Here is a 57,671-nt window from a genome sequence, read left to right as displayed (position 1 = left end):
TTGAGGCTATTTTAGATAGTACGATTCAAAGTTATTTATAGTTAGAGTTTGCTGAATAAGTTTTGGGGTGAGGGGAGGGAACAGGGAATAGGGAACTCCCCGACTGTTGATTTAGAGACTTATCTTCTTTTGGCATCAATAATCAAAAGTTTCACCGGATAAGGAAGGTGTATTTGTTGGAGGGCGTCGAAACTGGGTCGCTTGTTCATAAGCGTAAGCAAATCCCAGCAATTCTTGCTCAGTATAAGGAGCGCCAAAAAAGGTCAATCCTAGCGGTAATCCCTGCTCAGTAAAGCCCATCGGTACAGAAATTCCTGGAAAGCCAGAGACGTTAGCTAAATACCCTGGTGTATAGGGATCGTCTACATTGCACTGGTAAGTGGGATCATTTTGTATCGTGTACACAGGACTAGCAGGACAAAGCATCGTAGGAAAAACGATCGCATTAAGCCGTTGAGCTTGCATAATGCTCAGAATCTCTTGACGGACTTTGGGAAATTCAAAATGGATGATACTGAGGTATTCAATATCAGCCAATTCTCGGTGTTCTAGTGATTCCTTAAAGCCGTGAATGCGACCGGGGTTTAATGCCTGCATTGAATTAGCAATCCGATTAGACAAGCTCAAAGAAATCATGCTCTCTAAGTTGTCGGGAAACGAAGGGTTAAGAGTCTTAAGGTAGTTTTCAATCTGCGGTTCAAATTCCGCCGCCGTCACCTGCTTCATTAAAGACCAAAGATTTTCTAGCTGGGGTGAAAAGTCTACAACTTCCACCGTTGCACCGAGTTCCCTCAGCTTGGCAACCGCCGCCTCGGTTAAGGCGTCTACTTCTGGGTTTCCCCCTTGGAAATCAATAGCCACCCCAATTCGAGCACCGTTCAAAGCATTTGCCTTGAGAAATGGGGTGTAATCCTGGTGTGATTTTTCCTCACTCTCTAAAGTACGGTAATCATTGGCATCAACGCCTGCCATAATGCCAAGAGCGATCGCGGCATCTTTCACCGTTCGCGCCATTGATCCGGCTGTATCGAAGGAAAGGGTAAGAGGTACAATGCCATCCCGACTGACTAACCCTTGAGTCGGTTTGATACCTACAATACCAGTGACTGATGCGGGGGCGCGAATCGAACCGGATGTATCCGTTCCCGTTGCTAACATCGCGAAGTTAGCCGCGATCGCCGCAGCACTACCAGCACTTGAGCCGGAAGAATTGCGACTCAAGTTATAGGGATTTAAGGTTAACCCGCCCAAAGAACTATACCCAAGCCAGCCATCCGATGAAGCGAACTCGCTCATGTTGGCTTTGGCGAGAATGATCGCCCCCGCCTGACGTAGCTTCTGGACGGTAAAAGCATCGTCTGGTGGCACAGATCCTTTGAGCAAAACCGAGCCTGCCGTAGTCGGCATATCGGCTGTATCATAGTTATCTTTGAGGATAATCGGGATTCCGTGTAACGGGCTACGCTTGCCTTTCTCTTGCCGTTCTCGATCGAGTTCTTTTGCCTCAGCTAGTGCATTGGAATTGATCGAAATTAGCGCATTAATCCCAGCATTTTTATCCTCATAAGCTTGGATGCGGTTTAGATAGAGTTGCACCAATTGCTCAGACGTCAAGTCCCCACGATCAAACGCTTGGTTAACATCCGATACCGTTGCTTCTCTCAGTCGAAAGGTTTCAGCTATTGCCGACAGGGGAAACCCGCTGAAGCCAACGACTGACAAAACAGCTATGGCTTTAGTCGTGAGTTTTGATAAGTTAGACTGGCGTTTTTTCATTCATTGTCTGTTTTTCTCTCGCTAAATCGTACCATAGAAAAACACAAAACTTTATTGGTCAACGTAAAATCCATTCAAAAACTGCTTGATCAGATGGCTGTGTTAAGCTGTTCGGCATTTAAACCTTAATATCAATAATGGCGAAAGGATGGTAGTGCGTTAAGCGAAGCCATGCCGCAGGCTTTGCATCTTGCTCGCTACTAATACCCAATTTAAATGCATTACAGCTTATCTTACCCTTTTCTCCCCTTGTAGAGACGTTGCATGCAACGTCTCTACTCATTCCCCAGCTAAACTTACGCGCACCGTTGTTTCTTTGCCAGGACTACTGTCAATGGTTAATTCTCCCCCATGTAATTGAGCTAAACGCTGGGCGATCGCTAACCCTAATCCTGACCCTTGTTGTTCATAGAGTTTGCGCTCAAACTGCATGTAGGCTCCCAGATTTGCGATTTGTTCCGATGTCATCCCCCGTCCCTGATCAGTAATGGTGAGAATGACCCGATTTTGCTCGACGCGATCGCAGATGCTAACGGCGGTTCCGGGTGGGGAAAATTTAAACGCATTATCAACCAGTTCTTCTATCAATTTCCGCAGATTCGCTTCTGACATATAAATCTTTGTTCCTTGCAGGTTTAACTCTAAATCTGCTTCTCGATCAACTTGCTTGGCTTTCTGATGAACGACCTCAAAAATTAGGGGTTGACTGTCCGTTTTGACCTCACGACTTTGTAGTGCTTGCAGCCGTGCTGGATCATTTGCCATTAATTCCAGTTCAGCATAGAGTAAGAAGTTCTTTGTCAGCCGATATAACCGTTGACTGGATGTGTGAATATCTTGTAAGATTTCTAGGGCTTCATCTCGGTCAATATCATCGTATTCATTAATAAAGAAACTGGATGAGGCGATGATTCCATTTAGGGGTGTATATAACTCATGGGGGAGGGAATGGCAGATTTGACCGCGCAACTCATCTAACTTCTTTTGGGATTGTCGTTCTAGAACGCCTTGTTTCTCAAATCGCGCCGCGATCGCTCTCAGTAACGCTTCTCTAGTAAACGGTTTACTTAAATAATCATCTGCGCCAGATTCCATCCCCTGACGCAGATCCGCTTTGGCAGATTTAGCGGTAAGAAAAATAAACGGAATGGCTTCGGTGGAAAGATTTTGGCGTAGCTGTGTTAACACCCCATATCCATCCACTTCTGGCATCATAATGTCACAGATAATTAAATCTGGTCGTTGCTGTTGCGCCAACTGGATGCCTGTTTTACCATTTTCTGCCAAAAGTACCTCAAACTCTTCGGCTGATAACAGTTCATAAATGTTCTCTCTAATCCCTTCTTCGTCTTCAATAATTAAAATTGTATTCATACATTTTACCTCAGTTAAGTTGCTTTTTTATGGAATCATCCGACTTCAATAACCAATAATTAAAGACCAATCACTACTGTAAACGTTGTCCCGACACCAAGTTTGCTCTCCAAGCTAATTGTACCTCCATGTCTATCTACAGCTTTTTTGACAATCGATAGTCCCAAGCCTGTCCCGGAAATATTTCCTACATTGGTGCCGCGATGGAATGATTCAAAGAGCTGTTGTTGGTCGGTTTGAGAAATGCCGATGCCTTGGTCTTTGATGCGAAAAATTAATTCGTTGTGGCGACAAGTGAGTTCCAGACAAACTGGGCGCTCAATCGGGGAATACTTCAGCGCGTTTGATAATAAATTACCCAGGATATGGCGCAGTAATTTCTCATCAAGGGAAACGGGTGTCAATTGCCCCTGATGAGTAAAGCACAGAGAATGTCGGTGACCGATTCCCTGTTGAAATTCCTCGACCAACTGTTGACAAAATTGTCGTACATCCATCTGAGCTGGGTTAAAGTCTAATTTTCCAGCTTCGGCTTTACCTAATAAGAGGATATCATTCAGCATCTGAGTGATATGATGGACATTCGATTGAATTCGCTCAAAATGAATCTGTTTTTTCTCTTCCGTGAACTTAGAAGAATAATATTTAAGTAATTCGGTAGAACTGAGGATTGTGGTTAAAGGTGTGCGAAACTCATGGGAGGTCATGGAAATAAACCGGGATTTGAGTTCATTGAGTTCCTGTTCCCGTGCTAAAGCTTGACGAATTTCCTGTTCGGCTTGCTTATACTCGGTGATATCTTCCGCAATCCCCACAATCCGGTAAACTTGTCCAGAGGCATCATAAACCGGAAACGCGCGATCGCGAATCCAACGCTGTTCACCTCCAGGCTGAATAATCCGATAGTCTTCGTGATACTCTCCCCTACCCTGTTTGGCAAACGCCGCCATCACCCGTTCTCGATCCTCTGGATGAATCGTTTCGACAAAGGATAAAGGATTGTCATAAATACTTTGGCAACTGCGACCCCAGATTTGTTGATAGGCTGGACTAACATATATCATCTGGGACTTTGCCACATCGGTAATCCAGAACACCTCATGAATATTCTCCGCAAGCTGGCGAAACCGTTGTTCACTCTCTTGTAGCGCCGCCTCGGTGCGCTTGCGATCGCGAATATCTTCGATCACACCGACAAAATAGTCCAATTCCCCGGTAGACTTCCGCACCAATGAACCCGTGAGATTCACCCAAACAATTGAGCCGTCTTTGCGAATGTAGCGCTTCTCCATAGAGAATGTCTTAATCTCACCCGCTAACAACTGGTTAACATAGTGTTTATCGGTATCAACGTCATCGGGGTGGGTAATATCCACAAAGGTTTTTGTCAACAATTCATCCAGCGTATATCCGACAATATCGCAAAAGGTTTGATTCACCCGCAAAAAGCGATCGTCCCATCCGGTGTGAGTAATTCCCACCGTCACCTGTTCAAAGGTTGAGCGGAATCGTTCTTCGCTAGTTCGCAGCGCCGCTTCCGTTTGCTGACGTTGGGTAATATCGCGACAGATACAAATAAAATCCCCATCTGGGGTTAACGTTAGAGACACTTCCTCAGCCAAAGTACTCCCATTTTGACGTAGCGCCACAGCTTCACCGCGCCAATAGCCCTGTTGCTGCAAAATGGGAAAAATTTCGCGCTCAAATCGCATGATTTCCTCTGGAGGATACAGGTGTCGCCAAGACTTCCCCAGCAACGCCTCCGAGGTATTATATCCAAACAGTTGAACATGGGCGGGGTTGAGATAAGTGTACTCCCCTTTAGCGTTAAAAATCGCAATTCCTTCTGTCGTGGCTTCAATCGCTGCTAACTTTTGTCGCAATTGGGTTTCTACCTGTTGACGTTCGGCAATTTCATGCTGTAATTTTTGATTACTTTGCTGCAATTGAGCCGTGCGTTCTTCAACCCGGCGTTCTAGTTCTTGTTTCGCCTGTTGCAGTTCTAATTCCACTCGTTTACGTTGGATGAGTTCCGTTTGCACCTGCTCAAATAGGCTAGCTTGTTGAATCGCAATTCCTACCTGTACCGCTAACTGTTGCAGTAACTCAATTTCTGACGTTTGCCACTGTCTAGGTGCATGACACTGTTGAGCCGTCAGCAGTCCCCATAATTCATCGTCTTTAATGATAGGAACCACTAAGTTGGCGCGAACTTGTAAGCTGGCTAAAAGTTCAACATGACAAGGGGTGAGTCCAGCGGTATAAATATCGGCTGTGGCTTGGAAACGACCGTTTTTGTAAGACTCAACACTTGTTTTTTCAAAGCAGGGATCATGGACAACCACGCCAGACAGGGACTCCCATTCAGCACCCACCGATTCTACCATTACTGTACCACTCCAGTCGGAGTGAAATCGATAAATTAGTACCCGGTCAACTTGAAGCCATTCTCGTACTTCTTGCAGGGTGGTTTTGAGAATGTCTTCAAGGTGCAGAGATTGACGAATTCGCGACGATATGCTGTAAAGCAGGTGTTCCTTGGCTGAGTGTTGAGTGTTGAGTGTTGACCCTTCGCGACTCTCGTATGGAACCTGGTTTGTAGGGGCGGGTTTAGGAATTTTCTTTTCGCTATTGATGGTATCGTTTGTACAAAACCCGCCCTGACTGAGTGTTAACTGGGTATCAGTTTGAGGAGTTAGTTCAGCGTTAGCCGGAGAAATAGAGGGCAAAATTGGATTGAGAAACGAGAAGGTTTTGCCATTCAGGTTTATCGCCCGCAACAAGCTGTTCTGGTCAATCATCCCCTGCCATTCTCCCTGATTTCCTAAGACAACCAATTGCTGGGTGTGCCACTGTTGCATCCGTTGATAAGCTGTACCTAAAAAATCATCAGGACGAATGCTAAACCACGGCGAACTCATCACCGTTTGGGCATCAAGCTGTTGAAAATCTAAGGGTAATGTTTGAAACTGAACAATATCGTCGGCTGTAACAATTCCCATGGGAATAGGGGATTGACGAAACGATAACGAATAGGAAACGTCTAAATATGTAACCGTCTCTCCTGTTTCCTGTTCCCTCTGTCGAACAATCACCACGTAACCAACACCATGAGTTGCCATCAACTGAGCTAACTTTTGCACTGGTGCTGTAGGAGGCGCACAAATCACCTGAGTTGTCATCACTTCAGCCACAGAATGTAACCCCATCACATCCGTCATTTGTAGGAGGTGGCGCATTCTCTGGGGAGTGACAATTCCCAACAGATAACCACTTTTATTGAGTATGGGTAGATGATGAATACCATGTTGCTGGAACAAGTTGAGGATGATTGTTACATCTTGACAGTCTGATGCGTTTAGAGTGACTAATTTCCGAGTCATCACATCAGCCGCCGTCAGTGCGTCTAAATTCATATCCAACGCGGCTAACCGGACAAAATCTTGCTCTGTCAACAAACCCAGCAGTTGCATTCCCTGCATGACTAAAACACAACTGGTTCTCGCCTGCTTCATCAAACGCCAATCGGGTAAGGGATGATAACTCTCGGTAGATGTGTTTGATAAACAGATGGTGCAATCACATCCAGCTTCTTGAGCCATCAGGCGGATAACCTCACTCAAGGTTGTCTCTGGTGCAACACTCAAGGGATAGGGATCAATTACCGCCTCTAACGGTAATGACGAGAGGGAGAGGTCTAGGAGTGACATGGCAAACTTCAGAAGTGTAACGATAGAGGAGTCTGGGGTCTTATCTTTTATCAAACGTCAAGTCAACTGGATTTGACATCCGTATGTTTACGGACTCTGAGAACCCGATTGTCCTCATTCACCGTATTTTTTCTGAGGGTTTGTCATTGGTTATTGGTCATTGGTCATTGGTCATTTGTCATTGGTCATTTGTCATTTGTCATTTGTCGTTTTCACCTCTGCACCTCTGCACCTCTGCACTCCTGCTCTCTTGCTTTCTTGTATAGCACTACGCACTAAGGTTAGGACATAAAAGAAAAATTTAAATCGCTTGACCCTGAGCGACTTGTACCGAGCGTGTTACCGAGGTAAGTCGAGGTAAGTCGAGGTAAGTCGAGGTGTTGCCTATTGCCTATTCCCTGGCGCGTAAGCGCTATATGTCCGAGTAATTGCGGAATCAGCGAATTATAAGTCCTATTTTTTTGTGTAATTTACCGGAGGAAAAATAAGGAAAATATCTCTAGGATTGATTTAGAGTCAAGGTGGTGTTTTATGCGGGTTCATCAACATTCTATTTTATTGGCAGAAGTGAAGCAACTGGTTGAGCAACTTCCGCTGGAAGACAAGGCTCAATTAGTTGAAAATTTGTTAACTGGAACTGACTCACCAGCGATTTTGGGGTGCTTAGATTTATCGAATTTGTTTTTCGCGATCGCGAGTTGGATTGCTACACGAGAACTATAAGCCAAAACCGATGAGTAAGACCCCTTTTTCAGACCCCTTTTTTGCCCAAATTCCTGCGGAAACACTCCAGACATTCACACCCGAACAGTTAGAGGCGATTAAATATGCCTTTAGTCCCCGCCCTTGGAAAACGCATCCGGTTGATATCCGCTTAACCTTACCGATTCCTGGATGCCGCTGTTATCTCGTTTTGTTAGGCGGACGAGAATCTCGCTCTCCTCAACGGCGGCGTGCTGAACGTTCCCAATTTCCGCTATGGACGCCTGCCAATATTGTATTAATTATGGCTTTTTTTTCGTTATTGCTAACCTCCACCTATGCCTCAGTTTCAGTCGTCTTCGCTTCCTTCAAATCCTTCCGTCTTCCCACCACGGCTTATCCTGCCAGTCTGCCCTGGATTACTAACTCAGAACAATGCCAAAAAACCAATAGAACCTGGTCAGAGGGGCAATGTTGGGACAGTGACCACAATCCTCTATTTTAAACCCATTCTTTGTATTTTATTTTAAATAAATTTGTTTTCGCAACTCGATTAAGCCAAACTTGCATTGTATGAAGCTGTCAAAACCAGATCCATTCATTGAACAATTTTTCGCTCGAATTCCCGCGAAAATGGCGGCAACGTTTAATCCGACTCAACTGGAAATACTAAAACAAACCTTCGGGAGTCGTGCATCGAAAAAACATACTGTTGATTTGCGGTTATCGATGCCATTTCCGAAAGGAGGCTTTTACTGGGTGCTATTGATGGGGAGGGAAAAACGTGGTCGCGATCGCCTTCAGCAAGAGCGTCGTAAACATCCCCTCTGGACTGTTGCCAATGGTTTAGTAATTTCCGGATTTTTATTGATGATTGCCACAGCTTTACTCGGTACAGTTTTTATTCTGGAAGAGCAGGCAGACATTCAGATCAACTCGGAGGTTAACAACGTTGTCAAAGAATAAATCCACTTAGGGGCGCACTGACGTGCGCCCGATTTAACCGTGCCATCTATTCCGTAATTTTAGGAGTTGTAGGTTTGGTTTCGACTTCGTTCAAGCCAACAAAATTCAGAATTATTGTCTGAACTATTGATTAAATAATATCTTGCCCAGTTAACATCGGTGGGTTACGGCGGAGCGTTGATTAAATGGTTATAGCTTCGGTTTAAAACCCGCCTAACTCACCCTACGTTTTTTCGCTCTAATGATGTCCCTCTCGTCTCTTTTTTCGAGACAAAGGGGTTGTTGTTTTGTTTATTATGTTGTAACATTATTTTAAGCAAACAAATTATTGAACACTACATAGGGCTTGCTGCATAAGTGTGTAAGGTAGACCAGATAGGGGTTTCAAGCCATTTTCCGACCCAACAAGTGCAAGGTTTTTACATGACCACCGTCTTGCATCCTGGAATTTTTGCCGACCTCAGCGCCGAATTTTCCCTCGACAGAGGGTCAACATCGAGCGCAGTCGAGATGTTGAAACCATTGCAAGAAAGCCTATTCCCTATTCCTGCTGATGGTTGCGCTTTTCCTGCTGCGGACAAACGACTCGCTGTGCATAGAAGGGACAGAACGCTTAAGATCAATCCTATAAGCTGTTCGGCATTTAAACCTTTATGTCAACAATTGCGAAATCGTTGTATGTAGTGCGAGCATCTTGCTCGCGACTAAGCATCTTGCTCACTACCTCTATTAAATGTATGACAGCTTAACGGCTCTGTTCAACCACCTCTGGGGATGACGGTTTGATGATTGGACAAACACTGGCTGGACGATATCACATTATTGACCATTTGGGCGGCGGAATGTTTGGTCAGACGTATCTGGCTGAAGATTTACAGCGTCCTAATCATGACCATTGTGTGGTCAAACATCTGCATCCTCAGTCAACTGATCCGTTTACGTTACAAGAGGCAAAGCGTTTATTTGAAGCTGAAGCCCAAGTCTTGAACCGTTTGGGAAATCATGAGCAAATCCCGCGCCTGTTGGCTCATTTTGAGGAAAATCAGGAGTTTTATTTAGTTCAAGATTTTATCGCGGGGCAGCCGTTAAGTCAAGAATTATCGCCGGGAAAACGATTGAGTCAGGAACAGGTGATTAAGCTGTTAGCGGGGATTCTGGAAATCCTGGTATTTGTCCATGAACAGAATGTGATTCACCGGGATATTAAACCCTCGAATATCATTCGGCGTCAATCTGATGACACGTTGGTTTTGATTGATTTTGGCGCAGTGAAACAAATTACGACTCAGGTAGTGACGCCCCAAGGACAAGCAAATTTTACCATTGCCGTGGGTACAGAAGGGTATATGCCCAGCGAACAAACCCAAGGTAAACCGAGGTTAGCGAGTGATATTTATGCCGTGGGAATGATTGCCATTCAAGCGTTGACGGGAATCGCGCCGCAAGATTTACCTGAAGATGGGAAGACGGGGGAAATTATCTGGCGGGAACGGTTAAAAATTAACTCGAAATTGGCAAGGGTGATTGATACAATGGTGCGCTGTCATTTTAGCCGCCGTTATCAGTCAGCGACGGAGGCGTTAAAGGCGGTGAAGCGGTTGCAATCGCCGGGGAAGTTTGGTTGGGTTTTAAAGTTACTCAGAATTGATGTGGGATTGGTGGTGGCGATTGGTTCGTTTTTAGCGGCTGTGGTGGTGATTCCAGAATTTAGGCAATTTTTCCGCATGGATGAACGGTTAGCACAGGTGGCGGATACGCTAGTTTATGAGCATGAAGGGTTAGGAATTCAGATGAAGTATCCGAAAACCTGGGAACAAAAAGGAACGGGTGATCCGTTGAGTGGAACGGTGGCTCGATTTGTGCCAAAAGGGAATAATTCGACTGGGTTTAAACCGGAATTGACGATTAGTGTAGAACCGTTGACGGAATCGATGTCATTAGCGGATTATACCACGGCATCGGTAGCGGAAATTATTGAGTTTCTGCCAGAGGCGAAGATTTTTACATCGGAGCCAGCAAGGTTGGCGGGGGATAAGGCTCATCGGGTGATTTATACGGGGAAGGATGAGGAGAATAATGTCAGGTTAAAGTCGATGCAAGTTTGGGTGTTGAAGAAGAATCAGGCTTATATTGTGACGTACACGGCAGAAGAAGGTGAGTATCGGGATGAGTTGAAACCTGTGGAAGAGGTGATGATTAAGTCGTTTAAAGTGCGATGATTTTTATCCTAGGGATAGGGTAATGTCCATCCGTGTAAACTTACGGTGAAAGCTTACCCCTCTTGCTTTTCACCCTCATCCCCTAACCCCTTCTCCCATCAAGGGAGAAGGGGAGTCATATCATGTCCGGTCAAATACCCCTGAATAAAAATACCTGAAACTCTTACTAAGTAGGTGGGGACAATTAAAGTTAATCGTGGAGAGCGTCATTCTTCCTTTGTAAGGGTTTGAGGTGCTTGTACAACACTTAATCTATTAAGCACAAATACACGGGTGGAGACGTTCCACCGGAACGTCTCTACGAATCCGATGTGTCCTAACTGTCTTGGCGACTGCTATATTAAACCAATGTAATTATGGGTAATCCCCAAGACATAATATCAGATGTTTCTTGCTCCCCTCTCCCCGCTGTGGGAGAGGGGCTGGGGGTGAGGGGTATAGCTGAAATTGACACCGATAGATAATGCCGTTTCCTAACAGATAGCGCCTGTAATCTGCAATTTATTTAGCTAAATCTTGCCGCATAATTCGTCGAATTTGTTTCAAAATACGCATAATGTCATAAAGTTGATTGCGGTGAGGAAGCAGCAGGGAAAAAATATTGGACAAATCGTATTCAGGGTTATCTTGTTGCAAGAGTTTAATGAATTGGAATTCATCACCATTCATGATTAATCCGTAGACAGGATATTCGGGATTGGGGTTTCCCATCATGTAAGTGAGGGCTTGAGGTAAGGCGACGGAGAAGGCGATCGTTGATTTAGATTCAACCACTAACACCCAGAATTGCTGTTGAATAATTAGGGTATCGATGCGTCCTCTGAGTAATTCATCTCTGTCTTCGAGCAGTAATTCGACTTCAGGTTCTGCGGTAATAAAAAAGGGTTCGTCGTATAAACCCGCAAGGGTTAATACCGGAGAGATGACTAATTGATTAATGGTTCCTTCGGCTAAGGAACCCCGTTCTCGATGACGCCAGAATCGGTTGCGGATTTGGTCTAATGTGGCGATTTCTGTGTCAGTTAGTTCCGGTAAGTCTTGGGTAAACTCTGAGGAGAATTGCTCATTGGTTGTTGGCGTCAGATTAAATCGTTCTCGGAGGTCAAGTAAGCTGGTGATTGTTTTGGATATGGCTTTGGCTTGTACCATAGGTGAGTTAATTGTTTACTTCAACTTGAATAGAATTAATTGAATTATGAAAGTAGTTTTCAATAGGAAGACGTGATTGGAAATTAAAATAACCTGAAAAATCGGTTAAAGTTTATTCTTGCTCAAGCTCTCTAATTTTTTTCTGTGCATTTTGATACCATTCTCTATTTCCTTGTTGCTGATAAAGCTCGGCAGCTTGGCGGAAATCCTCAAGGGCTTTGTCTTGATCGCCCAAGTCACGATGGGCAAGACCCCGGCTGTAGTGGGCATTAGCAAACTCAGGATTAAGTTGAATCGCTTGATTGTAATCGGCGATCGCTTCTTCGTAGTCTTTTAGGTTAAAGCGGGCATTACCTCGACCGTTGTAGGCAAAAGCCAAATCAGGATTAATTTTAATCGCTTGAGTGAAATCCGCGATCGCTCCTTGGTAGTCTTCTAGGTTTCTGCGGGCAAAACCTCGGTTGTGGTAGGCATCAGCATACTCAGGATTAATTTTAATCGCTTGATTGTAATCGGCGATCGCTCCTTCGTAGTCTTCTAGGTCAGAGCGGGCAACACCCCGGTTGTAGTAGGCAAGGGCAAACTCAGGATTAATTTTAATCGCTTGAGTGTAATCCGCGATCGCCCCTTCGTAGTCTTTTAGATGATAGCGGACAATACCCCGGTTGTTGTAGGCATCAGCCAAATCAGGATTAAGTTGAATCGCTTGATTGTAATCTTCTATCGCCCCTTGGTAGTCTTTCAGATCAGATCGGGCAGAACCCCGGTTGTTGTAGGTAATAGCATTGTCAGGATTCAGACGAATCGCTTGAGTGGAATCCGTGATCGCCCCTTCGTAGTCGCCTAGTTGGCGACGGGCAATACCCCGGTTGTCGTAGGCATCAGCATATTCAGGATTAAGTTGAATCGCTTGATTGTAATCCTCTATCGCTCCTTGGTTGTCTCCTTGGTCAGAGCGGGCACTACCCCGACCGATGTAGGCATTAGCATACTCAGGATTAAGTTTAATCGCTTGAGTGTAATCCGTGATCGCTCCTTCGTAGTCTTTTAGATGATAGCGGGCATTACCTCGACTGATGTAGGCATCAGCATATTCAGGATTAAGTTTAATCGCTTGATTGTAATCGGCGATCGCTCCTTGGTAGTCTCCTAGGTCAGAGCGGGCAGCACCTCGACCGTTGTAGGCATAAGCATTCTCAGGATTAAGTTGAATCGCTTGATTGTAATCGGCGATCGCCTCTTGGTAGTCTTTTAGGTTATAGCGGGCATTACCCCGGTTGTTGTAGGCATCAGCATCATCAGGATTAAGTTGAATCGCTTGATTGTAATCCTCTATCGCTCCTTCGTAGTCTCCTAGGTTGTAACGGGCATCACCTCGACCGTCGTAGGCATCAGCATACTCAGGATTAAGTTGAATCGCTTGATTGTAATCGGCTATCGCTCCTTGGTAGTCTTCTCGGTTTCGGCGGGCATTACCCCGGTTGTTGTAGGCATCAGCATCATCAGGATTAAGTTGAATCGCTTGATTGAAATCGGCGATCGCTCCTTGGTAGTCTTCTAGGTTGTAACGGGCAGCACCCCGGTTGTGGTAGGCATCAGCATAATCCGGATTAAGTTGAATCGCTTGAGTGTAATCGGCTATCGCTCCTTGGTAGTCTCCTTGCTCAGAGCGGGCAAGACCCCGGTTGTTGTAGGCAACAGCATCATCAGGATTAAGTTGAATCGCTTGATTGTAATCTGCGATCGCTCCTTGGTAGTCTTTTAGGTTAAAGCGGGCAAGACCCCGGTTATGGTAGGCATAAGCATAGTCAGGATTAAGTTTAATCGCTTGATTGAAATCCGCGATCGCTCCTTCGTAGTCTTTTATGTCAGAGCGGGCAACACCCCGGTTGTAGTAGGCAAGGGCAAACTCAGGATTAATTTTAATCGCTTGAGTGTAATCCGCGATCGCCCCTTGGTAGTCTTCTCGGTCAGAGCGGGCAATACCCCGGTTGTAGTAGGCAATAGCATACTCAGGATTAAGTTTAATCCCTTGAGTGTAATCTGCGATCGCTCCTTGGTGATCTCCCAATTCACCACGAGAATAACCCCGACTGAAGTACGCTAAAGCATTGTCAGGATTGAGTCGCAGTACCTGATTAAAATCCTCAATCGCTGCTTGATAATTTTCTAGCTCAACGTAAGCATTCGCCCGCCGATAGTAAGCCTCTGGATTGTTGGGACTCAGGCGCAGTGCTTGGGTCAAATCAGCAATAGCCTCCTGATAGTTTCCTTTCTCCGCTTTGATTCCTGCCAAGCTAATCAGGTTTTGAGCCGTTGGTTCCTGGGCGACGACTGGGGTACTATCTATCTGTTCCAAATCATTGCGAGCCACTAAAAAAGTATTAATCGGAATCCCCAAACTAAACGCTCGCTGGGTGTTGGGTTCCACTGTTGCTCGTCCATTAATTCCCACCACACGTCCCTTCTCATCCAACATCGGACCACCGGATGTACCAGGAATCGTGGGGTTGGTATAGATCAGAGAATAGCCGTCATCTGGATTAGTTAAACGACTGGTAATCTGTCCTCTAGTAAACTGATAGGTACGTTCATTCGTTCCCGGCAGAACATCTGCCCAACCTACCACATATATAGTGGTTGCTTCGGTCATTTGGTCAGAGTTACCCAGATCAGCCGTGGGGTAGGTTTTGTCACTCTCAAACCGCAACACCACTGCATCTAACCCTGGCACTTCTTCGCTGTAATAAACCGGATAGATCTCACCATCAGGGGTTTGGATTTCATATCGCCCTGGCTGATAAATCACATGGCGATTGGTCAGGACATAATAGGTGTTACCCTCTCGTTCAAAAATTATGCCAGAACCATTACTTTCGCCACTGATTTTCACCGTAATTTCCTTGGCGATAGCGTTCACCTCATCTTTAGTCAAAGCGACTGCAAGCTGAGACTGTACCAAAACAATCGCTGTACCGATGAGGGCGGCTGGTATGTGATAGGAAAATTGGATCATCGTTTAGACTACCCCGCTAATCAAAATCCAGTTCACTTCATAAAACAGTATCAGGGAAATTCAAAGCCTCTCTCCTTGCAGGAGAGAGGTTTGGAGAGAGGTTTGGAGAGATCCCTAAAAAGTAAGGAAGGCTATCGGGTTGATGGTAGCTGCTTTTTCCTCTATTGTGACTCGGTAGGTTATTTCTGCTGCGCGGTATAAAAGCAGGTGGCGCAAACTGGACAAACGCATCAATGGGAATCCCCCAACTATAACGACTCATCTGTTCCCGCAAATCCGGTTCTGGAGTTGAACCATCCATATATATATAAGGATCACCCCAAAGGGGTTCGGCGTGCATTCCATTAATCCCCACCACCTGACCACGATTATTCAACAAAGGTCCCCCACTCATCCCTTTTTCAACTGGATTCGTGTACCCAATCCGATAGCCTCCTTCCAGTGCTTTCTCCAGTATCAGAGAAACGTGACCAACTTGTAAGACAAATCCGCCCTGTTTATCCCGAATAATCGGAACTTGAGACAAGTCATCCACAAAGGGAAATCCCGCCGCAAATACCTCTCCCCCTACCCTTGGCGAAGTTCCCAGAGACGCCACGGGATAGCGCCCATCTGGACTATGAAACTGCAACAGCGCCAAATCATGACCTGGAAACGACACATTTTGTGGCACATCGGCTTGATAAATTTGACCATCTGGGGTTTGAATCTGATAGGGAGGTTCGGCTGACCGAAGAATATGGGCATTCGTCAGCACGGTATAAACAGAACCCTGTTGGTCAATTAAAATCCCTGACCCCAAAAACTCCCCGGATAACACTTTCACCGTGATTGACTCAGCTAATGTATGGAGTTGCTTGACAGAGAGTTGAGAGAATGACCCTTGCACAAACTCATCGGAATTAGCACCTTGGTCATTTAGCACCGTTGCGGATAGCGCCACAAATAAGCCACCCACACAAACAATTGATATCAGTGCTTTTCGGTGCATCTCGGATTAACCCGTAATTGGCTTACAAATCCCAGATATATCCTGGAGGAAGGTCATCAATATCATCCGGATTAGCAGGTAAATTATCCTCTGGATCATCTTCCACCAAGAAGCCACCGATATTAAAATACATTTCACCATCAACAGTAGAAAACAAATCACTACTGAGCTGAATCGTGCGTCCTGAAGCTAACGCCCGACGATCCTGTAATCGCGCGAGAACCTGTTGCGGACTACTCCCCGATTTCAGGGTAACGAGTACACCGTTCGACAGACAAGCACCCCCTTTGTAAGCAGCGACACACAAAACAGGTTGACGATTAGACCACCCAGCTTTCAGGTAATTCAAGATTCCGTTACGATAAAATCGCTGAAATCTAGCAGAGATCTCCTCACAGCGTCGAGCAGGTGTCCAAGGCGGCGGAAATGAGTCATCAACCCAGCGAATAATCGGAATATTTCCCCGTGAGGTACGAGCAATGGTTGCAGGTTGACCATTACTCATCCCACAAAAGAATTTATCTCGAGCATGGCTAGGTTGGCTGAATGTCACCGTCGCACCGATAGCAAAGGCAAATCCAACCAGCGCTTGGGTTAATAACTGGGGTTTGCGGGTCATGTCAGTAATCCGGAAATGAAGACTGTAGAGGATTTAGCGGTTAGATGTCGCTGCTTTCAGTATATCTTGGCTGAGGTGAAGAAGTGGGAGAGAGAATGGGTTGGGTTGACGCCTGTTCTATCAAAGGTTGAGAAATTGTAGGGGCGCATGGCGTGCGCCCGGTTTAACCGTGCCATTTGGTTCTCAATCTTAATAGTTGTAGGTTGGGTTTCGACTTCGCTCAACCCAACAAAATTTAGGATTATTGTCTGAACTGTTGATTACATAATATCTTGCCCATTTAACATCGGTGGGTTACGGCGGAGTGTTGATTAAATGGTTATCGCTTACGTTTAAAGCCCGCCTAACCCACCCTACGTTTTTTGATGTGTGTCGGTTGGATTTCGACTTCGCTCAAGCCAAGAAAATTCAGGATTATTGTCTGAACTATTGATTACATAATATCTTGCCCAGTTAACATCGGTGGGTTACGGCGGAGCGTTGATTAAATGGTTATCGCTTACGTTTAAAATCCGCCTAACCCACCCTACGTTTTTTGATGTGTGTCGGTTGGGTTTCGACTTCGCTCAAGCCAAGAAAATTTAGGATTATTGTTTGAACTGTTGATTAAATAATATCTTGCCCAGTTAACATCGGTGGGTTACGGCGGAGCGTTGATTAAATGATTATCGCTTCGGTTTAAAACCCGCTTAATCCACCCTACGTTTTTTGATGTGTGTCGGTTGGGTTTCGACTTCGCTCAAGCCAAGAAAATTTAGGATTATTGTCTGAACTGTTGATTACATAATATCTTGCCCAGTTAACATCAGTGGGTTACGGCGGAGCGTTGATTAAATGGTTATCGCTTAGGTTTAAAGCCCGCCTAACCCACCCTAAGTTTTTTGATGTGTGTCGGTTGGGTTTCGACTTCGCTCAAGCCAAGAAAAATTAGGATTCTTGTTTGAACTATTGATTACATAATATCTTGTCCATTTAACATCGGTGGGTTACGGCGGAGCGTTAATTAAATGGTTATCGCTTACGTTTAAAACCCGCCTAACCCACCCTACGTTTTTTCGCTCTAATGATTTCCCTCTCGTCTCTTTTTTTGAGACAAAGGGGTTGTTGTTTTATTTATTTTGTTATAACATTATTACAAGCAATAAATACATTGAATACTACATAAGGAAAAGAACACTATGAACCCTTTACTCTCTCAACTTGACACCTGCAATACTGCTGAAACCACTGACCAGCAAGCGTTAGCAGAATTGGGAATTACCCAACTCCTCTCTTTTGTTAAGCACTACAGCGACATTAACCTCTATTGTTACTGTGAATTAGGGATGACACCCAAGCAGTTTTATGCCAAATGGGATGTCACTTATGAGCAACTTTCTCACATCTGTTCTCGTTCCCAGGGGACGGTTCAGAGTTGGTTTAACCGAGGGAAAGGCTATCATCGTCCTCAACCGGTTGACTTGCGCCATCTGGCAATTATGGATTTTTTGTTAGAGCATTTTGAAGAGATACCTCAATCCTTGATAAACCTTCTGTGTTCGTCTTGATAGCCCCTACAGACGCGCCATGGCGCGTCTCTACAAGGGACGCCACAATTTAATCGTCTGATCCTCACTCCCACTGGCAAGGAGTCCATCAGCACCAATGGCAAGGGCGTATACTGGGGCGGTATGATCCTCAAGGGTTTGCATGAGTTCTCCCCGATGCAGATGCCAAACCTTAATTGTCTTGTCCTCACTCCCACTAATCAGATATTCACCATCTGGACTTAGCGCGATCGCATACACCGCTCCTGTATGATCGGTTAATGTAGTCAGGAGTTTCCCCGTCTCAAAATCCCATAACTTAATCGTCTTATCCTCACTCCCACTGACAATCGTTTGCCCATCGGGACTAATCGCCACCACCCTGACACTGGCTTTATGTCCACTCAGCGTCCGCAGTAGTTCTCCTGTTGCCAATTTCCATATCTTAACCGTCTTATCCCCACTTCCACTGACTAAACTTTGACCATCGGGACTAATCGCTAGGGAATACACCCATTCTTTATGTCCAAATAGCGTGCGGAAAGGTTCACCTGTGTTTAAGTTCCATAACTTAATTTTGTGGGAACCACTAGCCAGAGTGTGATTATCCGGACTAATGGCTAGGGAATGAATCTGCTTGCGATGTCCAGAAAGCGTCCACAGCAGTTTTCCCTGATGTAGATTCCAGACTTTAATATAACTGCGATTTTTTGACTGATCGCTACTGGCTAAAATCTGCCCATCGCGACTAAGGGTAAGGGTTAAAACGCCACCAGAATGCCCATTTAATTGCTGAATAGGTGTCGAATTCAGGCTGATAATATCCCAAATCTTAATCGTACTGTCACCCCCACAACTTAACAGGGTGCGTCCATGGGGATGAATCGCGATCGCGCTTACTTTGCCACTGAGTCCCGTGAACGTGGAGGTTAAGCCCAGATTAGTAACTGTCTGCGACTGTTGACGGGATGCGATCGCCTCTAGCAATTCCTGGACTTGATTTGCCCCCTGTTCATCGCCCACGGCGGCTAAACAGGATTGCAGCATCTGGCAATAGTGGTGATCCTGTTGGGTTAATACCAATCGCATTGCTTCAAATGCCTGTAAGCCTTCTCGATGCGGCTGTTTCCGTTGTTGCAGCCACGCTTTCAGAGACGATTTAATTTGTGTAGTTGCCCAGGATTTATCGGGTAAACAGGTTAAACTCTGTGCCAGTTTTAAACTCAGTTCCGGTTCCCAGTAAGGGCGTTCACTAACCAGAGACTGTAACACCTCTTGATAAATTGAAAGAGTGGTTTGCATCACCACTTGAACTAAATCCGGATCAGAGACTTCCGCAATTAATGGCGGTAATAATTCCGGCAAAAGCGGTGATACATCCGAGTGAACCAGATGGTGAATATCCGCCACCCAGCCCGCCACTAAACAGTGACAGGTGCTTAAAAACTGGCAAAAGTTGTCCCAATCGCGGCGGTTCACTTTATAGGGAAAAATCAATTCACCCGGATCAATTCCAGCTTGCTGTAATTCTTCGGCTTCTTCCAAGTAGGCTAAATTAATCGGATTGTCGCCGCCTTTGGCATTAATATCCTCAATACTCTTTCCCAATGCCAGGAGTTTATCTCGCGTGGTTTTCCATTTCAATGCCCTGGCTTTTGTTGATTCATAGATAAAATCTCGATAGGAAAACTTACATAACGTTGAATAGCAATAACTGTCCTGCCCCAATCCCCAATAAGCGAGGCGAAAAATCAGGAAATCGCCATCAATTTCCGATTCTAATATTAAGGTGGGTTCAGATTTCAACAGGCTAAAAAGCGCCTTAATACTCGATTCACTATGAAACCGCTTACTCTCCCACGCCCCGCCTAAAAATTCAGTGGGTCTCACTTGAGAATGTAGAGGATAATGTTGACTTAAGAATTCTCGCAATCGTTGCGCCAAACCCAGTTCAATTTCTGGCACTTCTGAGTTCATTTCCCCAAACCGCTCAAACTGAACCTGGGGAGGGGCAATAAAAATTCGTAGCGGAATCGGGCGATTGGGGCGATGCGGTTCGAGGAGTTGGGAGGGGAACAGGCGCAGGGGCCAATGATCGAGGATTTTATGGACTTCCGGTAACTGGAGGGTGGTTTCCCGTTGATAGGCGGCGAGTTTGAATAGGGTTTGGCGATGTTCGGCGACGAGTTGCTGCTGAAGGGCTTTCTGTTGCTGGAAGCGCTGCTGTTCTAGGTGATCTGTGTCATCTACGGTTTGCGCGATCGCGTTGATCACATCTGGCAGTTTATTGGCAAAATGTTGTCCCATTGCCACCAGTTTTTCCCCTTGAGGGACTTCATCGACCCCCTGATAGGGTAAGATAAGGGGTTTGGGTTCAGATGTTGGTTTTTCGTTTAAGGGTATACCATTAAATTGATTGGTCGTTTTCAGATAGACTAGGGTCTTAAAAACAGGGACAGCCCATTGCAGAAGTAATTTTAACCACGGCTCCATAACAGTTATCTCTAGAGGCAACATTAACCCAGTTTTCACAAAATCAAGGATAGCAGGGATAGGTCATATCCCCATGTCAAGAAAAATACTTTTGTGCAGAGTCGTGTTTACGCCACCGAGAGTAGGGGTTTGGTAACCAAACCCCTGGTAGAAATCACCGTGCTGGTAACACGGTGAGGATGTCAAATTTGATTCATCACCGTTCTGTCGCCACAGCTTGATTCGAGACGGTTTCGGTTAAATTGGCTGGAGAATTGGCTCGAATAGCGCGAAACATGCCAAATCGACAAAGCCCAGAACCGAAGGCTAGCCGCATTAATAAAATTGTCGGCACTTCTCGCACAGACTTGATAAAACCTGATAGACCAAACTGTAGCCATCCCTGCGGTCGAATGATGCCTTGCCAGATAGTATCAAGCCAAGATGGAAGCGTTTCCTCTGTCCAATCTGCGGTTGTTACACTGCCCTCAACCAGTCCGGTTTCCTGCAACCGTTCCGAAAACCCTTCTATACTGGAAAACGCTGGATGAGACCACTGATCCAAAAGTTGCTGCATCACCGGACGTTCCCAAAAATTAAGTGGTTTCTGGCGATCATCCCGTTGATTCCAGTCAGCAACAACCAGAATACCACCAGGCTTGAGTACCCGCATTAATTCTTTGGCAAAAAGAGCTTTATCGGGAATATGAGGACCCACTTCAATTGACCAAACCACATCAAAACTGGCATCTGGGAAAGACATTGCCATGGCATCATTGACTAAAAACGTTGCATCTAAGTCCTTTGGCGTTAACTCTTGAGCCCGTTTTATTTGTTGGGGACTGATGCTAATTCCGGTTACGGCAAACCCGTAATCCCGTGCTAAAATACGACTGCTGCCGCCGATGCCACATCCGACATCTAAAACAGTGGTTCCTGGGGGTAATTTATCGAGTCCTCCCCAACGCACCATTTCATGCACAAAATCTGATTTTGCGGCTAAAAAATCCTTGGGTTGAGGCGGTGAGCCATAATGCCCTAAGTGAATATGTTCGCCCCAATAAAACTCTAAAATACCATCTTCTGTCCATTGGTCATAAGAATTGACCACCGATTCAGAGGATTGATAGCGGCGACCTGTGACGAGATAGAGTAGGATCGCGATCGCGAAGAGTCCCAGCAGAAGTCCCAGAAGCGGAAAAAACAAATTCATCAACGTTAAACCCTCAAATTTTTGACCGAGAACTAGGGATACAAGCCTCGTCCTTTTAGGACGACTTTTTATTTTCTCTTAGTCTTGTATTGTAATAAATAATGTGTTAATCTATAAAGGTAGTCTAGCACAGGCGAAAGTCGTGAGTATCGCCAATCGATTTATCGATGATTATCACGTAAAGTGATGCTAGTGCATGAGGCGCGAGAAACCTCTTAAAAACGCATGGACTTAAACGAGTGCCGATACCAGAAAAGTGCTGCAATGCATTAGTCATAAGACAAAAACAATGTACGGTCGGGCAGACCGAAACATAGAGAGTAATCTCTAAACGCTTAGGGAGACAAGCCCTCTGGAGTTATCTAAATTAGGCTCAATACTTGGTAGTTTTCTACGGGTGTTTGGTTTAAGTATTGCCGCAAGGATAGATAATTGTAAGGTGTGTCGCGGAACTAAGAATCCCCGCACTTATAGGGCAGGGAGTGTCAACCTGTTGATAATCGGGTTCAGAGTTGCCTGATTAACCCACGTTATAATAACGGGCGGGTTTGGTTTAGAGGTTATCGGTAGATACCCAAATTAAACGGCTCGCGCCCGCCCCTACATTTAACTTATTTTAACGGCTATTACTAAACTGACGCTCTAGGTAATCAGTGTGATCAGCTAATGGGCATTTAAATTGGGTAGTTCCTGTTCTCTGTTCCCCGTTCCCTGTTCCCTCCACAATAACGATTTCAATCCTCACCCTGTTTCTGACAAGCATCTAAATAAATTTGAGCGACTTGATCAACGGGATTAATCTGTAAACACTCTTGAAAAATTTGGGCAGCTTCTTTAAATGAACGAGTACTATACAGAAATAAAGCCTTCTCAAAATCAGGCTTTGTCATTAACTTTACCGAGCGCAGTTCTGGTGGATCTGCCTCAAATATTTCAAAAACAGAGACCATTTCCCGTTTGCCCTTAACCTGAACTTGACCGATGATCCGAAAGGCATATTCAACCGGATGATTTAGCTGTAAAAACGTGTGATGAGAAATTAATAAGGATACCCCATACTCTTTGGTAAGCTGTTCTAAGCGAGCGGCTAAATTGACCGCATCACTAATCACTGTACCATCCATGCGATTATGTCCGCCCACGGTTCCCAGCATCAGCGAACCCGTGTTAATCCCAATCCCAATCTGAATCGGGGGACGATCCGGGCGTCGCCGCGTTTTATTATAATCAGTCAACCGATTTAACATATCAATTCCGGCGCGAACCGCATCATCAGCACTACCGTTAAATAGCGCCATAATCGCATCACCGATATATTTATCAATAAAGCCATCATGTTCGACAATAGCGGGTTCCATGCGCGACAGATAGGCATTGATAAATTTAAAATTATCCTCTAAGCTCATCCGTTCCGAGAGAGTGGTGAAGGAACGAATGTCAGAAAATAAAATCGACATTTCCTTCTGCACCGCCTCGCCGAGTTTGACATCGACAATACTTTTCTTGTCCAGCAATTTCAGAAAGTTTTCCGGGACAAAACGTTCATAAGCCTGATTCAGTTGCAGGAGTTGAGCCGTGAAATCCTTGCGTTCAATTTCAGCTTTTTTGCGTTCAGTAATATCTTGAAACGCCGCGATCGCAAAGGTGACTTTGCCCCCTTCATCAAAAATCGGGATACCCCAAGCTTCAATAGGAATAATTTGATCGCCTTGGTGAATTTCAATGTCATCAGCCGTGGCACTTTCTCCCATTAACGCTTGCACGACGGGCAATAAGTCCGCCGGATAGAGTTGTTCAGTGCCAGCAATATAGAATTGATAGACCTCAGCGAATTGTTCAGCAAAGGTATCAGGAACCACACCTTTACCCATTAACTGTTGCGCCCGTTGATTCAGGTAATAGGTTTTTCCGGTTGCATCTAATACCGCTACGCCAACTGGAACCGCTTCCAGAAATTGGGCTAATCGGCGTTCACTTTCCCGTGCGGCTTCTTCGGCTTGTTGATGTAACTCCTCCTCAATCGCATCGGAATGAGCCGTGGTGGTTTCGAGTAAAATTTCTAAGTCAGCATTATAGCGCTGTAGTTCCCAGGTTTGGTAAAGCGCGATCGCCATCGATGATCCGATCAACGCCACCAGCGGCGAAACCACGGGTAACCACCAGTTAACGAGAAACGCCCCATAACTGCCAACCACCAGGATACTACCCATGAAGAAGATGCCGAAACCAACAACCACCCATCGGGGAAAAATCCTATCCGCGAACTGGTTCGCTTGCTGGAGTTTCCAACTTCCTCCCGCACCAATAAAAGACCAGACGACAATCCATAACCACTCGACTGGATCAATCCAAATTGTCAGCCAAGACAGTTGGTTTATTCTATCAATGAAGGGAATTAAAGGGCGTCCATCAATCGCCTTAATTAAAGGGCGTCCCGCCATCGCCCCACTAATGATCTGACTAGCGATATTGGCATGAATAATCACGCCCGGTGTTTGCTGACGAGAACCGATGGTATTTTGACTATAGGGTGTAAAGAATAAGTCGTTAGCACTTTGTCCGGTAGCGCCAATCAGAACAATGCGATCGCGCATCAAATCTGGTGGTATCCGATTCTGTAAAATATCAGCAATGGATACAGTTTGGAAGTTCTCTCTCGGTCCGCGATAGTTTAAGAGGATCTGATAGCCACCCACATCAGCATTAACATAGCCCCCCTCATTCCCTGTCAATGGCACAAATTCCGCCTTACCCAACTGCAAATGACTCTTGGCTTCATCCGTCATTTGCAGGGTAATCCCTTCGGCTTCTAGATACATTAACGCCAGCTTTACCCCTAATCCCAAGTGGATGGACTCATCGTCTAATTGCACAGACAGCAATCCGCGACGAACTTTGCCATCCGCATCCAAGACTAAATCAGCCATCGCCACTTGATCCAGTTGTTTTAGGGTTGGCGATGGTGCTACCGTTTCGCCCACGACTTTTTCCACACCAATCAGATTTGGTGTAAACTGAAACACCTCGACTAATTCCTGATGACCCGGTTCGACTGGCAAATCACGGTATAAATCCACGCCAATCGCCCTAGGCTGTTGGGCATTTATTTTTCTAAGTAATTGTGCTAAGACCTGATCAGGAATGGGCCACGTTCCAATCTGGGTAATATCAGACTCATCAATCGTTACTACCAGAATCCGGGGATCAACAGCTTCTTGGGGACGCTGCTGAAAAAATTGGTCAAGTGTTGCCCATTCGAGAAGCTGAAACGAACCCGTCCAAGCCGTAGCGATCACCAATCCGGCGACAGTGGGGGCAGTGATCAGTACCCCTTGCCATTGAGAAATATTTTGCTTGAGCTTTTGCCACATTTAGGATGAGCAATCAAAATTAACATGAGTAGTCCCCTGATTGCTATGGCGAATCGTTCTCTATTCCTTACTGTAGCTCAACTCAAGCTGAATCGTGGCTCAAGCAGTTTGACTCAACCCCATAGATTTAAATTCCCACTAAACTAGCCGAAATTTGATAGACCGTAGTGGCGTGGCACAGCTAAAATAGGGTTTTGTTTGTAGTAAGCACTTTAGTGCTATAACGCTTAGCTGGAGAGGGCTGAAGCCCTCACTACGAACCAATTCTAATCCATCAATTAAGGTGTGCCACGCCAGTAGGGTGGGCATTGCCCATCAGCCTCAAGTCAGCAACATTCAGCTTAAATTCAGTTGAATCGTGGCTCAAGCAGTTTGACTTAACCTAACCTAGTAACTATCTTCGCTGCCTACGGTATGCAGCGCTAAATCGTTATTAGCGCGGTTGAGTCGATCCGCGATCGCGGATCGAAGTTTCAGCGTGATCGATGGTGTAGCCAGTACCTCTTGGGCTTGTTCTCGGTAGATAGCACTGGTTACCGGATCAACTTGGTCAATTTTCTGTAAATTTGAAAATACTGTATCCGCAGAAATGGTCATCGGATTAAACCCTTCCATCACATATAATTACGATCTTGACTTAAGTATCGAACGGATGGCAATAGGTGAATGATTAAAATAAAACAAAAATTATTCGACACCCAACAAGGAGTTCTCGCCACCCTCAACGCCTCACGCCAACGCTTTCAAGCCTGTCGAGAAGCGAATCAAGTGTTGTAAATCGTCCTCAAACCCTTACTGTTCCCTGTTCCCTAATCTCAACCGTTAACTTTAATTGTGTCCACCTATCTGATCACGTATGAAAATTCCCTTATCTCGTCAGAAACGGCAAATTATTCAATTTCTCGGTTTATTCTGCTGCTGTTGTATCCTGATTATTAGTTGTGGTGGGCAAAATACACCCACCGATAATGCTGCAAGTTCCGTCACTAGCATCAGTAGCCCTGAACGCATCGCTGTGGGTTCTGTTGCCAAACCCCGAACCCTTGATCCGGCTGATGCCTATGAAGTGGCGATTAGCGATATTATTACCAGCTTAGGCGATCGCCTCTATACCTACGAGGGGGATACAGATACACTTATCCCGCAACTGGCGACGGAACTCCCGCAAGTTAGTGATGATGGGTTAACCTACACAATTCCTGTGCGTCAGGGCGTTACGTTCCATGATGGCACACCTTTTAACGCAGACGCCATGGCTTTTTCCTTGAGGCGGTTTAGTGAAAATGGGGGTAAACCTTCCGCCCTACTTTCTAACATCATGGAATCCGTAGAAGCCACAGGGGAATATGAACTCACAATTAAACTAAAAAATGACTTTGCTCCCTTCCCTTACCTACTAGCCTTTCCTGGATTAAGTGCAGTTTCGCCTCAAGCTTATGAAATTGGGCAAGGCAAATTTAAACCCAATGATTTTGTGGGAACGGGTCCCTATAAACTGGTTTCCTTTGAGCCAAATTTAGTCAAAGTGGATGTATTTGAGGACTATTGGGGAGAAAAACCACCCAATCAAGGGATTGACTTTCAGTTTCTCAGCAGTCCCGCTAACTTGTACAATTCCTTTACTACAGGTGCCGTTGATATTGCCTATCGTGACTTAGGTGCTGATCAAATTCTCAGTCTCAAAGAGGATGCTGAATCGAAAGGGTATCAGGTACTAGAAAAGCCCAGCAGTCGCGTAGACTACATGGTGCTAAATGTCAAGCAGAAACCCTTAGATCAGGTAGAAGTCCGACAAGCGATCGCGGCGTTAGTGGATCGTCAGTTAATCATTGATCGCGTCTATCGGGGTCAAGCGGAACCCGCTTACAGTATTATTCCCGACACCTTTGCCACCAGTCAACCCGTATTTAAGGAACCGTATGGGGATGGCAATGTGGAAAAGGCAAAAGAACTTTTAACCGAGACAGGGTTTTCTGCCGAAAATCCGTTTGTATTGGAAATTTGGTATAGTTCAGATAGCCCTCAACGCCAACAAATTGTTACGCTTATCAAAGAATATGCCGACCAAAAAATGGAGGGTTTGATGCAAGTAAAACCGCAAGCTGTTGAATCTGCTACCCTCTTTGGTAATATTCCCAAAGGCATTTATCCCAGCTATTTAGTCGCTTGGTTCCCTGATTTTGGCGATGCGGATAATTACATCAGTCCTTTTTTCAGTTGTACGAAAGGATCAGCGGAAACTGGATGTCAGGAAGGGGCGAGTCAAAGCCAAGGTTTCTTCTATTACAGTGAGAAAATGAACCAACTCATTGAGGCTCAACGAAAGGAACAAGATCCCCAGGCGCGACAAGAACTATTTGAGCAAATTCAAGATCTAATTGCTCAAGATGTGCCGCTGGTTCCCTTATTGCAGAAAAAAGAATTTGCGTTTGCTCAAGACAACTTACAGAACGTAGAAATCAACCCAATTATTGGTATATCGTTTTGGCAAGTTGATAAAAGTGCTTAAGCTGGCTTACGCAAAGCCTCGATTTGTAGGGTGTGTTAGCGAAGCGTAACGCACCTTGACATAAATAGCCGATTTTATGGGCGCAAACCTTTGCACCCCTACAGGTTGTACATTTTTGATTTAACATGCACGCAACGATAAACCTGTGTTAATCCTACTCGCCATAATTTGAATTCCGATGTCTCGTTCTCGTGCCTTACTTTACTATGTCATCGCCCGGTTGCTCCTAGCACCGTTAATGATGTGGACGATTGTTACTATCGTATTTCTACTCCTCCGCGCTACGCCAGGAGATCCCATTGATGCAGTCATTGGTAATCGTGCGCCTGAAAGTGTAAAAGCCGAATTTCGGGAACGGTTGGGATTAAATCAACCGCTACCCGTACAGTATGTGAATTATTTATCCAGTTTACTCCGCCTGGATTTAGGCAGTTCAATTAGTGACCAAGGACGAGACGTTTTGCAAGTAATTCAGCAGTATTTCCCGGCGACGGCAGAAGTAGCGGTATGTAGTATGATTGTCGCCATAACGGTAGGAATTAGTGTGGGTATTTTTTCCGCCTCTCGTCCGGGTACTGTTTTTGATTTAGGGGGACGACTATTCGGGATTATTACCTATGCCTTACCGATATTTTGGGCAGGAATGATTGTACAATTAATCTTTGCCGTACAGTTAGGATGGTTTCCCCTGGGTGGACGATTTCCGGCATCAGTAACTCCGCCCACAGGATTCACTGGACTGTATACGGTTGATAGTCTGTTGAATGGGAATTTCAACCAATTTTTAACGGCGTTATATTATTTAACGCTACCTTCGTTAACATTAGGAATTCTCCTAAGTGGAATTTTTGAGCGTATTGTCCGGGTGAATCTCAAGCAAACGCTGAAGTCTGATTATGTGGAAGCTGCACGCGCTAGAGGGATTCAGGAACGGACGATTCTGCTGCATCATGCGTTAAAAAATGCGTTGATTCCGGTGATTACGGTAATGGGACTTACGTTTGCATCGTTGCTAGGGGGTGCGGTGTTAACAGAAGTGACCTTTTCTTGGCCCGGATTAGCCAATCGATTATATGAAGCGATTCAGTTACGAGATTACCCGACGGTGCAGGGAATTATGGTGTTTTTTGGAGCGATTGTGGTGATAGCGAGTATTGCGATTGATATTATCAATGCCTTAATTGACCCGCGTATTCGCTATTGATTGTTCATTGTTTAGTAACCCCCGCCACGGCGATTAAAATCGCTGCTACACTAATGTATGCGAAGCCTTCCGGAAGGGTAGTCCGCCAAGCTGGATTCGTGAGTTTGCACTGACTTGAGCGAGGGACATGGGGGAGCAGGGGAAGATGGCGAAGTAAACAAATGACCAATGACGAATGACCAATGACAAATGACCAATGACAAATGACCAATGACAAATGACCAATGACAAATAATTATGTCACAGAAAAACGAAACTGGAACCCTTATTGCTGCGTTGATAATTACACTCGTTATATTAGCGGGTGGTTTTTGGTGGTTTACCCGTCAATCGGGGATGAATTTGGGAGGATTGACGGGAGGTGAAAATAACCCAGCCCAAAATCCATCCCCACCCACTCAACCTGCCAATCCAGGAACGCCAGCCGCGAATCCCAACAGTGCTTTTCCGCCACCTCAAACTGTCCCCAGTGGCACAGTTGTCCGGATAGCGGGTTCGACGAGTATGGTGCAAATTAATCAAGCCTTGAAACAAAGTTTTGAACAGCAGTTTCAAGGTACAACTGTGGAAACCCAAGCTGGGGGTTCAGATCAGGGGATTCGGACACTGTTAACCGGAGGTACAGATATAGCGGCGATTTCTCGTCCTCTAACCTCCGAAGAACAGTCCCAAGGCTTAGTGGCTGTACCTGTGACGAAAGATGCGATCGCGATCGTGGCGGGTGCGGAAAATCCTTTTCAGCGAGGCTTAACTCAAACGCAAGTTCAGCAAATTTTTCAAGGACAGATTACCAATTGGTTACAAGTCGGTGGTGCTTCAGAACCGATTCGCGTAATTAATCGCCCCCCGGTTAGCGGAACTCGTCAGGCGTTTCAAGAACTGGTACTTAATAGTGGGCAATTTGGCACAACGCCTAACATTGTTACAATGCAGCGAGATGCAACCACTCCAATTTTACGAGAATTAGGAAGTAATGGAATTAGTTATGCCACCTACGCCCAGGTTGCCGATCAACAAACGGTGCGAATTGTACCCGTCGATGGGTTAACTCCAGAAGCGGCGACTTATCCCTATCAACGAGAACTTTATTACGTCTACAAAGAACCTGTAACTCCGCAGGTGCAAGCCTTTCTGGGTTATGTTGGTTCACCCCAAGGACAGGGTGCGATCGCGGCGACTAACCAGTGATACCAAATCCGGGTTAGCCACCCCCTTTATCAGCTAGTCCGCGTAGGCAGACTACCCTTCGGGAAGGCTTCGCATACATTTGTGTAGCTGCGACTTCTAGTCGCCAGGTTTTTTGGGTTGGATCTACTACGAACTTTATGCCAACAACTCATCAACGGCTATGCTAAACCCGGTTAGAACAACCTGCGTACTCACCTATCAGCGCAAAGGGTTTTACCGGAGCAAAAAGGAACAGAAGCTGGAACACTTCAGTTTCAAGAAGCTCTTGCTCATCTCGATTTACCTCAAGACTCTTTATCTGTCCTGGTTGCTGATAGCGACTACAGTAGTCCTAGCTTTTTGAAACAAAATCTCTCAGATGATAATGTTGTTATTATCACCCGAGTCAGGAGAAATCGTGTCTTTTATCGCCATCCGGGTGATTGTCGTGTTAAGACCAAACGACGTGGGCATCCTCAATGGTATGGCAACAAATTGGCTCTCCCGTACATGGTGTGATAAATTTTACTTATGTGTGTGGCGATTGGCTTGATTTGAGGAAAACCTAGCTTTTAAGCTAGATTAGTTGGGTTTCCTTTGTCAACCCAACCTACAAGCAGTACACCGTGGGACTTTAGCTTAATTCATAAGACTTTATTATCACTCTAAGTACGGGAGAGCCGTTTTCTTTTGTCCAAAGTCCAGTTATTCAGCAGACACTAATTATTGGCGGTACTGAGAACTTCGACTAAAGCCTGATAAGCTGGTTTGGGACGATAGGATTTATCAAAGATTAAGGGCAAGTCGGGCTGACCAACAAAGCCGGGAATCCAGGTAAATTTATCGGTAAATCCCCAGGTAACAAATGCTGTACAATTAGGCGCTTTTAGACAGACGCCTAACATATCCTGATATACTTTTGCCTGTTCGACTAATCTCTCTTCCTCGGTTCCTGTACCGTTGTGGATTTGGACATCCATTTCAGTAATATGTACCTCTAATCCCAATTCTTCCAACCGCTTGATATTGGCGGCTACCTCTTCGGGTTTGGGCGGATTTTTTATACTTTTGTGCATCTGCAAGCCGACACCATGAATGGGGACATCTTTCTCTAGCAAATCCTTAACGAAGGCGTAGATGGCATCAGATTTTTCCCCTAATCCTTCTCCGCCATAATCATTATAAAATAGGAGGGCGTTGGGGTCAGCTTCATGCGCCCAGCGAAACGCTAACTCCACATAGTCTGACCCAATTCCTTGCTGCCAAATGGTTTTTCTGAGAGAATCTTTACCGCCAACGGCTTCATTGACGACATCCCAGGCATAAATGTCACCTCGATAGTGACTGACTACGGTAAAGATATGTCGCCGCAAAATATCTATTAATTCCTCCCGCGTCCACTCGATTTCAGTTAACCAGTCGGGTAAACTGCGATGCCAAACCAAGGTATGACCGCGTATCTGCATCTGATTGGCTTTGGCAAAGGCAACGATTTCGTTAGCAGCGGTAAAATCGTAGCGATCGCGTTCTGGATGAATTGGCTTAATTTTCATCACATTCTCAGGTGTAACCATGTTGAACTCCCGCGCCAATACCTCTCGATAGGTGGGATCGTTGCGAAGGGCTTGTATTGATACGGCTGCACCTATGTGGACGTTTTGTTCTTGGGCTAAAGCACGCAAGGTTGTATCACTGGGTTGGGAAATGGCAGGGATAGAAATGAGTAATGTGGCTGTTAATCCTAAGAGAATTAATGCACTAAAGCTGAGATATTTATTCAAACCTTTGACTATCATTTGTCGTTTTTAATTTCTTCAACATCTATTCCCTTATTATGCCTAATCCACTGCCACATTTATTATTTATTTTTGCATCAATCGTTTAACGGGTACAGCTTGGCAGACATGACTAACCCCCTAAAATCCCCCCATCTCCCCTATATCTAAGAGGTAGTCAGTTACTGTTGCCCTCATACACCTGTTAAAGTCGGTACTCGGTTAGCTTGGGCTTTTTGTAAATCCACAGTTAAATTTTCACCACTGCGACGGGCTTCCCAGGAACCGGATTCACCGCCACCGATACTCCACTGTCCCTGCATAAAGTCTTCTGATTGCGAGATTGTACCCGTGTAACTAATGGGATAGTTGGAACTCGCTAAATAGCGTTTAACAAAGCTAATCCGGCGTCCAATAACTTCCCCTGTTAGTGACGCTTCGCCCAAGTAGCTGTCATCTAAGATATTACCTGTCACGGTATTGCCACTATGCAGCAGTGTTGCCTCAAATCTTGTGGGAACGCCCCACTGCCAATAGGTTCCCAGCCAAGTTCCATTTACATCTGCCATCGCTGAAACGTTTAGAGGATAAGGGGTGCGATCGCTATTTTAACTAACTCCAACTCAATTCTGAAACCCATCCACCTAAATTAAGCAATTATAGCTAGTTTTCTCCAAAGTAAAACACTAATTATTTGTCCTGAGAATACATTAGAGCTGACAGGGATCGTTAACTGGGGGATGTAATCCAATTTGAATCCAAAAACGTCTCGTCTCTCGAATAGAATCATCTTCTGGATAGCGCATATCGTTTAGATCGAGACGAAGACAGGTTGCTCGACCAATACCTGTAATTCCTTGGATGACAACTCCGTTCTCTATCCAGGTGAAATGTTCTTCCCACTTTTGCTGACGAGGATTAAACAGAGGAAGAATTTCCTGAGTGTTTGGATCGATTCCTGCAACAAAGTTATAACGTCTTTCATTACAGCGACGACAGGCAAGTGCCAGATTATTGATGTCGTCAGTACCCCCCAATGATTTGGGAATAATATGATCAACTGTGAATCGATTAGCACTCAAACGTTCTGGCGAGTGGCAATATTCACATTGATAGTTCGCACGTTCTCGAACAATTTGTCTGGTTTCTTCACGAATTGCCATGTTGGGCTGCAATCATCGCATTGATATGAGTAAAAATACGATCAAGTTCTCCAATCGCATCGAGTTCTACTATCTCTTCAGGTGTGAGTTGGTCAGCTTTTTTTTTCTCTAAAAGCTTTTCCATGCGAATTTGGAGGTAATCGCTGAATTTAAACAGATTCCACTGATCAACTTTTTCCAGGCGAATTTCATGTAAAAGTGAGGATGGTTTAGTAAGGGTTGTAACCATTTTGAATTTTCGCATGTGTCAAGGTTTAGTGCTAATTATTATAGTAAAATTGAGCCAACTCCTGAAATAATTATCTATTATATCAATCAGGAGCCTAAGTGGAGCAAGACGGCACAACCCAAAACAATAGGGGTCTGAGAATTCTGCCGCGATCGCTGAATTGTTTTCATGGGTGTCTCTGCCTTTGACCCTTCTTGTACTAGAGCGATCGCGCTTATAATGCAGATCAGGGGAAACAATACAGACGAATGAGCAATTATCCAGATTTTGACCAATATGGCTATCACGTTATTCAAGAGCTAGGACGCAACCGGGAAGCCGGACGGATTACTTACTTGGCAACAGTCCTCAACCCAGCGCAAAAGGTTGTGATCAAAGAGTTCCGCTTTGCCTTGGCGGATGCAAGTTGGTCAGGCTATAAAGCCTATCAACGGGAGATTGAAGTTCTGCAACAACTGGATCATCCCCGGATTCCTCGTTATTTAGATTCCTTTGAAACGCCACAAGGCTTTTGCCTAGTACAGGAGTATAAAAATGCCCCATCTTTAGCCGAACGACGTAGCTTTACTCCGGAACAGATTAAGCAAATTGCGGTGTCAGTCTTAGAAGTTTTAGTTGACTTGCAACAGCGCGTTCCCCCGATTATCCATCGGGATATCAAACCCGAAAATATCTTGGTGGATAAGCATTTGAATGCTTATTTGGTTGATTTTGGCTTTGCCCGAATTCGGGGTGGGGAAATGGCACTCAGTAGCGTAGCGGCGGGAACTCCAGGATTTATGCCACCGGAGGAACAATTTGGTCGTCCCCTGACGGAAGCTGCTGATATTTATAGTTTAGGAGTAACATTAATTGGCTTACTCACAAATACGCGATCGCGCGATATTGGTAAATTAATTGATGATAACTATCGCTTTGATTTCAAGGGGCTAGTTCCCAAACTCAATCCCGGTTTTATCGCCTGGTTGGAGAAGATGGTAGCACCGAATGTGAAACAACGCTTCGATAGGGCGGCTACTGCTTTGGCTGCGATAAAGTCAAAGCAATGGGTTGGTAAAGCTAATCGGTTAGAGAGTGTAGTTAGTGTCATAAAAGGTAGGAAGTTAACGTATGTATTGGGGTTAGCTACCCTCGGTATTGTCGCCTGGGTGGGGACAACGATCATAGTTCCTCAGTCGGATATAGTTCCTCAGTCGGATCGGCAAGTTACCCAGTTGCTGGAGAGAAACGAATGCGTCAGATGTAATCTCCAGGGAGCTAACCTGAGAGCTGCCAACTTGAGGGATGCCAACCTGGAAGGTGCCGACTTGAGGGATGCCAACCTGAAGTATGCCAACTTAGCGGGTGTCAACTTGAGGGATGCCACCCTGGAAGATGGCAACCTGGAGAATACCTTCCTGTGGGATGCCAACCTAAAGAGTGTCAACTTAAGGGATACAAACCTGATAAGTGCCAATTTAGGGAATGCCAACCTGAGGGCTGCCAAGCTAGAGAATGCCAACCTAGGGCGTGCCAATCTGGGGGGTGTAGATCTAACGGCTGCCAACCTGGAGAGTGCCTTCCTAGGGCATACCCACCTGTTAGATGCCAAGCTGTTGAATGCTAACTTAAAAAATGCCAGTCTACTGAATGCTAACCTGACGGCTGCCAACCTGGAGAATGCCAACTTGAGGGATGTCAACCTGGAAAATGCCTTCCTAAGAGATGCCAATCTAGAGGATGCCAATCTAGAGGATGCCAACTTAAGGAATGCTAATTTAGGGAATGCCAATCTAAAGGATGCCAACTTAGAGGGGGCTAACTTAGAGGATGCCAACCTAAAAGATGCAATTATGCCCGATGGAACCAAACATCCATAGACTAACCTTTGAAGTAGTAGATCAGGGTGTTTGTATCTAAAACGTACATTCACAAACTCTCCCGCCGGATGTCTTCTCCTGATTCAGCACGAATCTCTTCCAGGGTAGGAAAATCTGTTGCCCAAGATTCAGCCAGGGAATAAACAAGTTCTGTCCAGGACATCGGAGAATCAACCGTATCTGTGGGTTGGTTAGCGCTCAGGTGTTTAGCACGAATGAATTCAGCAAAAGCAAGAATTTCGCTGGCTTGGTCTTTGGGAAGGGTTTTGACAATTGCGTAAATCTGTTCAGCGACGGTCATAATCGGGTTCTAGGGAAGGTGCTGTTTAGCTTTATTTTAGCGATAGCTTGTATATTAGGTATTATCTATAAAATACAATCAATAAATAGTACAAGAACGCCGCCGCGATCGCATACCTAGCTGTGAGGCTTCAGTTCAGCCTGGGTTGTATGATTTAACATGGAGGAGAGATGACTTTAAGAGGGAGAATTCTATTGACTCGCCCTCCGACCTTAAAGTCTTGACAAGTTTCAGGTAATATCTCATACTTAACGACAAGCATTAAACTGCATCTATGTAATGCCTACAGTTCTTCAGGTTGGTCCTTACAGTTTTATCTTTTTTAGCTCGGATCGGGGTGAACCTGCTCACATTCACGTTAAGCGAGATCGGCAAATTGCCAAATTTTGGCTGGAACCCGTCTCTTTAGAAAAGAATCGGGGCTTTAAGGAACACGAGTTGAATCAAATTGCTAAGCTAGTGGAAGAATATCAAGCTGTGTTGTTGGATGCGTGGCATGACTACTTTGACACTTGAGATAGAACCAATTGCTAGCCAAATTAGCGTCACTGATGAGCGGCTGATTGTAGATCTAGCTGATGGTCGAAGTCTCAGCGTTCCCTTAGCTTGGTATCCGCGTTTGATGTATGCTTCACCCACAGAACGGCAAAACTGGCAATTACTAGGTGATGGCTACGCGATCGAATGGACTGATTTAGACGAACATATTGGAATTGAGGGGTTATTGGCAGGTAGACGCAGTGGTGAAAGTCAACAATCACTTGAGCGTTGGTTAGCTACACGCAGTACCTCGGCTAGTTAACACCAAATGTGCTAAAGAACTACGTAAAATACAATCAATAGTATAAGCAAATCAGCAAACACTGTTGGAGGCGTGGTATGGGTATTTTGGCGATTCGAGCCGACGAGAGAGTTAAAAAGGTCTACTTTACAGAGGAAACAATAACTGTAGATCTCATGGATGGACGGGTAATTTCTGTTCCTCTCACTTGGTATCCAAGATTACTGAATGCTACGTCTGAACAACGGGAAAAATGGGAAGTATGCGGTGGAGGTTATGGGATTCACTGGGAAGATATCGATGAGGATCTGAGTACAGAAGGAATGCTGAGGGGAAGACGGCTAAGCTCAGCAAAATCAGCATCCTGCGTGACAATACAAAACTCTTGAACCTTGGCAAATTCCCAAATATCACTGTCATCGGCTTCAGTCATACCCTGAAATTGAACATGACTAGAATCTGGAAAAATATCTGCCAACCGAGTCACCAGTTTACGGCTTAGGTTTTGGTCAAACAATAGCTTCAAGTATCACCTACCACAGCAATAATACGACGTTCCCGATCAGCCGCAAATGCCAAACACGCTCGGATATCTTTCTCTGTCAGTTCCGGGAAATCATCTAAAATTTCTGCATGGGACATTCCCGCCGCTAACCAGCCCAACACATCATACACGGTAATCCGCATTCGTCTAATACAAGGCTTCCCGCCACGCTTACCCGGTTCGATGGTGATGATGTTGCGATAACTCATGACTCAGTTAGATTGAGTAGTCTTGATTATCTTAGTCTATCCCAAAACAGTACCCAATCAATAAACCTAAGTTGGGTTGGCAACCCCTAATCAGATGTTGGATATCCCATGTAATCTTTTGTTGGCTGTTTGAAAGTGCTATATAACCTAGACTCTATTACCGTAATACGTCATCAAATACCTAGCCGTTTACGGGCTTCTAACAGCGATAATTGTTTAGTTGAACCCGAACGGTGTGCTAAAAATTCCATAAATTCCTGATTTTGACGTAACGCCTCGACTTCAGCCGCAAAATCATCTACAGCGGATAAAACAAACTCCGTCCCATCTGATTTTCTGAGAATGACAGTATCTTGTTCTGCCAATTCAATTAACTCGACGACAGTTAAATTAGATTGAGCCAGATCAATTGTTTTCATCCGTTAACTTCCTGACCGCAACTATAAATTATTATCTCAAATACTATCGCCTCAAAAACCTCTGCGTCCCTCTGCGTAAACCTCTGCGCCCCTCTGCGTTAAAAAAACACATCGCTTCCCAGAAATAAAACCCCCCTCACAACCAACGGCAGAGGCAACGCTAAGATCATCAAGGACTATTACCCGCCATTGCCCTCATGTCTGATCCAACCCCATCCCTCAATGGAAACCAACCCCCCAACTCAAACACCATCCGTATCCGGGGTGCCAGACAACATAACCTGAAAAACATCAACCTCGATCTCCCGCGCGATCGCTTAATCGTCTTCACAGGTGTCTCCGGTTCCGGTAAATCCTCTCTCGCCTTCGATACCATCTTCGCCGAAGGACAACGCCGCTACGTCGAATCCCTCAGCGCTTATGCGCGTCAATTCCTGGGACAACTCGATAAACCCGATGTAGACGCCATTGAAGGCTTAAGCCCTGCGATCTCCATTGACCAAAAATCCACCTCCAATAATCCCCGTTCCACCGTGGGTACAGTTACCGAGATTTACGACTACCTGCGCCTATTATTTGGTCGCGCTGGAGAACCCCACTGTCCGATCTGCGATCGCAACATCGCCCCTCAAACCATTGACCAAATGTGCGATCGCGTTATGGAACTCCCTGATCGCACCAAGTTCCATATCCTCGCCCCTGTCGTCCGGGGTAAAAAAGGCACACACAAAAAGCTACTCTCCAGTTTAGCCGCCGAAGGATTTGTTCGCGTCCGCGTCGATGGCGTGATCCAAAATCTTTCTGATCCAATTGAGTTGGATAAAAATTATACCCACACCATTGAAGTAGTGGTTGACCGCCTGATTAAAAAGCCGGGACTACAGGAACGTTTAACCGACTCCTTGGCAACCTGTCTCAAACTTAGCAGTGGAATTGCGGTAATTCAGGTATTAAATGATTCAACCGAAGTCCAACCTAACTCAAATTCTAGACCTACTGACGAAGAAAATGCAACCTCTTCCGAGCCACAACTCCCCAAAGAAATCGTCTTTTCAGAAAACTTTGCTTGTCCCGAACATGGTGCTGTTATGGAGGAATTATCTCCCAGACTGTTTTCCTTTAACTCCCCCTATGGCGCTTGTCCTCACTGTCACGGATTAGGTAATTTACGCACCTTTTCTCCAGAACTTGTCATCCCCGAACCCAGCCAACCCATATACTGTGCGATCGCGCCTTGGTCGGAGCGCGATAATTCCTATTACTTGTCCCTACTTTACAATATTGGACAAGCTTATGGCTTTGAACTGGGAACACCCTGGCAGAAACTGAACCCCGAACAGAAACAGGTGATTCTCTATGGCGCAGATAATCCGATTTGGATCGAAGAATTTAACGATTACCGCCGTTATCGAGGGGTACTTCCAATCCTGCAAAAGCAATATGATGAAACCAGTTCCGATACTTATAAACAGAAATTAGAGCAATATTTAGTCGATCAACCCTGTAAAGTCTGTAAAGGGAAACGATTAAAGCCAGAAACCTTAGCGGTAAGGCTAGGACAGTATCGGATTACCGATTTAATAGAGGTTTCCATTAGCGAAAGTCGCCAACGAATTGACCAATTCCATCTCTCATCCCGTCAAGCAAAAATAGGCGAACTCGCCCTCAAAGAAATTAAATCCCGATTGCAATTTCTCTTAGATGTCGGCTTAGATTATCTAACTCTAGGTCGGGCGGCGATGACCCTTTCTGGGGGAGAAGCCCAACGAATTCGGCTAGCGACTCAGATTGGCGCGGGATTGACAGGGGTTTTATACGTGTTAGATGAACCGAGTATTGGCTTACATCAACGAGATAATGGGCGGTTATTAGCCACCTTGCAGAAATTGCGGGATTTAGGGAATACCTTAATTGTCGTTGAACATGATGAAGAAACCATTCGCACGGCTGACTGGATTATCGATATTGGTCCGAAGGCTGGAATTCATGGTGGCGACATTGTGGTTCAGGGAAATTTCACAGAATTACTCAATAGTGAAACATCGTTAACGGGAGCCTATTTATCAGGACGCCAGAGAATTGAAACACCAGGAAAACGGCGGGAAGGTAACGGGCGTTTATTGACTCTCAAAAATGCCCACCGCAATAATTTAAAACATATCGATATAGAGATTCCCTTGGGTAAGTTAGTTTGCATTACTGGGGTTTCCGGTTCCGGGAAATCTACGTTAGTGAATGAACTACTTTATCCGGCGTTGCAACATCACCTGAGTCGAAAGATACCGTTTCCCAAAGAGTTAGGTAAGGTGAAGGGATTGAATGGCGTCGATAAAGCGATTGTGATTGATCAATCCCCCATTGGTAGAACTCCGCGTTCTAATCCTGCCACTTATACTGGGGTATTTGATGTGATTCGCGGACTTTTTGCTGAAACCATCGAAGCCAAAGCCAGAGGCTATAAAGCCGGACGGTTTTCATTTAACGTTAAAGGGGGACGCTGCGAAGCCTGTGGCGGACAGGGTGTGAATGTAATTGAAATGAATTTCCTCCCCGATGTTTATGTACAATGTGAGGTTTGTAAAGGCGCAAGATACAACCGGGAAACGTTACAGGTGAAATATAAGGGATATTCGATTGCTGATGTTTTAAATATGACAGTGGAGGAGGCGCTGGAGGTATTTAAGAATATCCCGCGTGCGGTGAATCGTCTGCAAACTCTCGTGGATGTAGGGTTAGGATATGTCCATTTAGGACAACCTGCGCCCACGTTATCCGGGGGAGAAGCGCAACGGGTGAAATTAGCGACGGAGTTATCGCGACGGGCGACAGGAAAGACGTTGTATTTAATTGATGAACCAACAACGGGATTATCGTTTTATGATGTGCATCATTTGTTAAATGTGTTGCAGCGATTGGTGGATAAAGGGAATTCTGTGTTGGTAATTGAGCATAATTTAGATGTGATTCGCTGTAGCGATTGGGTGATTGATTTAGGTCCTGAAGGGGGCGATAAAGGAGGAGAAGTGATTGCGGTGGGGACGCCGGAGGATGTGGCGGAGAATGAAAAATCGTATACGGGGATGTATTTAAAGGAGGTGTTGAAGCAGTATCCGCCAGTTACTGGTAATGTTTGAGATATCGTTTAGTCAGTTGGTAACTGAATGGTTGAAGAACATCCACATCTAATTGTAATCGCTGGACCCAATGGTGCAGGAAAATCAACATCTGCTCCTGCTTTGCTTCAAGGAACTCTCGGTGTCACCGAATATGTAAATGCTGATACAATTGCCCAAGGATTATCCGCATTTGCACCAGAAAGAGCCGCATTTCGCGCTGGACGGATTATGCTAGAGCGATTACAGCAATTGGCAAACGCACGAGTTAACTTTGCTTTTGAAACCACGTTAGCCAGCCGCAGTTTTGCACCTTGGATTGCTAACTTGTGTCAGAATGGTTATCGGTTTCATCTATTTTTCCTGGGATTGCCCAGTCCAGAGATAGCGATTGCTCGTGTGCAAGAACGAGTAAGCCTTGGCGGACATGATGTCCCGGAAGAAACCATCCGGCGTCGTTACCATGCAGGTATCCGTAACTTTTTTCAATTGTACAGACCCCTGGCAGATTCTTGGTTTTTCTACGACAATGCCAGTATGGAAGTACCCCGTCTCTTAGCGGCTGGCGAAAGAGAAGGTAGTGTTTATGTTGCACAACCCCTAATTTGGCAACAGATTGAGGAAGACTATTATGGCAGATAATTTTGGGAACGATAGAATTTCAGAACTTTTGGCTGACAGGGAAAAAATTAACCAAGCATTGGCTAAAGCTGTGCAAGATGCTTTGTTAAAACACAAACAAGCAGGTAATCCAGTGGCTATTTGGCGTGATGGTAAAGTTGTCTGGATACCTCCAGAGGAGATTTTGGCAGAGAAACATAAACCGTAATTTGCTGTTAAGTATCTGGTAATATTTGATACAGTTAAGGCTATTCTAGCGAATCAGATTAAATGGCTATACTTGATTGTCTAATTAAACTAGAGGTATCTAGATATGCGTGATTTATTTCCTGGCTACTACAGACCAACATCCGAAGAAGAGTTTAAGAAGATTTGGCAAGAGGCTATTTTTTCTTTCGATGCCAATATCCTATTGAACATATATCGTTATAGTTCCGAAACCAGAGAAAGGCTTTTTGATATTATTGAATATCTGAAAGAGCGAATCTGGATACCTCATCAAGTAGCGTATGAGTATCAAAAGGAACGTCTTACGGTAATCTCTCAGCAATCCCAACCTTATGATCAAATACGGGAACTGCTGAACAATGAACTGAAAAACCTTAAGAAAAAGTTGGAACAATATAGCAAACGACACTCATTCACTGCTTGTGTTGATACTAAAACAATAATCCAAACGATTGAAAGGGCTAATAAACGAGTGTATAAAATTTTGGAGGAAGGAAGAGAAAAATATCCGGATTTATTGGATGATGATAAATTTAGGGACAAGCTTACTAATTTGTTAGAGGGTAAAGTTGGAAAACCTTACTCAAATGAGGAGTTGGATAAAATTTATAAAGATACTAAAAAGCGTAAATTTCTAGAGTATGCTAGCAGTTTCCTGAAACTTACTGAGCAACCCGAAGCTATTGAAGAAGCTAGAGAGGTTAGGCGACAAGCAAATTTTTCATCAATTCTAGCACCTGATATTCAAAGAAGGATGCAAGCTTCAATAGTAGATTCTCAAAGACTCATGAAAGGTATTGAAGCTACTATTGAAGCTAATGAAAAGACAATGAGCCAAACACTAGAAAGACTAAGAAAATATTGGATTAGTCCTCGGATGTTATCCGATTTACCGGATTATATCGACAAATTAGACTTAAATGAAAATAAAGATATAAATATTGATGATAATGCGGAAAATTAAAATTATAATAAATACTGTCTTGTTAGGTAAATGTGCGCTCGCGTCTTTTGTAGGGGCGGGTTTATATAGGTAAATAGTGAGTCCCATCAGTTTGCTGTCAAACCCGCCCCGCTCCCATCCCAGATGTGACAGATTTATTATATTGGTAGGATATCCTAAATCTTATCCACCCTGAGAACGTGCGATCGCGTCTTTCCCTGTCATCAGGGTAGAGTTATTTTTTCCCCGATTGCGGTGGAGAGGGGGCGGGTTTAAATACGTTATTCCCAAAAACCGCTACGTTGGTTGTCAAACCCGCCCCTACAGGATCTATTCTGTTGGGTAAACGTGCGATCGCGCAACTGATGTGACTTACTATTTACCTATATAAACCCGCCCCAATCCCATCCCAGATGTGACAGATTTATTATATGCGTAGGATATCCTAAATCTTGATCAAACCACCCCTTAGATGGATGATGAAATACAATCCCCAGAAACACCATCGCCGTTCGATTCGGCTCAAGGGATATGATTATACCCAAACAGGTGCTTATTTTATCACTATTTGTACGTGGCAGCGCCAATGTTTATTGGGTGAGATAATCAATGGGGAAATGCAACTGAGTCGCTATGGTGAAGCCGTCAAATTTAATTGGGATATCTTACCCAAACGTTACGACGGTGTTCGATTAGATGCTTTCATCATTATGCCCAATCATGTACATGGGATTATTTTTTTGCACGATTGCGGTGGAGAGGGGGCGGGTTTAGATACGTTATTCCCGACAACCGCTACGTTGGTTGTCAAACCCGCCCCTACAGAATCTATCGCGTCGGGACAATCCAGCCATAAACAATCGAAAATTTACGGATTGCCGGAAATTATTCGCGGGTTTAAAACTTTTTCATCTCGTCGCATTAATCAGCTTCGTTCCCAATCGGGTATCCCTGTATGGCAACGGGGTTATTATGAACATATCATCCGCCACGAAGAATTTTTAACTGCTATTCGTGACTATATCCTAAAAAATCCCTGGGATTGGCATAACGATGATTTGCATCCTGAGAATCTCCATAGCTGGGATGAATCTTGTCCTCTGGTATTTGAATTTCAGGGCAAATCTCACACTCAGGTTATTGTCAGATAAATGTGCGATCGCGTCTTTCCCTGTCATCTGGGTAGGGTTATTTTTTTGCCCGATTGGGGTGGAGAGGAGGGCGGGTTTAGATCGGTTATTCCCGAAAACGGTTAGTTGTTGGTAAAACCCGCCCCTACAGAATTTACTGTGTCAGAATCAAGGTGCGATCGCGTTTTTCCCTGTTGACCAATTTTGCTCCGGATGAGTAGCCAGTTACCTCGAATCCTAAAGGTACAAACATCTACCCGAAGCAATCAGCATTCCACTATGACTCGTATTCACCCCTATTTTATCTCCGCGATCGCAGGATTGATTATTACTGGTGTTGGTGGCTGGGGTTGGCTGGCTGCCAATAGTAAAGGAATTCCTGACAACCCTGTCGAAACAACGTCTTCTCCGTCATCCTCTCCCCCACAAGCAAATCCTGACTCAACCGCCTCACTTATCGCCCAACCGGATTCTTCTGTTATCCCGGAGGTGAATCCAGCCTCGACGCCTCAACCCACTGATGCTGTTGAAACCATAACCCTCAACATTTACCGCACTGATAGCCAATGTGAAACCCTTATTCCTGAACCCGTTGCTGTTGCAGCAGAAACTCCGGTAACGGCGTCTGTGGGAAATGTTGTCGCCCAAGTGAGTTCGGGGGATTTGGATTTAACGGGTTATCGCGTAAATCTCAATAACGGTATCGCTACCATCGATTTGCGCTTGTCTCCAGATTCCCAACGCCAATTTGTCTCCCTTTCAATGTGCGAACAATTGGCATTATTTGGTGGTATCCGCAAAACTTTGTTAGAAAACCCCCGACTCAATATTCAAGATGTTCGCTTTACTGCTAAAGAACAAGACATTATTTTTTAATGGTCATTTGTCATTTGTCATTTGTTGAAGATGACTTGCACTTTAATCGGGGCAGGTTTAGTGATATCAGGGTGAAAACCTAATGTTAATGGTAAAACCAGCCCCTACAACAGCCGTTCCGCCGGAACGTCTCTACAATTTCTTCCCTATCTTCCTCATCTCCCTCATCTCCCTCATCTTCCCATTTCCCCCAACCCCTCCACCCCTCATCTGGCGTCAATCGCTACAATCTAAAAGAATATGAGCATAAGATTACCGTAATTGGCATGATTCCTACAGTTATCGAACAATCGGGTCGCGGTGAACGCGCCTTTGACATCTACTCTCGTCTGTTGCGGGAACGGATCGTTTTTCTGGGACAACAGGTTGATTCAGATTTGGCTAACCTAATCGTGGCTCAACTCTTGTTCCTGGAAGCCGATGACCCCGAAAAAGACATTTATCTCTACATCAACTCCCCAGGCGGTTCTGTAACCGCAGGCATGGGGATTTACGATACCATGAATCAAATCCGTCCCGATGTCTGCACCATCTGTGTGGGTTTGGCGGCGAGTATGGGTGCGTTTCTGCTGAGTGCTGGAGCGAAGGGTAAACGGATGAGCTTACCCCATTCCAGAATTATGATTCACCAGCCCTTAGGCGGCGCTCAAGGACAAGCGAGTGATATTGAAATTCAGGCAAAAGAAATCCTGTATCATAAACAACGGCTGAATCAGCTTCTGGCTGAACATACCGATCAACCCCTAGATCGAATTGCCGAAGATACAGAACGGGACTTCTTTATGTCAGCCGAGGAAGCCAAGGACTACCGCTTAATTGATCAAGTGATTAATCGGCGTCCTTCCGCCGCCCGGACTCCCGCGACGGTGGGCTAGCCAATTTAATATTGGCAATAGTGAAACCCGTCCCTACACATCGGTTTGGGCGGGTTTTGCACAAACGTTATCATCAACAGCAAGACGAAAGTGACTAAACCCGCCCCGACTTTCCTCAAACCTGATTATTCTGGTGTTGGTTCTAATTCGAGATGATGTAAGAAGTCGAGTAACTCTTCATCGGTTAACAACTGACGCGATCGCTTACCATAAGTTTCGACGAGGTAATCTCGTCCCTGTTGATTCGTCCACCCTAGCCGTTTGAGTTCCACATTGGTTCGGGCAATAATTTCGGAAAAGTCAATGGGTGTTTCGGATTTGGGTTGACTCTGGATATCGGGTTCAGCTTCCTTTTGTGCAGGAGGTGGGGGTGGTGTTGATTCTGGCTCTAACGACGATTGAGTGACTCCCACTGGGGTTGGTGTCTCTTCATTAAACAGAGGCGTCTCTGATGCTGATACGTCCTCCGTTAAGGAAGGCGGTTCAACTGTCTCAGGAAGCGTTACTGTCGGTTCAGGGGGTGGACTGGGTTTTGCCTCAGGGGGGGAAGGTGGTTCAACCGTCTCTGGAAGGGGTTCCTTCGGTTCAGGGGGTGGACTGGGTTTTGCCGATATCGGGTGGGTATCGATTGGACTAGGACTTGGAGTATCTTCAACCTCCGGTGTTGATTCTAGACTTTTTGCCGCAAAAGCGGAAGCCGAGTTAGGAATCGACTCAGGGGATGAGGGAACCTTAGCAGCCGCCACTGACGTTTGGGTGTGGCGATGAGGTGGAGATGTTTCGGTGTCCGTAGAACTCTCCCGATCCACCGCTAAAACAGTTATTGCTCGTTGTCTAGCTTGGTCTTCTGCTAGTTCCACCGTTTGAGCCGCAGCTAGACCGGTTGATCGGGTTACGCCATCAATTTCCACGCTGACGCGCACGATATACTGACCGTGATCGATGGCTAACAGATCACTGATCAGGCTCCCTTGAGGATAAGAAACTCGGAATTTATTCAATGTAGGATTCATAAAACTTGACTCAACGCAGTACATGGACAGGGTACATTTCGGACAGTTCGCATAGACAGCGACAGTAGTATTAGTACGGTGAGAGCCTGTCTGGATAAATATGTAACATAATGTTACATTTACCCTTAAGGACAGTCCTGTGGCTTGGGAAACTCGCTAGGACAAGAATGGGAAGCGTAAGCCACCCTTTAATTAACGGGGATTTAGTACAAATTTACCAATTCTTTGCGCCTGTTGCACTTCGGCATCACAACAGAGATTTAACGCCATAAATGCATAACTTTTGAGAGTTGACTTCCAAGGTAGCGGTACGAGAATCTACAATAATGACATAAATGACATACTGTCCCCAGTTGACTGTAACTCACGCATCCTTGCTGCAACGCGATTAAGCGAGCGAAAAGCGGCAATTATCCGTAACAGGTCGTGAGTTAAGGTGTGTCCGTCAAGCTGAAACTGGATAGCTCAAACACTATCCACTTGATCGCGATCGCGTCGGCAAAAGACGGTTTGATTCTGAACAGATCCTCTTCTGTCAGGAACCCCACGGCTATAGGTTCCGGGGGCTTGGAATTTAGCCCTTACCTGACCAGCCTAAGACCTACGAGATGATGACTGCTCCGTCAGATAAGGCGCGATCGCTCTCTAAAAAGAAAATAGCTCTCCTGGTAAGCGATGCCATTACCGTTACCCTAGCGTTCTTAATCGGTAAACTCTTTGACATCAACTCCATGGGATTCTCTGTAGCCCTTCTTTTAAGAGTGATTTGAGCGTCAGTTTCAGTCAACGGACTATCACGGATACAGTTCGCACCGCTACCCATTGACTCTCCAGGTTTGGACTGGTGATGGGAAAGCGTCACTTCTAGGTGAGCGTCTTGCCACTAGGCAAATTCAAGTAAACGCCGGATCAAAGAAAAAGGATTGTTGGATGGAATTTTCAATCGCTACATTACTCTCCAATTTGACCGATGACAAATCAGTCGCCCCCAAAGTTTTAGAGAAGAAACTGGGGTGTCAGGACTCCGAAAGTCTGCAAAAACTCCAGATTGCTCTGGATGTGCTAGAGAAAGTTGGCATTTTGGAAAAAGAACGAGGTCGATATCGACGAGTCTATGAAGAGGATGTGGTCGAAGCCAAACTGCGCTGCTCCAGTAAAGGATTTTGCTTTGCCATTCAAGATGTTGAAGGCGCTGATGATATTTACATTCAAAAGAATCATCTGAGTAGTGCTTGGAATGGCGATCGCGTTTTGGTGAAAGTCACTAAAGAAGGGAGTCGTCGCCGTTCTCCAGAAGGACAGGTACGCTTGATTCTCGAACGAGTTAATCCCTCGGTACTTGCACGAGTCAGACAGGCGGAAGATGGCAGTTATCACGCCGTCCCTCTTGATGACCGCCTGTTATTTGAACTGGATTTACGACCCAATAGCGCCCCCCTAGAAGAGGCGATTGAGCATCTGGTTCATGTGCAAGTTCTGCGCTATCCCCTGGGACAAAACCCACCCCTGGGCAAAGTCGCTCGCATCTTAGGAAGTGATGCCGAAGACGCCGCTGATACTGATATTGTCTGTTGTAAACATGACCTCCGCCGTCAGTTCCCCGATTCCGTACTGCGAGCGGTTGAAGCCTTACCCGATTCCCTCCGCAAAACAGACTTAAAAAATCGCCTGGATCTGCGGAAACGGCTGACGATGACGATTGAAGACAAGTCAGACTCCCCAGATAGCGCCATTGTCGAAAATGCCTTTACCCTAGAAAAAACCAAGACCGGAAATTGGCAGGTGGGCATCCATATCGCCGATGTCGCCCATTGGATACCCCTAGACTCACCCCTGGATAGAGAAGCACGAAAGCGAGGAACGGCTGTGTATTTGGGAGATACGGTTCTCCCCCTGCTCCCGGAAAAACTCTTATCTCAGGTGTCTCTAGTACCCGGTGAAGATCGTTTAACCCTGTCAGTACTGCTGACGTTAACAGAATCTGGACAACTGGTAGAATTTGAAATTCAACCTAGTGTCATCCAGGTGGATCACCAACTCAGTTATGAACAGGCACAGGCGTTGTTGGGCGGACATGAACAGAGCGAACCCGAACTCGCACCGATTGTAGACAAACTCAAAGAACTCTTCTTCAGCTTATCTCCAGCACTCAGAGCCGTGCGACAGCAACGGGGCGCGTTTGAATTGAATGGAACACTGCCCAAAGAAGCCATTGCTCGACCCATTCCCCACAGTAAAGATGAAGGACGCCAAGGGGCGATCATGGTTTCAGGTTCGATGCCCTTGCGATCGCTCTTAGCAGAATTGATGATACTGGCAAATCAAGTGGTAGCGTCCCATTTGCACGCCTTATCCTTGCCAGGGATTTATTGTGTTCATCCAACTCCCGATTTAGAACGACTGGAAGACTTACTCAAGTTAGCCAGCAATTTGGGACTGGATGCCGAGCAATCCTTGGAGGAGGATGTCACGTCCCAAGATTATCAGCGCTTGACCCAACTCTTGGCGAAATCAACGGCGGCTAAAGTTCTAAATCATTTACTTGAGGGAACCTTAAAACCGATCGTGTATGGTTCTAAGCCTGGATTGCACTTTGGTTTAGCCTTGGATACCAGCTATTGCCACGCTATCTCCCCCGTATGGCGCTATGGAGATTTATTTGTTCAACGGGTCTTAGAATACACCTTTAGCGAAGGACGCGATCGCCGTACCACTCGATCGAAAGATCGGGTGAATCTCCACCATAGTAGCGCCCATGGCAACATTAACTGGAATGTTTTACCCCCTGACACTCAACAGGAGTTAGAAAGTCAATTAAGCACCTTGGTTCCCCATCTCAATGACCGGGAAAAACTCACCGAAGATGCGGAGATTGATTTAGAGGGTTTGAAAAAAGCCGAGCAAATGAAAGAACGCACGGGTCATGTCTTCAGTGGTTTAATTACAGGCGTGCAATCCTATGGCTTCTTTGTCGAAATTGAAGATTTGTTGGTGGAAGGATTGGTTCACGTCAGTTCCCTGAAAGATGACTGGTACGAATATCGCTCTCGTCATGCTTGTTTAGTTGGTCGGAAAAACCGCACGGCGTATCGATTGGGCGATCATGTCGAAGTTCAAGTCAAGAGCGTGGATTATTACCGTCAACAAATTGACTTGGTAACCGTTAGTGGTGGTAGTGTGGCAAGTAATGAAGATTTAGAGGATTAAGCAATCCCCTGTGAGATCAGAATCTCAGGCTTCTACGAAGTAAGCCTGAGTAGTTCACATCTTTAGTCATTGGTCATTGGGTATTTTTGAACCGAACAAAAGACAAAGGACTAATGACAAAGAACAACGGACAAAGGACGAATGACCAATGACTACCTGGTACACTCTTAATCTTGTTGATGTTCTCAAACAGCTTAATACCGATGCCGCCATCGGGTTAAGTGAGAACGAGGCTCGTCAACGTCAGGACATCTACGGACTCAATGAGTTAACTGATCGCCCCCTGGAAAGTCCCTGGAAAATTCTCTGGGAGCAGTTTACCGCCACCGTGGTGGTGGTGTTGATTGTGGCGGCGGTGGTTTCGGCGGTATTGGGTGAATATAAGGATGCGATCGCGATTTTCGCAATTGTGGTATTTAATGCCATCCTCGGTTTTCGCCAAGAATACCAAGCTGAACGTGCGATCGCGGCGCTGAAAAAGCTGGCGGTTCCTACGGTGAAAGTGCGTCGCGATGGCATCCTAGAACAACTGTCCGCTCGTGAACTGGTACCAGGGGACATCGTTATCCTAGAATCTGGAAACTTAGTCCCGGCTGACTGTCGGTTGCTCGAAAGTAGCAACCTCCGCACCTCAGAAGCTTCACTCACTGGGGAATCTGAACCCATTGATAAATTTGCCCAACGGATTGCTACGGCTAATCTGCCTTTGGCAGAACGGCAGAATATGGCGTACATGGGTACAGTGATTAGCTATGGGCGGGCTTTAGCCGTCGTCACCGAAACAGGCATGAAGACGGAACTGGGGCAGATTGCCAAAGCGATTCAGGGGATAGAACGGGATGCTACCCCCCTCCAGCAACGGTTAGATCAACTGGGATGGGTATTAGCGATCGCGATTTTAATTCTAGTCCTGGTTATCTTTGGGTTGGGGCTACTCCAGGGGGAATCCGTTCGCTTAATGTTCCTCATGGCGGTTAGTTTAGCAGTAGCCGCGATTCCCGAAGGATTACCCGCCGTTGTCACCATCGCTTTAGCCTTGGGCGCTCAACGGATGCTGAAACAGCGAGCCCTGATTCGGAAATTACCCGCCGTAGAAACCTTGGGTTCAGTCACCACGATTTGTTCAGACAAAACCGGTACCCTCACCCAAAATCGGATGACGGTTACTCGTCTAGACATGATTGGGCATCAAATTGAGTTAACCATGCCAGAACTCGATGAGTTAATGATGCCCTCGGAAAAGGATGAACAGTCGCAACGGTTAAAAAAGGAACCGACAACCGCCTTACTACTCACGGCAGCGACGTTGTGTAATGATGCGATCGCAGAGTTCCATCTGGAGCAATCCAACCCCATTCAGGTTCTCGGTGATCCCACAGAAACCGCTCTGATTGTCGCCGCCACCCGTTTTGGTTTATGGAAAACGGATATAGAACACGCCTTTGAGCGAATCACCGAGGTTCCCTTTGATGCCGAACGAAAGCGGATGACTACGGTTCACGAACTCCCCACCACCACGGATAAACTTCCCGATGAGCTAAGTTGGCTTAAGCCTTGGGAATTACTGTTTAATCATACGCCCTATATTGCCTTTACCAAAGGTGCCGTTGATAGTCTCTTAGAAATTTCTAGCCAGATTTGGCTCAATGATCAGATTACCCCCTTAAACGATAGTTGGTATGAAAAACTTTCTCATGCCAACAACCAACTCGCTGAAAATGGAATCCGTGTCCTCGGTATCGCCGTTCGTCCTATAGAATCTCACCTCCTCGCCACACTTCCCCTAGAACGACATGAAGATATTCTCGAAAAAGACCTAATTTTTATCGGTATGATTGGCATGATCGATCCGCCGCGCCCGGAAGTCAAACAGGCGGTTCTAACCTGTCAAAAAGCTGGAATTCGCCCGATCATGATTACTGGCGATCACCCCTTAACTGCTCGCCATATTGCCTCAGACGTGGGTATTTCTAACAATGGTTTACTGTTAACGGGTCAGGATATGGCAAAACTATCCGCCTCAGAGTTAACCGAAAAAGTTGATCAGGTGTCTGTTTATGCCAGAGTTTCGCCTCAGAACAAATTAGAAATTGTCCAAGCGCTGCAAAACCGGGGACATGTTGTAGCAATGACAGGGGATGGCGTCAACGATGCACCCGCTTTAAAAAAAGCCGAGATTGGCGTAGCCATGGGGTTGACGGGTACAGATGTGGCGAAAGAAGCGGCAGATATGGTGTTGTTGGATGATAACTTTGCCACGATTGTAGCAGCGACTCAAGAAGGACGAGTCATTTACGATAACGTCCGCAAATTTATTAAATATACATTAACCGGGAATTGTGGGGAACTGTGGGTAATTATCTTAGCGCCATTCTTGGGGATGCCTTTACCACTGCTTCCCTTACAAATTCTCTGGATTAATTTATTAGCTGATGGATTATTAGCATTAGCATTAGGCGTCGAACCAGCGGAGCCGAATATCATGTCCCGTCCACCTCATAATCCCCAAGAGAGTGTCTTTAGTCGGGGAGTGGGTCGAGATATTGTTTGGATTGGGTTACTGCTGGGGCTTGTTTTATTAGTAGTCGATTATCACTATTGGTTTACAGGTCAAGCGGCTTGGCAAACAATGGTATTTAGTATATTGGCATTCTCCCGTATCGGTTTAGCTGAAAGCATGAGATCGGAGCGAGAATCCATATTTACTTTAAATTTACTTTCAAATAAGCCCTTATTCGGTGCGGTTATTTTAACCTTTTTATTACAACTGGCGGTAGTGTATGTCCCCTTCTTACAGGATATTTTTAATACGACAGGGTTGTCACTGTATGATTTAGGCATCAGTCTCGCCATGAGTACGATTGTGATTTGGGCAATGGAATTGGATAAAGGGCTACGTCGATATAAAAAATCTAAGTAGATGCTAACAATTAAAGTTAATAGCGAGGATCGTCATTGGTCATACTCGCTTCGCAAATATGACGAAGGACAAATGACAAATGACAAATGACCAACTAAACCAACGTATGAATCAACATCATCAGCAAAAACCCCGACGCAATAATAATTCCTGTTTCCTGGCGACGCCCTCCTTCCAACCCTTCTGGAATTAACTCAGTGAACACCAGAAAACCCATCGCTCCCGCTGCAAATGCTAAAGCATAGGGCAATAGTTGCTGAAAGAACGACACAGCGAGTAAAGCTGGAATAGCCGCGATCGGTTGAGGTAAACTGGAAAAAATTGCCCAAAGAATGCAACGGGAAACAGGCACACCTTCAGCCCGCAAAGGTAGGGCAACTGCTATTCCTTCGGGGATATTTTGGATGCCAATTGCTAGGGCTAATAAAAGACCTAATTGTGAGGAAGTTTTACCCGCACCGTAGCCAACACCTACCGCTACACCTTCAGGGAAACTATGAATAAACAACGTTCCCAGAATTAAAATCACTCGCCGTGCAGAGGCTCCCCGGATTTCTCCAATTTTCGGTTCGCGATCGCCTAGCCAGGATTCGCTGATAATAAAAAAGATAGTACCAATAACTAAACCGATGACCCCCTGTGTATAACCGCCGCGTTGAATCGCCGGGAAAATCAGGTCAAAAACCGATGCGGAAAGCATAACCCCACTGGCAAAAGCATAACCTCGTTCAGACCAATGTGAGGATAGATTGGGAAAAAAGAAAAAGGGTACAGCACCCAAACCTGTCGCCAGCATGGTTAGAGTAGCAGCAAATAGGGTAATTAGGAGGAGTTGGATATCCATCAGTCATTAGTCATTAATCATTTACCCATTGTTATGTATAATTTGATGAACATCCGCTACATTAGTTACCTATGCTGGGTAATCCGTAAATCTTCGGGTCGGGTTTAGCCATTCAGGTAAGTTTGCTACTGATAACTACTCAACAAAACTAGCTCTTATTCAAAGGAAAGAATAAATGCTACGCTAACAGAAACTCTAGAGCATTCTGCCTGCTTGCACTAGACTGACCGAATTATCATAGATCGTAAAGTCTTGAGGCAATACGTCATGCCAATCAAACCATTCAAATACCCAGTCGAGCAAAGTGAACCACCACGTTCTCCCAGAGAAACCCTGCCCACAATGTATGATTTACCTAGCGAAAATCCGGAGGAACCTGGTTTGCCTGACGAATTCCACTACCGCCAACCCCCTTTACTCAGTCTCACCTTTTGTCCTAGTAACTACCCACCCGATGAGGTATTTAGTGCTGGGGATATGAACCTCTACTACGATGTGCGTCACTATTCTTGGTATAAACGACCCGATTGGTTTGGGGTGGTCGGAGTACCAAAACTTTATGATAATCAGGATTTACGATTAAGTTATGTGATGTGGCAAGAATTGGTACGTCCAACGGTGATAGTGGAATTCTTGTCACCGGGAACAGAAAAAGAAGACTTGGGTAGAACCACACGCCTGAGTAGCGAACCGCCGACGAAATGGGAAGTATATGAGCAGATTATCGGCGTTCCTTATTATATTGTATTTGACCGCTATCGCGATCGCTTAAGAGGTTTTGCCCTTACAGGGGGTTTTTACCAAGAGTTGGAGTTAACGGAACCGAGGATTTGGATTCCCCCATTAGAATTAGGTTTAGGGTTGTGGTCAGGAGAATACGAAGGAATTAATCGTGTATGGCTACGTTGGTACGATGCTGAAGGTAATTGGATTTTAACCCCAACTGAACGGGAGGCTGTTGCTCAAGGAGAACTTGAAACTGAGCGACAACGTGCTGAAACTGAACGACAACGTGCTGAATCTGAACGACAACGCGCTGAATCTGAACGACAACGCGCTGAAACCGAACGACAGCGATCGCAGCGTCTTAAAGAATTGTTACTTTCCAACGGTATCGATCCAGATCAGTAGTGATAAGGTACAGTCTCTAAGCAAGATCCCCGACAACTCCTACGAAGTCGGGGATCTGTCTGTGTACCTCACTTACTTGCAAAGCGCTGTAAATCCAACTCTATTCAATTCTTTACAGAAGACGTAGCTTGCTTCTCGCTCCCTTGAGTATGACAAATGACAAATAACTATCCCAGATAACAGATTTATGATGTTGGTAAAATGTCCTGATTAGGCATAATTGTTTGGCACGATTGCGGTGGAGAGGGGGCGGGTTTAGATACGTTAATTCCTACAACCGTTACGTTTTTGGTAAAACCCGCCCCTACAGATTTAATCATCGCCAACTAACATAAGCCAATTTTAATTAATCAGTCAGAAATTAATTCCCAACCGCGATTGAAATCGTCCTGAACGGGGTTAGCTCTAATCTAGAATATAGAACTCTTTAGACAGATGACAAATACAGCGGTGAACCGCTAAATCTTAAACAAGAACTATACTGCTCATTTGCACCATAAGGAGAATAAAACTGCATGAAATCAAAATCCTGCGATCGCAACCCCACTCGTTTTGCTGATGGAACTCAACAACCGGAAAAGCGAACAGCCGATCTTTACAGAGTGCTATCCCTGATTGGCACTGGGATTACCATTTTGGGTGTCGCAGGCTGCTCTAACCCATCCACCGTCTCTTCTGAGCAACAAACCACAGCTCAAGTTGTTGAAGATACCAATGATATCCGCGATCGCGCCCTAGAGCCAACCCCTGAAGATACCAACTTTGTCGTTGATGTGGTGAACAAAGTTGAACCCGCCGTGGTGCGAATTAATACAGAAAAAACCGTAGAAACCCAGAGTCCCGATGCCTTTAATGACCCCTTCTTCCGGCGCTTTTTTGGTGGCGCGGTTCCCCAGCCTCAAGAACGCACCGTGCGCGGTATTGGTTCCGGTTTTGTGATTAGTGATAATGGAGAAATTATTACCAATGCTCACGTTGTTAATAAAGCCGACACAGTGAGGGTATCCTTTCCCGATGGTCGCACATTTGAAGGTGAAGTGTTAGGCGAAGATCCCGTGACTGATATTGCCGTAGTCAAAGTATCCGCCGACGACTTGCCAACCGTGGAACTGGGCAATTCGCAAGGGTTACAAACTGGACAATGGGCGATCGCGATCGGAAATCCTTTAGGGTTACAAGAAACAGTAACCGTCGGGGTAATTAGTGGGATTGACCGTTCCAGTAGCGAAGTTGGTGTTCCCGATAAACGAATTGGCTTCATTCAAACCGACGCAGCAATAAACCCCGGTAATTCTGGCGGACCTTTACTGAATGCGCGAGGTGAAGTAATTGGCGTTAATACTGCCATTATCCAGGGAGCGCAAGGACTCGGTTTTGCCATACCCATTGACATCGCCAAGCAAATTGCCCAACAACTGATTACTAAAGGAAAAGTTGAGCATCCTTACCTCGGTATTCAAATGGTAGCGCTGACGCCAGAAATTAAACAAAAAATCAATAATAATCCCAACAATACGATGCAAATTCAGGCAGACGAAGGAATCCTGATTGTCCGGGTTATGCCGAATTCTCCGGCTGATGAGGCGGGATTAAAAGCGGGTGATGTTATCCAAGAAATTGACAATCAATCTGTAACTGAGGCGGAAACAGTTCAGCAGTTAGTTGAGGCAAATGGCGTCGATAATCCCTTGCCATTAGAAGTGCAACGAAATGGTGAAACCCTAGAATTAACAGTAATACCCCAACCCTTACCAACTGGCGATGAATAAGTTTAGTTTGACGACTTTGAGCAAGTCCAATAAACTTAAATATACGATTCTCGGCTTGTTAACCATTGCGATGGCGTACCTGGTTTGGGGTGTGATCATTGAACCCTACTGGATTGATAAGGAAAAGCAGATTGGTCAAATTCCTGGTTTGCCCCAAAAATGGCAGGGGAAACAGGTTGGACTCATCTCAGATTTTCAGTTTGGACTATGGCTTGATAATACACGCACGATTCGCCGCATTGTTCAAAAACTGATTAATGAACGTCCTGATCTTGTATTAATAACGGGTGATTTTATTTATGAACCCGGTAAAAATCCTGAGGCGGAATTAGATAAAGTTGCTCAACTGGTGCGTCCACTCATCGAAGCGAATATACCAACCTATGCTGTATTGGGTAATCATGATTATGCCCTCCATTCGCAGCACCATCTGAAGAATGAAAAGTTATCTACACAAGTGCGGGAAGCGTTGAAATCTGTGGGTGTAAACGTCTTAAAAAACGAAGCTGTACCATTAGCAACGCCAGGAAATGATAACCCAAGTCTGGACACGACTCAAAACCAGTATCCCCTCTATTTGGTCGGTATTGGTTCTCACAAAGCCAAAGAAGATAAACCGAAAAAGGCATTAACTGAATTACCAGAAGCGGCTCCTAGATTGGTGATGATGCACAATCCTAACTCCTTTGAGGCTTTGCCTGCCAATACTGCGCCTTTAGCCGTTGCCGGACATACCCACGGCGGACAAATTCGCCTCTTACCCTTTGATTTAACACCTGTCTGGTTTTTACTGACTTATGATGAAGAAGATTTGGTGCATGTTGCTGGCTGGGTTGAAGACTTTGGTAAATCAGGAAATCGCCTTTATGTCAACCGAGGGATTGGTTTTAGCAAAGTTCCTATGCGGATTAATGCCCGACCTGAATTAACCTTGTTTACGCTTAAAACAGCCAATTAAGATTGAATTTAGCACCATTTCCGACTATCGGTTTGTGTAACTAATGAATAGCTAAAAAAGGGGAGCTTAATGAAGTGTATGTCACCTTTAAGCTCTAAATGTAATTTATTCTTTTCCTGCTCCCAGACGTAGCATGCTACGTCTCTACATTTCTCCCCTGCTCCCCCACATCACAAAAAGCGAAGTACCTGCTGGTTTACCCCATGCTTATTCTGTTTCTGCAACATCCACATCAAGCTTTTGAAATTCTCCCGCTTTAGGCACATCTGCTTTCATTTTTAGTTCACCTAACCCCCCCACATTCACACTAACTTCTAAGGATACATTTTCCGTGGGAATCTCTTTTTCAATAACCCGCTTGCTAGCAATTTGCATCACATTGACAGCGCGGTCAACAGCCGTCGTTATCGCCTCCTCAGACAACTCTGATGCTTTATCTTGAGTAGCATTAACTACCTGTTCTTTAACCTGTTGTCCTTTTTCTTCCAGCGTATGAGTGACTTGATTCACTACATTTTTTCCTTTTTCTTGAATGTTTTGCAAATCCATACCTATCTCTTTAACTTAGTAAAACTATTGAGCCTAGTATAAGGCTTGTACTTCTGTTCTACCTCATCCTAGAGTTATAGTATCTGTCCGGCTATAATCCAGTGCGCCCTAGTGCATCTCTACATTTTGGCAATATGGACAGCTTATCACTTGTCTTATCTAGGCGCTGAATTGTTGAATACGAATATGCTATGGAACAAGGGGAGTTAAAAAGCGTCTATATTTCCTGA

At 45.3% G+C, this 57,671-nt stretch carries 47 protein-coding genes and 2 pseudogenes (1 of these 49 only partly in view); 27 read left to right on the top strand and 22 right to left on the bottom strand.

The window, feature by feature from the left end; all coding sequences use genetic code 11:
* Positions 1–41 carry the 3' portion of a sporulation protein gene (locus RIG66_RS07135; protein WP_446376553.1) on the top strand. Its footprint begins 730 nt before the window's first position, so 41 of the gene's 771 nt are visible here — the last part of the coding sequence; its start codon lies beyond the left edge, outside the window; the stop codon is at positions 39–41.
* A gap of 94 nt (positions 42–135) precedes the next feature.
* On the opposite strand, the gene RIG66_RS07130 is transcribed toward RIG66_RS07135, so the two are convergent.
* From RIG66_RS07130 to RIG66_RS07120, 3 genes are all read right to left on the bottom strand, one after another.
* On the bottom strand, positions 136–1,776 hold the full coding sequence (locus tag RIG66_RS07130; RefSeq protein WP_446376551.1) for an amidase family protein: 1,641 nt from the start codon (positions 1,774–1,776) through the stop codon (positions 136–138).
* A 279-nt stretch (positions 1,777–2,055) separates the two neighbouring features.
* Entirely contained in the window at positions 2,056–3,150 is a 1,095-nt protein-coding gene (locus RIG66_RS07125) for a hybrid sensor histidine kinase/response regulator (protein ID WP_446376549.1), read from the bottom strand.
* A 59-nt stretch (positions 3,151–3,209) separates the two neighbouring features.
* Positions 3,210–6,860, bottom strand: a complete 3,651-nt coding sequence (locus RIG66_RS07120) for a PAS domain S-box protein (protein WP_446376547.1) — start codon at positions 6,858–6,860, stop codon at positions 3,210–3,212.
* A 531-nt stretch (positions 6,861–7,391) separates the two neighbouring features.
* On the opposite strand from RIG66_RS07120, the gene RIG66_RS07115 reads away from it, so the two are divergent.
* From RIG66_RS07115 to RIG66_RS07100, 4 genes are all read left to right on the top strand, one after another.
* Entirely contained in the window at positions 7,392–7,583 is a 192-nt protein-coding gene (locus RIG66_RS07115; protein ID WP_446376545.1) for a hypothetical protein, read from the top strand.
* Positions 7,584–7,593: 10 nt separating this feature from the next.
* Positions 7,594–8,067, top strand: coding sequence for a hypothetical protein (locus RIG66_RS07110; RefSeq protein ID WP_446376543.1), 474 nt, complete (start codon positions 7,594–7,596; stop codon positions 8,065–8,067).
* Positions 8,068–8,135: 68 nt separating this feature from the next.
* Positions 8,136–8,528: a hypothetical protein gene (locus tag RIG66_RS07105; RefSeq protein WP_446376541.1), complete on the top strand. Its 393-nt coding sequence runs from the start codon at positions 8,136–8,138 to the stop codon at positions 8,526–8,528.
* 785 nt (positions 8,529–9,313) lie between these two features.
* A complete protein-coding gene (locus tag RIG66_RS07100) occupies positions 9,314–10,747 on the top strand; it encodes a protein kinase domain-containing protein (RefSeq protein ID WP_446376539.1) in 1,434 nt (477 codons plus the stop codon).
* Between the two features lie 501 nt (positions 10,748–11,248).
* Here the strand turns inward: RIG66_RS07100 and RIG66_RS07095 are convergent.
* The 4 genes from RIG66_RS07095 to RIG66_RS07080 form a co-directional block, all read right to left on the bottom strand.
* Entirely contained in the window at positions 11,249–11,896 is a 648-nt protein-coding gene (locus RIG66_RS07095) for a type I restriction endonuclease subunit R (protein ID WP_446376537.1), read from the bottom strand.
* 112 nt (positions 11,897–12,008) lie between these two features.
* A complete protein-coding gene (locus tag RIG66_RS07090; RefSeq protein WP_446376535.1) occupies positions 12,009–14,912 on the bottom strand; it encodes a tetratricopeptide repeat protein in 2,904 nt (967 codons plus the stop codon).
* Positions 14,913–14,949: 37 nt separating this feature from the next.
* Positions 14,950–15,903 (bottom strand): S1 family peptidase, encoded by a 954-nt coding sequence (locus RIG66_RS07085; RefSeq protein ID WP_446376533.1) that lies wholly within the window; start codon positions 15,901–15,903, stop codon positions 14,950–14,952.
* Positions 15,904–15,925: 22 nt separating this feature from the next.
* A complete protein-coding gene (locus RIG66_RS07080; protein ID WP_446376531.1) occupies positions 15,926–16,522 on the bottom strand; it encodes a COP23 domain-containing protein in 597 nt (198 codons plus the stop codon).
* A gap of 1,178 nt (positions 16,523–17,700) precedes the next feature.
* On the opposite strand from RIG66_RS07080, the gene RIG66_RS07075 reads away from it, so the two are divergent.
* On the top strand, positions 17,701–18,069 hold the full coding sequence (locus tag RIG66_RS07075; RefSeq protein WP_446376529.1) for a hypothetical protein: 369 nt from the start codon (positions 17,701–17,703) through the stop codon (positions 18,067–18,069).
* Between the two features lie 30 nt (positions 18,070–18,099).
* On the opposite strand, the gene RIG66_RS07070 is transcribed toward RIG66_RS07075, so the two are convergent.
* From RIG66_RS07070 to RIG66_RS07055, 4 genes are all read right to left on the bottom strand, one after another.
* A complete protein-coding gene (locus tag RIG66_RS07070) occupies positions 18,100–20,541 on the bottom strand; it encodes a WD40 repeat domain-containing protein (protein ID WP_446376527.1) in 2,442 nt (813 codons plus the stop codon).
* 196 nt (positions 20,542–20,737) lie between these two features.
* Positions 20,738–21,733: a methyltransferase domain-containing protein gene (locus tag RIG66_RS07065; RefSeq protein WP_446376525.1), complete on the bottom strand. Its 996-nt coding sequence runs from the start codon at positions 21,731–21,733 to the stop codon at positions 20,738–20,740.
* Positions 21,734–22,467: 734 nt separating this feature from the next.
* On the bottom strand, positions 22,468–25,104 hold the full coding sequence (locus RIG66_RS07060; RefSeq protein WP_446376523.1) for a CHASE2 domain-containing protein: 2,637 nt from the start codon (positions 25,102–25,104) through the stop codon (positions 22,468–22,470).
* Between the two features lie 387 nt (positions 25,105–25,491).
* Entirely contained in the window at positions 25,492–25,701 is a 210-nt protein-coding gene (locus tag RIG66_RS07055) for a hypothetical protein (RefSeq protein ID WP_044210115.1), read from the bottom strand.
* 259 nt (positions 25,702–25,960) lie between these two features.
* Here RIG66_RS07055 and RIG66_RS07050 point away from each other — a divergent pair, with 259 nt between their 5' ends.
* From RIG66_RS07050 to RIG66_RS07035, 4 genes and pseudogenes are all read left to right on the top strand, one after another.
* Entirely contained in the window at positions 25,961–27,613 is a 1,653-nt protein-coding gene (locus tag RIG66_RS07050) for an ABC transporter substrate-binding protein (RefSeq protein ID WP_446376521.1), read from the top strand.
* Between the two features lie 178 nt (positions 27,614–27,791).
* Positions 27,792–28,817: an ABC transporter permease gene (locus RIG66_RS07045; RefSeq protein WP_446376519.1), complete on the top strand. Its 1,026-nt coding sequence runs from the start codon at positions 27,792–27,794 to the stop codon at positions 28,815–28,817.
* Between the two features lie 237 nt (positions 28,818–29,054).
* Positions 29,055–30,005 carry a phosphate ABC transporter substrate-binding protein gene (locus RIG66_RS07040; protein ID WP_446376517.1) on the top strand — a complete coding sequence of 317 codons (951 nt, stop codon included), beginning with the start codon at positions 29,055–29,057 and terminating at the stop codon, positions 30,003–30,005.
* A gap of 195 nt (positions 30,006–30,200) precedes the next feature.
* Positions 30,201–30,488, top strand: a pseudogene (locus RIG66_RS07035) (transposase); the annotation flags it as partial.
* Positions 30,489–30,703: 215 nt separating this feature from the next.
* On the opposite strand, the gene RIG66_RS07030 reads toward RIG66_RS07035, so the two are convergent.
* The 4 genes from RIG66_RS07030 to RIG66_RS07015 form a co-directional block, all read right to left on the bottom strand.
* Positions 30,704–31,780 (bottom strand): endo-1,4-beta-xylanase, encoded by a 1,077-nt coding sequence (locus RIG66_RS07030; protein ID WP_446376515.1) that lies wholly within the window; start codon positions 31,778–31,780, stop codon positions 30,704–30,706.
* Between the two features lie 173 nt (positions 31,781–31,953).
* The gene (locus RIG66_RS07025; protein WP_446376513.1) at positions 31,954–32,328 is read right to left on the bottom strand and encodes a hypothetical protein; all 375 of its coding nucleotides are present in this window, start codon (positions 32,326–32,328) and stop codon (positions 31,954–31,956) included.
* Positions 32,329–32,469: 141 nt separating this feature from the next.
* Entirely contained in the window at positions 32,470–32,922 is a 453-nt protein-coding gene (locus tag RIG66_RS07020) for an HNH endonuclease (protein ID WP_446376511.1), read from the bottom strand.
* Positions 32,909–33,151, bottom strand: coding sequence for a hypothetical protein (locus RIG66_RS07015; RefSeq protein ID WP_446376509.1), 243 nt, complete (start codon positions 33,149–33,151; stop codon positions 32,909–32,911). Before RIG66_RS07015 ends, RIG66_RS07020 begins: the two co-directional genes overlap by 14 nt.
* Before the next feature lie 248 nt (positions 33,152–33,399).
* On the opposite strand from RIG66_RS07015, the gene RIG66_RS07010 reads away from it, so the two are divergent.
* Positions 33,400–35,010, top strand: coding sequence for a pentapeptide repeat-containing protein (locus RIG66_RS07010; RefSeq protein ID WP_446376507.1), 1,611 nt, complete (start codon positions 33,400–33,402; stop codon positions 35,008–35,010).
* A 49-nt stretch (positions 35,011–35,059) separates the two neighbouring features.
* Here RIG66_RS07010 and RIG66_RS07005 read toward each other — a convergent pair whose 3' ends face one another.
* On the bottom strand, positions 35,060–35,311 hold the full coding sequence (locus RIG66_RS07005) for a DUF2281 domain-containing protein (protein WP_446376505.1): 252 nt from the start codon (positions 35,309–35,311) through the stop codon (positions 35,060–35,062).
* 279 nt (positions 35,312–35,590) lie between these two features.
* Here RIG66_RS07005 and RIG66_RS07000 point away from each other — a divergent pair, with 279 nt between their 5' ends.
* The 3 genes from RIG66_RS07000 (at position 35,591) to RIG66_RS06990 (ending at position 36,481) form a co-directional block, all read left to right on the top strand.
* Positions 35,591–35,827 (top strand): DUF4160 domain-containing protein, encoded by a 237-nt coding sequence (locus RIG66_RS07000; protein WP_446376503.1) that lies wholly within the window; start codon positions 35,591–35,593, stop codon positions 35,825–35,827.
* Entirely contained in the window at positions 35,808–36,113 is a 306-nt protein-coding gene (locus tag RIG66_RS06995) for a DUF2442 domain-containing protein (protein WP_446376501.1), read from the top strand. Before RIG66_RS07000 ends, RIG66_RS06995 begins: the two co-directional genes overlap by 20 nt.
* Before the next feature lie 77 nt (positions 36,114–36,190).
* Positions 36,191–36,481: a DUF2442 domain-containing protein gene (locus RIG66_RS06990; RefSeq protein WP_446376499.1), complete on the top strand. Its 291-nt coding sequence runs from the start codon at positions 36,191–36,193 to the stop codon at positions 36,479–36,481.
* On the opposite strand, the pseudogene RIG66_RS06985 reads toward RIG66_RS06990, so the two are convergent.
* From RIG66_RS06985 to RIG66_RS06975, 3 genes and pseudogenes are all read right to left on the bottom strand, one after another.
* A pseudogene (locus RIG66_RS06985) lies at positions 36,403–36,618 on the bottom strand (DUF5615 family PIN-like protein); the annotation flags it as partial. The gene RIG66_RS06990 and the pseudogene RIG66_RS06985 sit on opposite strands and share 79 nt — an antisense overlap.
* Entirely contained in the window at positions 36,615–36,845 is a 231-nt protein-coding gene (locus RIG66_RS06980; RefSeq protein ID WP_446376497.1) for a DUF433 domain-containing protein, read from the bottom strand. The pseudogene RIG66_RS06985 and the gene RIG66_RS06980, both read right to left, overlap by 4 nt.
* Before the next feature lie 173 nt (positions 36,846–37,018).
* Positions 37,019–37,264, bottom strand: a complete 246-nt coding sequence (locus tag RIG66_RS06975) for a hypothetical protein (RefSeq protein WP_446376495.1) — start codon at positions 37,262–37,264, stop codon at positions 37,019–37,021.
* Positions 37,265–37,461: 197 nt separating this feature from the next.
* Here RIG66_RS06975 and uvrA point away from each other — a divergent pair, with 197 nt between their 5' ends.
* The 7 genes from uvrA to clpP all read left to right on the top strand — a co-directional run bounded on the left by uvrA (position 37,462) and on the right by clpP (position 45,050).
* Positions 37,462–40,398, top strand: a complete 2,937-nt coding sequence (uvrA, locus tag RIG66_RS06970; protein ID WP_446376493.1) for an excinuclease ABC subunit UvrA — start codon at positions 37,462–37,464, stop codon at positions 40,396–40,398.
* A gap of 27 nt (positions 40,399–40,425) precedes the next feature.
* Positions 40,426–41,019: a zeta toxin family protein gene (locus RIG66_RS06965; RefSeq protein ID WP_446376491.1), complete on the top strand. Its 594-nt coding sequence runs from the start codon at positions 40,426–40,428 to the stop codon at positions 41,017–41,019.
* Positions 41,009–41,206 (top strand): hypothetical protein, encoded by a 198-nt coding sequence (locus tag RIG66_RS06960; RefSeq protein WP_446354806.1) that lies wholly within the window; start codon positions 41,009–41,011, stop codon positions 41,204–41,206. Before RIG66_RS06965 ends, RIG66_RS06960 begins: the two co-directional genes overlap by 11 nt.
* A gap of 105 nt (positions 41,207–41,311) precedes the next feature.
* Positions 41,312–42,190 (top strand): PIN-like domain-containing protein, encoded by an 879-nt coding sequence (locus RIG66_RS06955; RefSeq protein ID WP_446376489.1) that lies wholly within the window; start codon positions 41,312–41,314, stop codon positions 42,188–42,190.
* A 458-nt stretch (positions 42,191–42,648) separates the two neighbouring features.
* Positions 42,649–43,320, top strand: coding sequence for a transposase (locus tag RIG66_RS06950; protein ID WP_446376658.1), 672 nt, complete (start codon positions 42,649–42,651; stop codon positions 43,318–43,320).
* Positions 43,321–43,578: 258 nt separating this feature from the next.
* Entirely contained in the window at positions 43,579–44,175 is a 597-nt protein-coding gene (locus RIG66_RS06945) for a sporulation/spore germination protein (RefSeq protein ID WP_446376487.1), read from the top strand.
* Positions 44,176–44,441: 266 nt separating this feature from the next.
* Positions 44,442–45,050 carry an ATP-dependent Clp endopeptidase proteolytic subunit ClpP gene (gene clpP, locus RIG66_RS06940; RefSeq protein WP_006099196.1) on the top strand — a complete coding sequence of 203 codons (609 nt, stop codon included), beginning with the start codon at positions 44,442–44,444 and terminating at the stop codon, positions 45,048–45,050.
* A 125-nt stretch (positions 45,051–45,175) separates the two neighbouring features.
* Here clpP and RIG66_RS06935 read toward each other — a convergent pair whose 3' ends face one another.
* Complete coding sequence (locus RIG66_RS06935; protein WP_446376485.1) at positions 45,176–46,063, bottom strand: hypothetical protein; 888 nt, start codon at positions 46,061–46,063, stop codon at positions 45,176–45,178.
* A 608-nt stretch (positions 46,064–46,671) separates the two neighbouring features.
* Between RIG66_RS06935 and RIG66_RS06930 the strand changes: the two genes are divergently transcribed.
* The 3 genes from RIG66_RS06930 (at position 46,672) to RIG66_RS06920 (ending at position 52,190) form a co-directional block, all read left to right on the top strand.
* Positions 46,672–46,833 carry a hypothetical protein gene (locus RIG66_RS06930; RefSeq protein ID WP_446376483.1) on the top strand — a complete coding sequence of 54 codons (162 nt, stop codon included), beginning with the start codon at positions 46,672–46,674 and terminating at the stop codon, positions 46,831–46,833.
* Positions 46,834–46,993: 160 nt separating this feature from the next.
* Complete coding sequence (locus tag RIG66_RS06925; protein ID WP_446376481.1) at positions 46,994–49,270, top strand: ribonuclease R family protein; 2,277 nt, start codon at positions 46,994–46,996, stop codon at positions 49,268–49,270.
* A 148-nt stretch (positions 49,271–49,418) separates the two neighbouring features.
* Complete coding sequence (locus tag RIG66_RS06920) at positions 49,419–52,190, top strand: cation-translocating P-type ATPase (protein WP_446376479.1); 2,772 nt, start codon at positions 49,419–49,421, stop codon at positions 52,188–52,190.
* 94 nt (positions 52,191–52,284) lie between these two features.
* Here RIG66_RS06920 and RIG66_RS06915 read toward each other — a convergent pair whose 3' ends face one another.
* On the bottom strand, positions 52,285–53,034 hold the full coding sequence (locus tag RIG66_RS06915; protein ID WP_446376477.1) for a ZIP family metal transporter: 750 nt from the start codon (positions 53,032–53,034) through the stop codon (positions 52,285–52,287).
* Between the two features lie 267 nt (positions 53,035–53,301).
* Between RIG66_RS06915 and RIG66_RS06910 the strand changes: the two genes are divergently transcribed.
* The 3 genes from RIG66_RS06910 to RIG66_RS06900 all read left to right on the top strand — a co-directional run bounded on the left by RIG66_RS06910 (position 53,302) and on the right by RIG66_RS06900 (position 56,892).
* Positions 53,302–54,165: a Uma2 family endonuclease gene (locus tag RIG66_RS06910; RefSeq protein WP_446376475.1), complete on the top strand. Its 864-nt coding sequence runs from the start codon at positions 53,302–53,304 to the stop codon at positions 54,163–54,165.
* A 515-nt stretch (positions 54,166–54,680) separates the two neighbouring features.
* A complete protein-coding gene (locus tag RIG66_RS06905) occupies positions 54,681–55,934 on the top strand; it encodes an HhoA/HhoB/HtrA family serine endopeptidase (protein WP_446376473.1) in 1,254 nt (417 codons plus the stop codon).
* Positions 55,927–56,892 carry a metallophosphoesterase gene (locus RIG66_RS06900; RefSeq protein WP_446376471.1) on the top strand — a complete coding sequence of 322 codons (966 nt, stop codon included), beginning with the start codon at positions 55,927–55,929 and terminating at the stop codon, positions 56,890–56,892. The genes RIG66_RS06905 and RIG66_RS06900 overlap by 8 nt, the downstream gene beginning before the upstream one ends.
* Positions 56,893–57,099: 207 nt before the next feature.
* On the opposite strand, the gene RIG66_RS06895 is transcribed toward RIG66_RS06900, so the two are convergent.
* Entirely contained in the window at positions 57,100–57,441 is a 342-nt protein-coding gene (locus RIG66_RS06895) for a hypothetical protein (RefSeq protein ID WP_446376469.1), read from the bottom strand.
* Positions 57,442–57,671: the final 230 nt, after the last annotated feature.

This window comes from Coleofasciculus sp. E2-BRE-01 (assembly GCF_040221695.1).
Taxonomy (GTDB): Bacteria; Cyanobacteriota; Cyanobacteriia; order Cyanobacteriales; family Coleofasciculaceae; genus Coleofasciculus.
The sequence above is the reverse complement of the archived record's forward strand: the minus strand, read 5'-3'. Positions and strand labels throughout refer to the sequence as shown.

Coding starts and splice junctions, on each gene's coding strand:
- RIG66_RS07130 (WP_446376551.1), bottom strand. CDS start 1,776: ATGAAAAAACGCCAGTCTAACTTATCAAAACTCACGACTAAAGCCATA.
- RIG66_RS07125 (WP_446376549.1), bottom strand. CDS start 3,150: ATGAATACAATTTTAATTATTGAAGACGAAGAAGGGATTAGAGAGAAC.
- RIG66_RS07120 (WP_446376547.1), bottom strand. CDS start 6,860: ATGTCACTCCTAGACCTCTCCCTCTCGTCATTACCGTTAGAGGCGGTA.
- RIG66_RS07115 (WP_446376545.1), top strand. CDS start 7,392: ATGCGGGTTCATCAACATTCTATTTTATTGGCAGAAGTGAAGCAACTG.
- RIG66_RS07110 (WP_446376543.1), top strand. CDS start 7,594: ATGAGTAAGACCCCTTTTTCAGACCCCTTTTTTGCCCAAATTCCTGCG.
- RIG66_RS07105 (WP_446376541.1), top strand. CDS start 8,136: ATGAAGCTGTCAAAACCAGATCCATTCATTGAACAATTTTTCGCTCGA.
- RIG66_RS07100 (WP_446376539.1), top strand. CDS start 9,314: ATGATTGGACAAACACTGGCTGGACGATATCACATTATTGACCATTTG.
- RIG66_RS07095 (WP_446376537.1), bottom strand. CDS start 11,896: ATGGTACAAGCCAAAGCCATATCCAAAACAATCACCAGCTTACTTGAC.
- RIG66_RS07090 (WP_446376535.1), bottom strand. CDS start 14,912: ATGATCCAATTTTCCTATCACATACCAGCCGCCCTCATCGGTACAGCG.
- RIG66_RS07085 (WP_446376533.1), bottom strand. CDS start 15,903: ATGCACCGAAAAGCACTGATATCAATTGTTTGTGTGGGTGGCTTATTT.
- RIG66_RS07080 (WP_446376531.1), bottom strand. CDS start 16,522: ATGACCCGCAAACCCCAGTTATTAACCCAAGCGCTGGTTGGATTTGCC.
- RIG66_RS07075 (WP_446376529.1), top strand. CDS start 17,701: ATGAACCCTTTACTCTCTCAACTTGACACCTGCAATACTGCTGAAACC.
- RIG66_RS07070 (WP_446376527.1), bottom strand. CDS start 20,541: ATGGAGCCGTGGTTAAAATTACTTCTGCAATGGGCTGTCCCTGTTTTT.
- RIG66_RS07065 (WP_446376525.1), bottom strand. CDS start 21,733: ATGAATTTGTTTTTTCCGCTTCTGGGACTTCTGCTGGGACTCTTCGCG.
- RIG66_RS07060 (WP_446376523.1), bottom strand. CDS start 25,104: ATGTGGCAAAAGCTCAAGCAAAATATTTCTCAATGGCAAGGGGTACTG.
- RIG66_RS07055 (WP_044210115.1), bottom strand. CDS start 25,701: ATGACCATTTCTGCGGATACAGTATTTTCAAATTTACAGAAAATTGAC.
- RIG66_RS07050 (WP_446376521.1), top strand. CDS start 25,961: ATGAAAATTCCCTTATCTCGTCAGAAACGGCAAATTATTCAATTTCTC.
- RIG66_RS07045 (WP_446376519.1), top strand. CDS start 27,792: ATGTCTCGTTCTCGTGCCTTACTTTACTATGTCATCGCCCGGTTGCTC.
- RIG66_RS07040 (WP_446376517.1), top strand. CDS start 29,055: ATGTCACAGAAAAACGAAACTGGAACCCTTATTGCTGCGTTGATAATT.
- RIG66_RS07030 (WP_446376515.1), bottom strand. CDS start 31,780: ATGATAGTCAAAGGTTTGAATAAATATCTCAGCTTTAGTGCATTAATT.
- RIG66_RS07025 (WP_446376513.1), bottom strand. CDS start 32,328: ATGGCAGATGTAAATGGAACTTGGCTGGGAACCTATTGGCAGTGGGGC.
- RIG66_RS07020 (WP_446376511.1), bottom strand. CDS start 32,922: ATGGCAATTCGTGAAGAAACCAGACAAATTGTTCGAGAACGTGCGAAC.
- RIG66_RS07015 (WP_446376509.1), bottom strand. CDS start 33,151: ATGGTTACAACCCTTACTAAACCATCCTCACTTTTACATGAAATTCGC.
- RIG66_RS07010 (WP_446376507.1), top strand. CDS start 33,400: ATGAGCAATTATCCAGATTTTGACCAATATGGCTATCACGTTATTCAA.
- RIG66_RS07005 (WP_446376505.1), bottom strand. CDS start 35,311: ATGACCGTCGCTGAACAGATTTACGCAATTGTCAAAACCCTTCCCAAA.
- RIG66_RS07000 (WP_446376503.1), top strand. CDS start 35,591: ATGCCTACAGTTCTTCAGGTTGGTCCTTACAGTTTTATCTTTTTTAGC.
- RIG66_RS06995 (WP_446376501.1), top strand. CDS start 35,808: ATGACTACTTTGACACTTGAGATAGAACCAATTGCTAGCCAAATTAGC.
- RIG66_RS06990 (WP_446376499.1), top strand. CDS start 36,191: ATGGGTATTTTGGCGATTCGAGCCGACGAGAGAGTTAAAAAGGTCTAC.
- RIG66_RS06980 (WP_446376497.1), bottom strand. CDS start 36,845: ATGAGTTATCGCAACATCATCACCATCGAACCGGGTAAGCGTGGCGGG.
- RIG66_RS06975 (WP_446376495.1), bottom strand. CDS start 37,264: ATGAAAACAATTGATCTGGCTCAATCTAATTTAACTGTCGTCGAGTTA.
- uvrA (WP_446376493.1), top strand. CDS start 37,462: ATGTCTGATCCAACCCCATCCCTCAATGGAAACCAACCCCCCAACTCA.
- RIG66_RS06965 (WP_446376491.1), top strand. CDS start 40,426: ATGGTTGAAGAACATCCACATCTAATTGTAATCGCTGGACCCAATGGT.
- RIG66_RS06960 (WP_446354806.1), top strand. CDS start 41,009: ATGGCAGATAATTTTGGGAACGATAGAATTTCAGAACTTTTGGCTGAC.
- RIG66_RS06955 (WP_446376489.1), top strand. CDS start 41,312: ATGCGTGATTTATTTCCTGGCTACTACAGACCAACATCCGAAGAAGAG.
- RIG66_RS06950 (WP_446376658.1), top strand. CDS start 42,649: ATGAAATACAATCCCCAGAAACACCATCGCCGTTCGATTCGGCTCAAG.
- RIG66_RS06945 (WP_446376487.1), top strand. CDS start 43,579: ATGACTCGTATTCACCCCTATTTTATCTCCGCGATCGCAGGATTGATT.
- clpP (WP_006099196.1), top strand. CDS start 44,442: ATGATTCCTACAGTTATCGAACAATCGGGTCGCGGTGAACGCGCCTTT.
- RIG66_RS06935 (WP_446376485.1), bottom strand. CDS start 46,063: ATGAATCCTACATTGAATAAATTCCGAGTTTCTTATCCTCAAGGGAGC.
- RIG66_RS06930 (WP_446376483.1), top strand. CDS start 46,672: ATGATGACTGCTCCGTCAGATAAGGCGCGATCGCTCTCTAAAAAGAAA.
- RIG66_RS06925 (WP_446376481.1), top strand. CDS start 46,994: ATGGAATTTTCAATCGCTACATTACTCTCCAATTTGACCGATGACAAA.
- RIG66_RS06920 (WP_446376479.1), top strand. CDS start 49,419: ATGACTACCTGGTACACTCTTAATCTTGTTGATGTTCTCAAACAGCTT.
- RIG66_RS06915 (WP_446376477.1), bottom strand. CDS start 53,034: ATGGATATCCAACTCCTCCTAATTACCCTATTTGCTGCTACTCTAACC.
- RIG66_RS06910 (WP_446376475.1), top strand. CDS start 53,302: ATGCCAATCAAACCATTCAAATACCCAGTCGAGCAAAGTGAACCACCA.
- RIG66_RS06905 (WP_446376473.1), top strand. CDS start 54,681: ATGAAATCAAAATCCTGCGATCGCAACCCCACTCGTTTTGCTGATGGA.
- RIG66_RS06900 (WP_446376471.1), top strand. CDS start 55,927: ATGAATAAGTTTAGTTTGACGACTTTGAGCAAGTCCAATAAACTTAAA.
- RIG66_RS06895 (WP_446376469.1), bottom strand. CDS start 57,441: ATGGATTTGCAAAACATTCAAGAAAAAGGAAAAAATGTAGTGAATCAA.